Here is a 54,194-nt window from a genome sequence, read left to right on the forward strand (position 1 = left end):
TGTCGCTGCCCGCCTGCCTGCCCCGATCGACCAGCGCGCCGCGGCGGCCGATCGCCGACACGGCGCTGGGCGCGACCTTGTGCACCGCCTTGGAGACCAGCGCGGGCAGGCCGAGGGTCACCTCGGCCAGCCGTCCGGCCGAGGTGGAGACCAGGGCGACGCCGCGCACGCGGTCGCCGAACAGTTCGGGACGGCGGTCGGCCAGCGCCATGATGGTCATGCCGCCCATGGAGTGGCCGACCAGCACGCACGGCCCCGGCACCAGCGCGTCGAGCACCTCGGCGAGGTCTTCGCCCAGGCGGTCGATGGTGGAGCCCTCGGGGGTGCAACGCTCGGAGCGGCCGTGGGAACGCTGGTCCCAGAGCACCACCCGGTGCGTCTCGCGCAGGTCGCGGTGCTGGTAGTGCCAGGAGTCGAGGTTGAGCGTGTAGCCGTGGCACAGCACGACGGTCAGCGGGACGTCTTCGACGCCGTCCACCAGGCAGTGCAGGGCGACGCCGTCGGAGGTCAGGACGATCTCCTCGCGCCCGCCCACCTCGCCGAACGGCTCACCGGCCTCGGGGTCGGGGCGCAGCCGGATCCGGCCCACCGCGTAGCGCTTGGCGAGGGCCACCGAGGCCACGCCCGCCGACGCGGCGCCGACCACCGCGCTCGCGATGCCGGCCTTCCGCCAAATGCTCATCCCGGCCTCCTCGGGATATCGAGGTGCCCGGCATGGGATTGCGCCGGGTTCACGACATCTCGGGGCATTCTGCCCTGAACGTCCGAGAATCCCAACCGCGCCCCCGCACTGGTCACTCCTGCCGCCTCCGCCTCTTCCCGCTCGTCAGCGAGCCGGTGCCGGCCCGCTTCCCTCCGTGTGAACGCGCCGGACCCGCGATCCGATCCCGGTCAGGACCTCGTAGCTGATGGTCTCCAGGTGGTCGGCCCACTCCTGGACGGTCGGCTCGCCCTGGTCGCCGGGGCCGAAGAGGATCACTTCGTCTCCTGCCGACAAGGGGTCGTCGCCGACGTCGATCATGAGCTGGTCCATGCAGACGCGGCCGGTCACCTTGCGCCTGCGCCCGGCGGCCAGCACCTCGCACAGGTTGGTGGCGCGGCGGGAGATGCCGTCGGCGTAACCGATCGGCACGACGCCGAGCGTGGTCTCGCGTTCGGTGACGTAGACGTGGCCGTAGGAGACGCCCGACCCGGCGGGGACGCGCTTGGCGAGGGTCACGGTGGCCGCGAGCGTCATCGCCGGGCGCAGGCCGAAGTCGTCGATCTCCGGGACCGGACTGAGGCCGTAGATCGCGATGCCCGGCCTGACCATGTCGTAACGGGCGCGCGGGATGGTGAGCGTGGCCGCCGAGTTGGACAGGTGCCGCACCACGTGGGACCCGCCCGCGCCCGCCCGCTCGGCCATCGCCAGCGCCTCGTCGAACCGGGCGATCTGCGCCTCGATCGACGGGTGCCCCGGCATGTCGGCGCAGGCCAGGTGCGACCAGAGCCCAACGATCTCCACCAGGCCCTCGGCCCGGACGGCGAGCGCCCGGTCGAGCAGGTCGCCCCAGTCGGCGGCGGACGCCCCGCCGCGTGAGGTGCCCGTGTCGACCTTGAGGTGCAGCCGGGCCACCCGCCCCGTCTGGCGGGCCGCCTTGGCGATGTCGTCGACCAGCCAGGCCGCCCCCGCCGACAGCTCCACCTCCGCGTCGAGCGCGTCGGCCAGGCGGTCGTCGGGGCCGATGATCCACGACAGGATCGGCGCTTCGACGCCCGCCGCCCGCAGGACCAGCGCCTCCTCGATGAAGGCCGTCCCCAGCCGGTCGGCCCCGGCCGACAGGCACGCCTCGGCGCACGGCACCATGCCATGGCCGTAGCCGTCGGCCTTCACCGCGACCATCATCTCCGCGCCTGGGGCGCGCTCGCGCACCACGGCCACGTTGTGCCGGATGGCGGCCAGATCGACCCGTGCCTGCGTCGGGTAGCTCATGGTCCAAGTTTGGCAGGCTCCACTGAGTGATGGGGCACTTACGGCACGGCCCACGCCGAGCCTTTCGCATCGGTCAGGCGGAGCCGTCAGCCGAGCCGGTCAGGCGAGCCCGGCCAGACGAGCCGGTCAGATGAGCAGCCGCAGGACTCCCGGCAGGGCCGCGGCCACGTCGGCGGCGGCCAGCGGCGCGCCGTCGGCCGCCAGCCGGGCCGCCGCGCCGTGCAGGTAGGCCGCGCAGCAGGCCGCGTCGAAGCAGCTCAGCCCGCCCGCCAGCAGCGTGCCGACGATGCCGGACAGCACGTCGCCGGTGCCCGCGGTGGCCAGCCACGGCGTGCCCGTGCGGTTGACCCGCGCCGCCCTGCCCGCCTCGGCCACCACGGTCGTGGAGCCCTTCAGCAGCACGGTCACCCCGAGTTCGGCCGCCGCGTCGCGGGCGTGTTCGAGCCGGGCCGCCTCGATCCGCTCCCTGGGCACCCCGATCAGCCGGGACAGCTCCCCCGCGTGCGGGGTGATCAGCGTAGGGGCGTCTCTGCGCAGCAGGGACGGCGTGGCCGCCGCGAGCGTCAGCGCGTCGGCGTCCACCGCCACCGGTTCGTCGCGCGCGAGCACCGACTCCGCCACCGCGAGCGCGTCGTCGTCGGTGCCGAGCCCCGGGCCGAGCACCCACGCCTGGACCCGCCCCACCCGCTCGACGCCCTCGCCGGCCGCGAGCGTGGTGATCACCGCCTCCGGCCACCGCTCCCTGACCACCGAGACCGGAGCGGCCTGACCGGCGTAGCGGACCATGCCCGCCCCCGACCTGATCGCCCCCGCCACGGACAGGACCGCCGCGCCGGTGAACCTGTCGCCGCCCGCGACGATGCCCACCACGCCCCTGCGGTACTTGTCGGACTCCCGGTCCGGCCTGGGCATCAGCGCGGCGACGTCGTCGTCGTCCAGCACCTCGATCTCGGGTTCCGGCAGGTACGGCCCGAGCCCGATGTCCACGAGCGCCACCGCCCCGGCGTGCGCGGCCCCCGGATCGACCAGCAGGCCCGTCTTGTAGCCGCCGAAGGTCACCGTGAAGTCGGCGCGGATCGCCGCGCCGTCCACCCTGCCGGTGCCGGCGTCCACGCCGCTCGGCACGTCCACGGCCACCACGGTGGCGGGCGCGTCGTTCACCACCGCGGCCAGCCCCGCGTACGGCTCGCGCAGCGCGCCCGACCCGCCGATGCCGATCAGCCCGTCGATGATCATGTCGGCCCGGCCCAGGGCGTCTCGCCCCTCGCGGTGCCCGCTCACGCGCCCGCCCGCCGCCAGCAGCGCGGCCAGCCCGCCCTCGTGGGTGCGCGACCCGGCCAGGAGGGCGTCGACTCGCGCGCCGCGCCGGGCCAGGTGCGCCCCGGCGTACAGGGCGTCTCCGCCGTTGTCACCGCCGCCCGCCAGCACGGCCACGCGGGAGCCGTAGACCCTGGGCAGCAGGTCGGCGCAGGCGGCGGCCAGCCCGGCCGCCGCGCGCCGCATGAGCGTGCCCTCGGGCAGGCGGGCCATCAGGGCCCGCTCGGCGGTTCGGATCTGGTCGCTGGTGTACGCGGTGCGCATGATGTCGAAGCTATCTCGCCGGGCTATCCTTCGGCGATCACATACGCGATGGCGACACCGCCGTCATGGGTCAGCGACAGGTGCCAGTGGCGCACGCCCATGGCCTCGGCGGTCTCGGCCACCCGGCCCGACACGCGCAGCAGCGGCCTGCCGTGCTCGGCCACGTGCACCTCGGCGTCGAGGTGGCGCAACCCCGGCGGCGCGCCGAGGGCCTTGGCCACCGCCTCCTTGGCGGCGAACCTGGCGGCCAGCGAGTGCACCGGCAGGCCGCGCTCGCCGTCGGTGAACAGCCTCGCGGCGAGGGCGGGCGTGCGCTCAAGGGTGGCGGCGAACCGCGCGACGTCGACGACGTCGACCCCGATTCCCACGATCACCGGCCAAGCCTACGGCCTGACGAGGCACCGAAGGCCAAAGTCGCCGGTCACCAGAAGTCGCCGGGGCGGTGGTCGCCGGGATTCAGAAGTCGCCGCGCTGCCAGGGGCCCCAGATCGCGAACGTCGCCCCCCGCTTCGACTGGACGTTGACATAGAGGGTGTGGCCGCCCGGCCCGAAGGTGGACCCGGCGAACTCCGCGTCCGGGTCGCCCTGCACCGGCCGCATCCTGGCGAAGTCGAAGATCCGCCCGCCGGAGGTGAGCCCGCGCAGGTAGTTGCCGCCGGAGCCGTCCTCACAGAGCACCAGCGTGCCGCGCGGGCTGGTGGTGATGTTGTCCGGCAGGTCGAGGGTCATCGCCCGGGGCGACTCGTAGACGAGCCGCAGCCGTCCGTGCCAGGTCTCGTAGGCCCAGACCTGGCCCCGGCCGTCGCCGAACCCGCTCGGCGGCGTGTCGCCCTCCGCCGTGGCCCCGCCCTGGGTGGAGGTGAAGTAGATCGTGCCGTGGTGCTGGACCGCGCCCTCCAGCCGGGCGAAGATCGCCGCGCCCTGTTCCCTGCCCTGGCGGCCCACGGCCTGCACCGCCGTCGCGTTGTCCGGCCTGCCGGTGAACTTCGGGTCGGGGTCGTCGATGTCCACCCAGTCGGCCTGGTAGGTCGAGCCGACCTCCACGCCGCCGGAGAGGTCGGCGCGCGGCTCGCCGCGCACGGCGAGCATCTGCAGCCGCCCGCCGTCCAGGATCCGGCCCGCCCGCGCCGGGTTCTTGGGCGGCAGGTAGCGGTAGAAGCCGGAGGGGAAGTCGAAGTTGTCCTCGGTGAGGTAGAGCGCACCCTCGCGCGGCTCGTAGGCGGCGGACTCGTGGGCGAACCGGCCCGCCGAGCGGATCGGCCCCGACGCGCGCCCGCGCAGCGGCACCTCGAAGATGTAGCCGTGCGCACGGGTGAGCCGCGTGTTGTCGCCGCCGGAGGCGTCGTCGCCCACGTCGGGGCCGTTCACGGTCTCCTCGCACGACACCCACGCGCCCCACGGCATCGGCCCGCCGGAGCAGTTCATCATCGTGCCGTTCAGGCTGGGCCCGGACCGGACGACCTGCCCGTAACGGGTCACCTGGAGCGTGGCCGTACCGCCCCCGGCCACGGGGTCGTAGGCGTCTGCGGGGTCGCCGAACGCGCCCACGGGGCCGTTGACCTCGTGGTTGCGGATCAGGATCGCGTCGCCGCGCGGCCCGCGGAACGCGGCCATGCCGTCGTGTCTGCCCGGCGTGACGCCGCCCTGCGTGAACGGCTCGCCCGCCGCGTTGAACGAGCGGTAGGAGAAGCCCTCCGGCAGGTGCAGGCGCACCTCGCCGTCGCGGGCGTCGGGTACGGCCCGCAGCGGCCCGTACCCCGGCGCGGGCGTGGCCCCGCCGGTACGGCCCGCCCGCACCACGCCCCCGTACGGCCCCGCGCACCCCGGGGCCACCGCCAAGGCGGCGGTGGCCGCGAGGAATCGACGTCGCCTCATCCCCACCTCCGCGTTGGCCTCCGCGTTGGATCGTATTCCCGCCCTGGCCCGTTCCGCCGGTGAGCCGGTCAGTAGGCTTCCGGCATGGTCACCGAGGCAACCGCGGTCGAGGCGTCGTCGTACGTCGAGCTGAGCCGCGACCAGTGGCGGGATCTGCGCAAGAGCACGCCCCTCACCCTCACGGAGGAGGAGCTCGCGGAGCTGCGCGGCGTGGACGACCCGATCGACCTTGCCGAGGTCACCGACATCTACCTGCCGCTCACCCGGCTGCTCAACCTGCACTTCACCGGGGCCAGGAAGCGCGGCGCCGCGGTGAGCGCCTTCCTCGGCGAGAAGAGCGCGCCGCCGCCGTACATCCTGGGCATCGCGGGCAGCGTGGCCGTGGGCAAGTCCACCACCGCCCGGCTGCTGCACACGCTGCTGGCCCGCTGGCCCGAGCACGCCAAGGTCGAGCTGATCACCACCGACAGTTTCCTCTACCCCAACGCGGTCCTGGAAGAGCGCGGCATCATGTCCCGCAAGGGCTTCCCGGAGAGTTACGACCGGCGGGCGCTGGTGCGGTTCATCGCCGCCGTCAAGGCCGGGGCCACCGAGGTCCACGCCCCCGTCTACAGCCACCTGGAGTACGACATCGTGCCGGGGGCGACGCAGACCGTCCGGCGGCCGGACATCCTGGTCGTGGAGGGGCTCAACGTGCTCCAGCCCGCGCCGCCCGCCTCGCTGGCGGTGAACGACTTCTTCGACTTCTCCATTTACGTGGACGCCCGGGTGGAAGACGTCCGCGAGTGGTACGTGGACCGGTTCCACAAGCTGCGCCGTACCGCGTTCGCCGATCCCAAGTCCTACTTCCGGCGGCTGACCGAGCTGTCGGAGGCGGAGGCCACCGAGTTCGCGCGCGGCGTGTGGCGCGAGGTCAACGAGCGCAACCTGGTGGAGAACATCGCGCCGACCCGCGCGCGGGCCTCGCTGGTGCTGCGCAAGGGCCCCGACCACGCGATCCAGCGGGTGCTGCTGCGACGTACGTGACACCGTGTCCCAGCCGTGTGTCATGGGATGCGTGATTTGGGATGGCACGCGCGCCTAGTGTGGTCGCGTGCTGCATCTGCGCGTCATCAGCCCGCCCTCGCACACCACTGAGGCGGTCGCCTACCTGTCGGATGCGCCCGGAGTGGTCAACCTGGTGGTGATGCCCGGGGTCGCCAGCCGTCCGCAGGGCGACGTGTTGCTGTTCGACGTCACTCGGGAGACCGCCAACGACGTGATCGACCGGCTGAAGGAGATGGGACTGCACAAGTCCGGGTCGATCGCCGCCGAAAAGCTCGACCTGGTGCTCTCGGACGCGGCCGACCGCGCGGAGGCGGAGGCGCCCGGTCAGCCCGACGACGCGGTGGTGTGGGAGGAACTGGCCCAGCGGGTCGCCGATGACAGCCAGATGACCTGGGCGTACTTCGCCTTCTTCGCCATCGCCACGCAGATCGCGGCCATCGCGGTGGTGATCAACTCCCCGATCGTGCTGGTCGGCGCGATGGTCCTCGGCCCCGAGTTCGGGCCGATCTCGGCGGTGTGCTTCGGGCTGCTGCGCCGCGACCTGCGGCTGATCGGGCGGGCGAGCCGTACCGTGGTCGCCGGGTTCGGCGTGGGGATCGCGGTCACCTTCGTGTGCGCGCTGGTCAGCTACGCGCTGGACTGGATCGGACCCACATCGCTGGACTCCCACGCGTCGGTCGAGTTCATCGTCAAGCCCGACCGCTGGTCGTTCATCGTGGCGCTGCTGGCCGGGGCGGCGGGCGTGCTGTCCATCACCGCGGCCAAGTCGTCCGCGCTGATCGGCGTCTTCATCTCGGTCACCACTGTGCCCGCGGCGGGCTACGCCGCCCTGGCCATCGCCCTCGGCCGCTGGGGGGATCTGGGCGGATCGGTCGCCCAGGTCGCCATCAACGTGACCGGCATGATCATCTCCGGTACGGCCACACTCTACGCCCAGCGCGTGCTGTGGGCGCGCTACGGCGCCCGCTACCCCACCCAGCTAAGGAGGAAGCTCAAGGATCCCCACCTATCCGGAGGATGAGCCGCACATCGTACATTCGGACGAGGTCCGGCCCCCTCACGCGGCGATAGAGTCCGCCCCATGACGATCCTCGCGACCGAAGGATTGACCAAACGCTTCCCCCGGGTGACGGCGCTGGACTCGCTCAGCGTCACGGTCACCCCGGGGGTCACCGGACTGGTGGGAGCCAACGGCGCGGGCAAGTCCACGCTCATCAAGATCCTGCTCGGCCTCCTCGAACCGACGGCGGGCACGGCCAGGGTCCTCGACCTCGACGTCGCCACCAAGGGCGCCGAGATCCGGCGATCCGTCGGGTACATGCCTGAGCACGACTGCCTGCCGCCCGACCTGTCCGCGACCGAGTTCGTGGTCCACATGGCCCAGATGTCCGGCCTGCCGCGCACGGCCGCCCGGGAACGCGCCGCCGACACCCTGCGCCACGTCGGCCTCTACGAGGAGCGCTACCGCTCCGTCGGCGGCTACTCCACCGGCATGAAGCAACGGGTCAAGCTGGCCCAGGCACTGGTCCACGACCCCCGTCTGGTCTTCCTTGACGAACCCACCAACGGCCTGGACCCCCAGGGCCGCGACGACATGCTCCGCCTGATCCGCCGGATCGGCACCGAGTTCGGCATCAGCGTGCTGGTCACCTCGCACCTGCTGGGCGAACTGGAACGCGTCTGCGACCACGTGATCGTGATCGACGGCGGACGCCTGCTGCGCTCCTCGGCGATCTCCGAGTTCACCGGCGCGACCCAGAGCGTCACCGTCGAGGTCGAGGAGGACTGGCACCCGCTCGCCGAGCGCCTGACCCAGCGCGGCGAGGCCGTCAGCGGCGCCGGCCGGTTGCTCACCATCCAGGTCCGCGGCCCCGAGACCTACGACGCCGTCCGCGACGCCGTGTGCGACCTCGACCTGTCCCTGATCCGCATGGAGCAGGGCCGCAGGCGGATCGAGGACGTGTTCCGCGGCTCAAGCGCCCAGATCGACGAGTCGGCGGACGCCGGGCGGGCGTCCGCGAAGGACGTGACGGTATGACGGCCACCCCCGCGACCCCGATGACCTCGGCGCCCCCGGGCCCCGAAGCGGCCTCCGGCGTCATCCACGACATCGGCTTCCGCCACTACGACGGCGAACGGCTCGGCCACGCCCGCGCGCGGGCCGCGCTGACCCTGCACAGCCTGCGCGGCGCCTTCGGGTTCGGCCGCGGCTTCCGCGCGAAGATCATGCCCTTCGGCCTGCTGGGCATCATGATGATGCCCGCCGTCGTGTCCGTCGCCGCCATGACGCTGGCCCAGCAGCAGCCGTTCGCCTACGCCGGGTTCTCCACCACGATGTCGGCCGTGCTGGCCATCTTCCTGGCCACCCAGTCGCCCGCCATCACCGCGCCCGACCTGCGGTTCCGGGTCCTGCCGCTGTACTTCTCCCGGCCGGTGAGCGTCGGCGACTACGTCACCGCCAAGGTCACCGCGATGACCATGGCGCTGGCGATCCTGCAGTGGATCCCGCTGACCGTGATGTTCATCGGCGAGATGCTGGCCGACCTGCCTGGACCGCCGAAGACCGGCCAGTACCTGGCCACCATGGGCGTGTCGATCGTCTACGCGCTGATGCTGGCCTGCCTGGGCCTCGCCATCGCCTCCCTCACCCTGCGCCGGGGGCTCGGCGTGGCCGCCGTGATCGCGTTCTACCTCTTCGCCACGGCGGTCTCGCAGGTGCTCGCGGGCGTCCTGTCCTCCATGAGCCGCGACGAACCGGCCTCCTGGGCGCTGCTGATCAACCCGTTCTACCTGGTGGACGCGGTGCAGGTATGGCTGACCGGCGGACCCCCGGGAATGGGCAACATCTACCCCGACGGCCTCGGCGGACCGGTGGCGGCGCTCGGCGTCGTCGTGGTGACCGCGGTGGCCGCCGCCGTACTGATCCTGCGCTACCGGAAGGCGGCCTCGGCGTGACCACCACCACGGAAGGCGCGGAAGGCGTGACCACCAAGCCCGCCGCCGCGCCCGCACGGATCGAACTGCGGCAGGTCTCGCGCTGGTACGGCAACGTCGTCGCGGTCAACGACGTCACCATGACGATCGGCCCCGGCGTCACCGGCCTGCTCGGCCCGAACGGCGCGGGCAAGTCCACCCTGCTGCACATGATGGCCGGGTTCCTCGCCCCCTCCAACGGCACCGTCACCCTCGACGAGCGCCCCATCTGGCGCAACCACGACGTCTACCGCTCGATCGGCCTGGTCCCCGAGCGGGAGGCCGTCTACGGGTTCCTCACCGGCTGGCAGTTCGTGCTGTCCAGCGCCCGCCTGCACCGCCTGCCCGACCCGGAGGACGCCGCCAAGCGCGCCCTGGAGACCGTCGAGATGCTCGACGCCGCCGAACGCCGGATAGAGACCTACTCCAAGGGCATGCGCCAGCGGGTCAAGGTCGCCGCCGCCATGGTCCACGACCCGCGCGTGCTGCTGCTCGACGAGCCGTTCAACGGCATGGACCCGCGCCAGCGGCTCCACCTGATGGACCTCGTCCGCGAGATGGGCGCCGCCGGCAAGACCATCCTGTTCAGCTCGCACATCCTGGAGGAGGTCGAACGGGTCGCCCAGCACATCGAGGTGCTGGTCGCGGGCCGCCACGCCGCCTCCGGCGACTTCCGCGAGATCCGCCGCAGGATGACCGACCGGCCCCACCTGTTCACCATCCGCTCCAGCGACGACCGGGCCCTGGCCGCCCTGCTCATCGCCGATCCCTCCTCCGGCGCGGTCTCCCTCACGGCCGCCGGCCTGCAGGTCCAGGCGGTGGACTTCGCCCGTTTCACCCGGCTGCTCCCGCGCGCCGCCAAGGACGCGGGCATCCACCTCCTCCAGGTCTCCCCCGCCGACGAGGACCTGGAAAGCGTGTTCTCCTACCTCATCACCAGGAGCGCGACGTGACCCCCGGCCTGCGCCTTCGATCGAATGGAGTGACTAGATGACCACCGTCGCCGGTATCAGTTACCGGATGGTCGTCGGCCGCCGCCGGATCTGGCTCATGCTGCTGCTCCCGGCCGGGCTCATCGCGCTGGCCGTACTGCTGCGCCTGATCGACAGCGCCGACGAGCGCTCCGCCGTCATGCTCCTGCAGGTCTTCGGCGTGGGCACGATGCTCCCCCTGCTCGGCCTGATCGCGGGCACCGGGGTGATCGGCCCCGAGATCGACGACGGCACCATCGTGCACCTGCTGTCCAAGCCGATCTCCCGCCCGGCCATCGCCGCCACCAAGTTCCTCGTCGCGTCCTCGCTGCTCGCGGTCTTCGGGGCCATCCCGACGTTCATCGCCGGGTACCTGCTCGTCCGCGGCGACTCCGGCATCGCCCTCGGCTTCGCCATCGGGGCGTTCGTCGGCGGCATCGTCTACGTGGCGCTCTTCCTGCTGCTCGGGGTCGTCACCAAGCACGCCGTGGCCATCGGCATCGCCTACGCCCTCATCTGGGAGAGCGTGGTCGGCAACTTCGTGCCCGGCGCCCGCAACTTCTCCATCCAGCAGTGGGCCCAGACCATCGCCTACCAGTTCAACGACTCCATCTTCTTCGCCAAGCCCAGCGTCGGCACCGGCTTCGCCGTCACCGCCATCGTCCTGGTCACCGTCGGCACGGTCGTCTGGTCCGGCCAGCGCCTCCGCTCCTTCGCCCTCACCGGCGACGAGTGACGCGTACCCGGCCGTGGAGGCCGGGGGGTGCCGGGGAATGCCGGGGTGTTCAGTGCCGTCGCTCCGCGCTGCGGTAGACGCTCGGTGTCACGCCTTCGACCCGCCGGAACGTACGGCGCAGCGCACGCACGTCGCTGTAGCCGACCCTGACGGCGATCGCGTCGACACCGAGGCCGGTCTCGCGCAACAGCCGCGCGCCCTCCAGGTGCCGGACGTGTTCGAGCTGGTCGCGCCAGGTGGTGCCCTCCTCGTGGAGGCGGCGCTGCAGCGTCCGGGGACTCATCGCCAGCCGCCGGGCGACGCGCTCCAAGGTCGGCCCGCCCTGCCGGAAGGCCTCGGCGATCTCCCCGTGCACCCTGTCCAGCCAGCGGAGGACGGGGCGCGCCGTGACGATCGAGGTCTCGACGAACTCCTCCATGATCGCGAAAAGGGTCGGGTCCGCCTCGGGCAGCGGCGCGGACCAGTCCGCCTGATCGAAGACGATCGCGTTCTCACCCGCGCCGAAGTCGATCCCGGACGTGCCGAAGGACTCGATCAGGTGTGCGCGATCGCCCCGCGCCCGGTGTGCGAACCTGACGCTCTCAGGCGTGAGCCTGCGGCCCGTGGCGGCTCGCGCCTCTTGGAGGATGAGCCCGAGCGCGAGCTCGGAGATCAGCGGCGCACCGGGGAAGTCGGGGAACGGGACGCGGTAGCCGACCCGTACGCGCCCGTCCTCGCCCTCGGTGATGGCCACGCTTTCCATCGGATCCCGGATTGCGGCCAGCCTCCGGGCCGCGGCCACGACGGCGCCGCCCAGGGTGGGCGCGCTCTTCCACAGGTAGTCCCAGGCGTACAGATCGCCGCGCCGCCACAGCCCCGCCACCCGCGTGCCGCCGCCCCAAGCGTCGATCGCGCTGCCGGTGGTCTCCCAGATCTTCATCACCACGGCCGACGGGAGCCGAATGCCGACCTTCCCCGCCGACTCGACGCCGGGGAGGCGGGCGAGGCGTTCTTCGGCCACCCCGGCCTCACGAGCCGCTTGGAGCAGCAGCCGCAGGAGATAGGGCGGTGTCGTCCCGCGGTGCGGCGAGCCCGAGTCTGTCACTTGCTTCACCTCAGATGATCCGGTCTGGCGTGATTCGGCCCCTCGGTTGACGTGTCCTGGTCTGTCGCCACCTGCGCATCCCTTTTAGGGTGAGGACCCAGTAAACGAGTAGCACCGCATTTCTGGCGCTCTGCGGTCTAATCAACCGATGCGCTTACTAGTCGTTTCAGACCCCGCCTCTTTCGCATCAGAGGAGTTGCCATGTTCGTTCGCCGCGTGATCGCCGTGGTCGCGGCCGGCGTGACGGCGGCGTGCCTGTGCGCGCCGTCCGCGAGCGCCACCAGCCGTGAGTCGGGCCGGAACTCTGGGGACTCGGGCCGGGGCCCCTGGCGGGCCGCCTGGGGAGCGGCGATGCAGCAGCCGAACGAGCTCACCCCCAACTGGGCGGAGACGGGATTCGCCGACCAGTCCGTGCGCCAGGTCGTGCGGGTGAGCGGCGGCGGCAAGACGCTCCGGATCAGGCTCTCCAACCTGTACGGCAAGGCGCCCGTCCGGCTGGCCGGCGCCACCGTGGCCCGGGCCGGTGACGGCGCGGCCGTCCTGCCGGGCACGGTGCGACCGCTGAGGTTCAAGCACCCCCGGATCCCGGCCGGCGGCGAACTCGTGAGCGAGCCCGCGCCTTTCCCCACCAAGGCGCTGGACCGGCTCGCGGTCACGCTGTACTTCGCCGAACCCACCGGCCCCGCGACGCAGCACGTCTCGGCCTTCCACACCACCTACCGCGCGCCGGGCGACCACCGCTTCGACACCGGCCCCGGAGCCTTCACCGAGAAGACCGAGTCGTACTACTTCCTCACCGGCGTCGAGGTGCCGGGCCGGCGCGGCACCGTGGTCACGCTGGGCGACTCGATCACCGACGGCGCCTTCTCCAGCGTCGACGCCGAGAACACCTACGCCGACGAGCTCGCCGAGCGCCTGCGGGCATCGGGCCGCGACCTGACGGTGGTCAACGCAGGCATCGGCGGCAACCGCGTCCTGCGCGACTCCAGGTGCTTCGGCGAGAGCGCGCAGACCAGATTCCAGCGCGACGTCCTCGACCGCCCCGGCGTCCGCACGGTGATCGTCTCCGAGGCGCTGAACGACCTGTTCGACATCCCCGGCATCGTCTTCGGCAAGGACTGCAACCGGCCCAATCCCACGCTGACCGCGGCCCAGTTGATCGAGGGCCACCGGGCGCTGATCCGGCGGGCGCACGCGCGCGGCATCCGGATCATCGGCGGCACGGTGACGCCGTTCAAGGGCAACCCCTACGGCGTGTTCACCGAGCAGGGCGAGCAGGCACGCGACGGGCTCAACCGGTGGATCCTGACGAGCGGCGAGTACGACGGGGTCGTCGACTTCGCCGGAGTCCTCGCGGACCCCGCCGACCCCGACCGGCTCAACCCGATCTACGACGGCACCCCGGCACTGCGCGACGCCGTACACCCCAACGACGCCGGCTTCCGCGCGATGGCCGAGGCCGTCGACCTGACCGACCTGTAGGCACCGGCCTCGGCCGGCGGAACCTGGCCCACCGGGCCCGTGACCGAGGACCATGACCACCGCTGACTGAACCGGCTGCTCTCGCCAAGTCCCCCGGCGCTCGGGCTGGGCTTCGGGGGAAGCCCGCACGAGGCGGCGGCCCGCACAGCCGTGGACGCGCCATTCCCATCGACCCGACCGACATCCCCACCCCACCCGCCCCACCGACCTCCGCCGCCCTCGTCACCTCCACCGAAGGGCGTCGACCATCCGGCTAGCTGTATGCGAACAGGTCCCGCCGGATGCCCGCCGCCTTGAAGAGGTGGTCGCGCGATGCTTCCAGCTCGCGTCGCAGGCGGCTGAGGTCCACGTTGAGCAGCCGTCCCCGCCACTTACGGACCTCGCCCGCGACGATCACCGTCTCAACGTTGGTGCGGTCCATCAGCGAGACCACCGCCCCCGGCACACTGTTGAGCGGGGCCACGTTGAGCGCGGTGGCGTCGAGCAGGACGATGTCGGCCTGCTTGCCGGGCGTGAGCGTCCCGGTCCTGCCGCCGAGCCCGAGGTGCTCGGCGCCGACGATGGTCCCGTATCGAAGCACGTCGCGGACGTTGAGGAGCTCAGGCGTGCCCTTGGCCGGCGTCGGCCAGTTGGTCGGCGGCACGCCCTCGCCCTGATCCAGCACCATCTGGTTGACGACCATCCGCTGCATGCTCATCGCGGAGCGCATCAGCGTGAACGGGTCCGCGGCCATCGTCGTCTCGACGTCGGAGCTCAGCGAAGGCTCCATGCCGAGCTCCTGCATCTTGAGGATCGGCGGTGTACCGTGCCGCATGACCATCTCGATCGGTACGGCGAGCGAGACCTGAGCGCCGGCGTCCCGGAACCTCTTCCAGGTCTGGTCGGACATGCCGGTCATGTGGATGAAAAGGTTGTCCGGCCCTACCTGGACTCCGCCGATGCCCTCGGCGACGTCGTCGAAAACGGGCCGCATCCCCCATGAGCCGACCGAGTGTGCGGCGATCTTCACATCCAGCTCGCGGGCGATCGCCCAGGACCGGGTGTACACCTCCCTGCCGAGGTGGAGTTCGCCGCCCATGACCATGCTCACCAGTTGGTCGTCCGAGGAGAACCACCGATCTCTGATGCGGCGGGCGTCTTCCGGATACCGGGCTCCGGCGCGGCCGTCGCCCTCGAAGAAGCCGAACGCGGCACGCCGCCCGGTGTCGATCAACGCCTGGATCGCCGCGTCGGTGTGTTCCGGGGAGTGGTGGATCTGCGACACGTCGAGCACCGTGGTGACACCCGCGTCAAGCTGCGAGAGTCCGGCGAACAGTTCATTGATGTAGACGTCCTGCGGCCGGTACACGCGCGCGAATCCCTGGAGAATGTGCTGGCCATAGTTCGGGAACGCGCTCGGCGATCCCGAGCCGTCGTCGAGTAGCAGGCCATTGGCAAGGAACGCGCGCTCAGCCGTCTCGAACAAATGGTGGTGCGTGTCCACGAAACCTGGCATGACAATGCGCCCGCGTGCATCGATCACATCCGCGCCGGGGGCATTGACTTTACGTCCGACCGCGGCGATATTCTTGCCTTCGACCAGAACGTCGGCGACCTCGAAGTCGCCCACCTTGGGGTCCATCGACATCACCGCCCCGCCTCGGATGACGTAGCGGCGGCCCCGGCCGCCGGTGTCTGTCGGTGGTGCCTGTGCACGGTCCTGAGCCGCGGCCGGGGCCGCCGCGAGCAGGCTCGCACCCGCTGCGGCGGCCACCGTCGAGGTCTTCAGGAAATTGCGACGCGCGAATCGCGGGGCGGCGTTTTCTGGCCGCCCACTTTCGTTCTTCCGGCTGGACATGCGGGTTCTCCGTAGGCTGGTCAAGATGCGCTGACGGCGGGGGCGGCTCGCAGGGGGGTGAGCGCGGCGCTCCAGGCGACCACCTGGCCGAGCATGGAGTCCAGTGCTTCAAAGTGGTAGTCGCCGGGCTTGAAGACGGTGAGATCTTCGAAATCCGTCATCAGGTGAAGTGCCACCTGCTGGCGTACGTCGGCCAAGAGGAGATTGCCGGCGATCGTCCGCAAATGTTCCACGGCGCGGGCGCCGCCCGCCATGCCGTACGAGACGAAGCCCACCGCTTTGTTGGCCCATTCGGCGTACAGGTAGTCGATGGCGTTCTTCAGGACGCCGGGAATACTGTGGTTGTATTCAGGCGTCACGATGACGAAGCCGTCGAATGACGCGATGGTGCTCGCCCATTGCTTGGTGTGCTCATTTTGATACATGCCGAACGCGGGCGGGAGAGGTTCGTCGAAATGGGGCAGCGGGAAGTCGCGCAGGTCGATGAGCGTGAAGGTGGCGTCGTCGCGGCGCGAGGCGTGGTCTCGCACCCAATTGGCCACCTGCTCGCTGTTTCGGGCCGGGCGGGAGCTGCCCACGATGATGCCGATACGGGTCATAACAGTCTGCTGCCTTTCTTTCAGATGTACTGCAGGCGGGCCTGGCGCGGGATCTGGCCGAACCCACCGCGGCGAAAGTCGCGAAAAGCCTGGTCGATCTCGGCCTGGGTGTTCATCACGAAGGGGCCGCCGATGGCGACGTGTTCCCTGATCGGCGGTCCGCTGTACACCATCACCACGCTTCGCGTCTCCCGATCGCCCGCCTCCAGCGCGATCGAGGAGACGGGCGTGCTGGGGACCGGGTCGGACCAGGCGATCTGGCCCGCCCGCACGGCGCGCCCGGCGATCGTGAAGCGGCCGTCCAGGACGTACAGGAACGCACGGTCGCGGCCTGGCAGGACGTGGCTGAGGCGTCTGCCGGGCTCCAGCGTGATGATCGTGCCGCTGATGGGCCACTCGTTCGTCGCCGGCCCGGTGACGCCGTCCGCCTCGCCCGAGATCAGGTCGATCCGGGCGCCGTCCCGCTCGATGACGGGCCGCTGTACGGCGAGCAGGTCCTGGTAGCGGGTGCCGGTCAGCTTCCGCTTTCCGGGCAGGTTGACCCAGAGCTGGAGCGTGTGCGCCCGCTCGTCGCGGAAGGCGAGCTCACGGTGGATTACGCCTTTCCCCGCGGTCATCCACTGCACGTCGCCGGTGGTCAACACGCCGGCGTTACCGGCGCTGTCGCCGTGCTCAAGAACGCCGTCCAGGACCATGGTCACGGTCTCCAGGCCGCGGTGGGGGTGCCATTCGAATCCGGGCGAGGAGAACCAGTCCTCGCTCAGCACGAGAAAGGGATCGGTCAGCTCCGGCCGCGTCGGGCTGATGATCACGCACTTGTCGTCCACCTGTGCGTCCGGCCCGAGACGCGTCTTCGTCTCGATCCGGACGACGGTGCGCTGCACGACGTCCATGGCCACGCCCTCTCACCTATCGAGTTGATGTGTCTACTGAAGACTATGTCATCGAGTAGACGTGTCAACTCACTGATAGGGTGACCTCATGGCGCAGCTTGGATTGACCGAACGCGAGCTCCGCGCATGGCGGACGTCCTTCCGGATGGTGGAACTGCTGCGGGCTCGCATCGAGCAGCAACTGCAGGCCGACAGTGGCCTGTCCAACGCCGACTACACGGTGCTCGCGTTGCTGTCCGAAGCGCCCGACAGGCGGATGCGTTCCTACGAGCTCGGCCGGGCCGCCGGCTGGGAGAAGAGCCGCATGCACCACCAGCTCACCCGGATGAGCCGGCGAGGCCTGATCGCCCGCGAACGGTGCGGCTCTCGCGGCATCTACTCCGTGCTCACCGAGGTGGGCCTCGCCGCGCTCAAGGAAGCCGTGCCCGGCCACGCCCAAGAGGTCCGGCGCCTGTTCATCGAGCGACTCACCCCCGAAGAACTCGAGCAGTTCGCCGACCTCGCCACCAAGATTCTCAGCAACCTGGAAGCAGACCAGCCGCCCCGCTAGCCCCCGCCGGGGTGAACCCGGCGCTGGGCAGGGGCAGGCTGGGCAGGGTCAGATCCCGCCGAACCGCCTACCCCACAAGTTGCACTGAAGCGAGGCCCATGGGCCGGACACACGACGACGCCCCCGAAAAAGGGCTTCGGGGGCGTCGGGAATGCGTTAGAAGCAGGTGGTGCGGACCGTTTCCGCCAGGTGGGTGGCGATTTCGTGGGCCTGGTCCTCGGAGGCGGCCTCGACCATGACGCGGATCATGGGCTCGGTGCCGCTCGGGCGGATCAGGACACGGCCGGTCTCGCCCAGGGACGCCTCGGCGCGGGCGATCTCGGCGGCCAGCTCCGCGGAGTGCGCGGCCCTGGCCTTGTCCACGCCCTTGACGTTGATCAGGACCTGCGGCAGCCGCTTCATCACCGACGCCAGCTCGGCCAGGGACTTGCCCTGCCGGGCCACCTCGGCCAGCAGGTGCAGGGACGTCAGCAGGCCGTCGCCGGTGGTGGCGTGGTCGAGCAGCAGCACGTGGCCGGACTGCTCTCCCCCGAGGTTGTACCCACCGGCCTTCATCGCCTCAAGGACGTAGCGGTCGCCGACGGCGGTCTCGATGACGTCCAGGCCCGCGCCGCGCATGGCGATCTTGAAGCCCAGGTTCGACATGACCGTGGCCACCACGGTGTCCTTGACCAGTTCCTTCTTGGCGTGCATGGCCAGCGCCAGGATCGCCATGATCTGGTCGCCGTCCACGATCTCGCCCTCGTGGGTGACGGCGAGGCAGCGGTCGGCGTCGCCGTCGTAGGCGACTCCGAGGTCGGCCCCCCGGGACACCACGACCTGCTGGAGCCGGTCGAGGTGGGTGGAGCCGTACCCGGCGTTGATGTTGAGGCCGTCCGGCCGGGCGCCGATGGCCTCGACGTTCGCGCCCGCGCGCACCAGCGCCTCGGGTGCGACGGTGTGGGCCGCGCCGTTGGCGCAGTCCACGACCACGTTGATGCCTTCGAGGCGGACCGACAGGGTGGTCAGCAGGTGCGAGATGTAGCGGTCGGCCTCGCCGTACGCCTCGTGGACACGGCCCACGCCCGAGCCCGCCGGGCGTTCCCACTTCTCGCCGAGCCGCTCCTCGATCTCGTTCTCCACCGCGTCGGGCAGCTTGTAGCCGCCCTTGGCGAGGAACTTGATCCCGTTGTCCGGCGCGGGATTGTGCGAGGCGGACAGCATGATGCCGAGGTCGGCCCCGAGCGCCGAGGTGAGGTAGGCAACCGCGGGGGTCGGCAGCACGCCGAGCCGCAGCACGTCCACCCCCGAGGAGGCCAGTCCGGCGACCACCGCGGCCTCAAGGAACTCCCCCGAGGCACGCGGGTCTCTGCCCACGACCGCGACCGGGCGGGCGCGGCCGATGCTGCTGCCCGCCGCGCCCACACCGCCCATGTGGCCGTCGCCCGCGCCATTGGCGAACGCGCCCGCGTCGCCGAGGACATGCGCCGCCGCCACCGACAGCTCCATGGCGAGCTCGGCCGTGAGGTCGCGTCCCGCGACCCCACGGACCCCGTCGGTGCCGAATAGCCGGGCTGTCAACGCTTGCTGTACTGAGGAGCCTTACGGGCCTTCTTCAGGCCGTACTTCTTGCGCTCCTTCTCCCGCGCGTCGCGAGTCAGGAAGCCGGCCTTCTTCAGCGGCGGGCGGTTGGTGTCCACGTCGAGCACGGACAGCGCGCGGGCCAGGCCCATGCGCAGCGCACCGGCCTGGCCGGTCACGCCGCCGCCGTCGATCCGCGCCACGACGTCGAACTGCTCCTCGGCGCCGAGCGTGACGAACGGCTCGTTGACGATCTGCTGGTGGACCTTGTTCGGGAAGTAGGTGTCCAGCGAGCGCCCGTTGATCTTCCACTTGCCGGTGCCCGGCACGATGCGTACGCGCGCGACGGCCTCCTTGCGACGCCCGGTGCCGTACGAGTTGCCCGTGGTGATGGGCTTGCGAACGGGCGCGTCGCCGCCGGGGGCGGACTCGCTGGTGTACTCGGTCGGGAAGTCCTCGCCGGAGAATTCCTCCAGCTCGCCCTCGACGGGCGTCTCGACACCGGTGGGCTCAGCCACGGTTCTCCTTCTTACTTTCGATTCTCGGCGCTTAAGGATGAAGTGCGGTGGGCTCCGCGAGCCGTTTCAGCGGCTCTACTGAGCGATCTGGGTGATCTCGAAGGGAACCGGCTGCTGCGCCTGGTGGGGGTGCTCGGAGCCGGCGTAGACCTTCAGCTTCTTGGCCATCTTCCGGCCGAGGGCGTTCTTCGGGAGCATTCCCTTGACCGCCTTCTCCACCGCCCGGTCCGGACGCTTCTCCATGAGCTCGGAGTAGCTCACGGAACGAAGGCCGCCGGGGTATCCCGAGTGGCGGTACGCCTTCTTCTGCAGCAGCTTGTTGCCGCTCAGCGCGATCTTGTCCGCGTTGACGACGATGACGAAGTCGCCGGTGTCGACATGCGGCGCGAAGATCGGCTTGTGCTTACCGCGGAGCAGCGTGGCGACCTGGCTGGCCAGTCGGCCCAGCACGACGTCGGTCGCGTCGATGACGAACCACTGGCGCTGAACCTCGGCGGGCTTGGTTGAGTAGGTGCGCACGGTCGTAAGGCCTTCTTTGCTCGCGTCTTCGGCGCTGCCTTGAGTTGACAGCCTGTGGTCGGAAGGTGCGGGCACACGACAGCCCGGAACTTCCGTCTCCGCACACGGGAGAAGACGCCGGACGCGCCGCGTTTCAGTCGCGAAGGACTGACTCGCACACAACGAATTAGCAGACTACCGGCCCGTCGTGGTACTGGTCAAAACAGCCACACGGGAGGCGTCACCGGCAAGCCTACCGGTGACGGCGATGTGACGGCACCGGCGATCACACCGGCGATCACATCGGCGCGCCGGGAACGCTTTCGCGAGGCGCGCTCGGAGAACGGTTGGGTTTCGTTAACGTGATTCCCTTTTTCCCCAAGACGCAACATCTCTATCGTTGGGTGCGGTATGCGCCTGCCACCTCGTCCCCAGCCACCCCAGCGGACACTCCGGCGCCGGAGTCACCTGGGGGTTTTGGCGTGCCTTGTGTCGGTGCTCATCACCGGCATCGTGATCGGGCGAGTGTCACACGGGCCCGACAGCACAGGTCAGGTGTTCCTGGAGAACCCGCCGGCCGTCCCCACCCAGTCCCTGCTGGCCGAGCCGCGCGCCGGGCGTAGCCGCGCGCCGCTCGGCCTGGTCGTGCGTCCCTCGGAGACGGCCTCGCACCCGGTGAAGCCCACCCCCAGCCGGTCGCACCGTCCCACCAGGTCCCCGCGTGAGAAGATCTTCGACCCGCAGACCCCCGTGGACGCCAGGGCCGAGATCGGCTCACAGGCCGACACGACCGGCACCGGCCCGCGTCCGGTCGCCACGCTGGAAACGCAGGCCGTCCGGCTGACCAACCAGGCCCGGCGCAGGAACGGCTGCCGGCCGCTGCGCGTGGACCCCAGGCTCGCCCGGTCCGCGCGGCAGCACTCGATCGAGATGGCCGAGAGCGGACAACTCACGAACAACTCCCCCGACGGTTCGACGCCGTGGAAGCGGATGGAAGGCGCCGGATACCCCGACGGCGGAGCCGTCAACATCGGCCGCGGATACCCCAGCGCACAGGAGGCGGTGCGCGGTTGGATGGCCAGCCCGAGTCACCGCGCGAACATCCTTAACTGCAGGCTGGCGGCCATCGGAATCGGGGTCGTAGAGGGGCCCGGCGGGCTGTGGTGGACGCAGTACTTCGGATATTCGTGACCATCTCGGTACCGGTTCACAGCTAATCTCGGCGCATGGGTAACCCCGGGGAACCATCACGCCGCCAGCCGTACGAGCAGTCCGGCGCGTCGCAACCGGCGAAGGAGAACTGGTTCGCGGCCTCGTCGCACAGCCAGCCGCCCGACCCGCTGCGGGGCTCCGGCGACTCGCCGGAGGACAGCCCCGGCGGTAACGGCCCCGACCACCCCGACCACCCCGACTTCGGGCTCAACCCGGGTCTGGGCCGTGGCCCGGACGGCGGCGCGGGCCGTCCCGGCCGGGGCGCGGCTCCCGGGCCTGAACGGCCGAGCGCGCCGGGCCCGCTCGACCCGGGGTTCGACCTCGGCCGGGCCTACGGCGCCCCCAGGCCGAGCGGCGGGGAGCCCGACGCCTTCCCCTCTCCTTCCTACGACCTGCCGTCCCGGGGCATGGGACGGCCCGGCTCCCAAGGACCTGGATCTTCGGGTCCCGGCACCGACCCCGGCGGGCCCGGCTGGCCCGATCCGGGGCTGAGCGGCAGGCCGGGCGCGGGCACCGGTCCCGGCTGGCCGGATCCGGGGCTCGGCGGGTCCGCCCCGCCTCCTGGCGGCTCCGGGTGGCCGGACGCCGGGCTCGGCGGTGGGAGCGGTACGAGTCCGGGCGGCGGCGGGGCCGGATGGCCCGACGCGGGGCTCGGCAGCGGGTCCGGTGCCGGGGCCGGCACGAATCCCGGTGGTCCCGGGTGGCCCGACACCGGGCTCGGTGACGCGGGCCGTACGGGGTCTCTCTTCCCCTCCGGTTCCGGTGGGCCCAGCGGGCCTGGCGCGCAGGGTCCTGGCTGGCCCGACGCGGGGGCGGGCGGCGGCATTCTCGGCGGCGGCATGAGCGGCGACACCGATCCCGGTGGCCTGCGCCGACCGGATCTGGGCGGGCCCGGCGCGTCCGACCCGGGCATGGGTTCCATCTTCGGGACGCACGGCTCCGGGCCAGGGCAGGGACAAGGACAGGGACCCGGACAGGGACCCGGACAGGGACCCGGGCAGGCGCCAGGGCAAGGACCCGGTGGCGACCCGAACCTTCCGGGACCTGGAGCAGGTCCCGGACCAGGCGCCGGTCTCGGGCAGGGGCCCGGCCCCGTCGGTCAGGCCGGTCCGTCTGGTCCCGGCGCTCCTGGCACTCCCAGTGGTCCCGGGGAGCGGTTCGGGCTCGGTGAGCCCTTCAACGCAGGCCCTCCTCCCGGCCCCAACTCCGGTCCCGGCCAGCCCCCCGGTGAGGCTTTCGGACCTCCCGGACCCGCGTTCGGCGAGCCGCAGAACGCCGCCTCCGGTCCCGGCGCGGAACCCCCGCGCCCGACCGGCCGTCGTCGGCGCGGCAAGCCGGACGCCGACGCGCCCGGTTCCTTCCTCGACGGCCCGCCGTCCGCCTCGGGCCTGCCGGGTCCGGACACTCCTCCGAACGGCCCCGGCCTGCCGCCCAGCAAGGAGAAGGAGTTCGAGCCGCCGCGCGCCCGGCGCGAGATGTGGAGCCCCTACGACGAGGGCCCGAAGTCGCGGCGGCCGATCTACATCGCGCTCGCCGGGGTCCTGGTCCTGGTGGCCGGAGGCGTCGGGCTCGCCATGCTGGCCTCCTCCGACCCCGACGACCCGCAGGTGACCACGGCCCGGCCCACCGTGAGCCCGAGCAACCCCCAGACGCAGACGCGCCCCGGCGGCAAGGACGGCTTCGCGGCCTCCCGCACCACCGACAAGGAGCCGCTGACGCTCAAGGAGGTCTTCCCCGGTGCGAAGGTCGGCGCCTACACGCGCACGGCCCGCCGGGTGGACAAGAAGTGCGGGGACGCCGCCACCGGCGACGACCTGATCAAGGTGCTCGGCGAGGCCGGATGCAACCAGATGCTCCGGGCCAGCTTCCGCGACAAGGACGGCAAGATCATCGGCACGGTCGGCGTGGCCAACCTGAAGACCGCCAAGCAGGCGGCAAAGGTCGTCAAGGTCGCGGCGGGCGGGACGCTGGAGGACTACGTCAAGCCGCTGCCCGGCAAGGACGAGGCCAGCAAGAGCCTGGGCACGGGGCAGGCCAACGCGGGCGCGTGGAAGCACGGGCACTACGCGGTGCTGCTGTGGTTCCAGTTCAAGGACGGCCACGCGCCCACCGACGCCGAGCGCAAGAAGCTGACCTCGGCCGCCATGGCCATCACGGACCGCACGGTCTACCCGGCCCTGGACTCCCGCGTCCTGACCGGACGGAGCCCCGGCTGACGGTGTCTCAGATGCCCCGTTTTGTGGCTAATTGCCAGGAAAGGCACACCGGATCCGTCCATACCGGCGTGACGATCTCGGAGTCTCGCTACGCTTCGGCGTATGCGTGGCCAGGATTCAGTGTCCGAGCACGACCGTGAGGGCGACGGCTCGTCCGCTTCGGTGACCCCGCCGCCGAGCTTCGGCCAGCCACTGCAACAACCTCCGGCTCCGGGGCAGGCGGCGCCCCAGGCTCCGCCGAGGGCCCCATACGCCGACGGCCCGGCCCGGGGGGACACATCCCCGCCGGGTCCGGCGCACAACGCCCCCGCCGCTGCCGGCGGGGGCTGGAACGGCACACCCCGCGACGCGCTCGTCTACGTCGCGCCTCCGGGCGATCCCACCCCACCGGAACCGCCCGGCGGGCCAGACGGCCCCAGGAGCGGAAGCGGCAGCGGGAACAGGCACGGTCATGGCGGCGCGCGACGGCTTCCCCCGGAGGGCCCGGGAGACCAGGCCGCGGCCCCTGACGTTCCCCCGCCCGCCTACGACACCATCCCCGGAGGGCTCAAGCCGCCGGTCATACCCGGCGACCTGGACGGCCCCGGGAACGCGAACAAGCACGGCCGTGGCGGCGCACGGCGGCTCCCACAGGAAGGGCCGGGAGACCAGGCCGGATCGCCCGACGTGCCCGCCACGCCCCAGTCGGACGGGCCTTGGGGTCCGGAGCCCGGCACATCCGGCACGCCGGGCATGAGCGGGAGCGCGAGCGGTGCGCCCGCGTGGTCGGGCACCTCTGAGCCCTGGGAGGTGTCCGGCGACGGCTCGGCCTACGACTGGCACGCCTCCGCCCCGGGCCAGCCCCCACAACCCAGCGGCCCGCCGTCCCCGCCGCCTCCCGCCCCCATCTCGGGCCCCGGCGGCGCAGGCCCAGGCCCCAACTCTGTTCCAGGCCCAGGCGTCGCCTCGGGTCCGGGCTCCATTCCGGGCTCAGGCCCAGGCTCCCCCTCGGGTCCAGGCCCAGATCCCACTTCCAGCCAGGGGCTTGGCTCAGGCCCGGGCCCCATTCCCGGCCCAGGCTCCACTCCCAGCTCAGGACCCGCCTCGGGTCCGGGCTCCGTTCCGAGCTCAGGTCCACGCTCCGCCTCGGGCCCCGGTCTGAGTACGCCTGGGCCTATGGGCTCTCCTCCGGAGTCCGGCCGGGGCAGACGGCACGCCGATCCGCGACACTCCGGTCAGGGCGGCGGCGCGCCCGCGAGCTTCGGGAACTCCTCCGCGAACGCGCCGGGCAACGGCCAGGCGCCGGGCTTCGTACCCGGAGGGTCCGAATGGCAGCCGCCCGCCGGATACACGGCGGCGGCGGCAGGAATGCCGGTGTGGTCCGGAACACCCGAGTCCAATGGTTCTGTGCCCTGGCCCGCGGCCACTGGAGAGCCGATCGGGCTGCCGCCGTGGGCGTCGGCAGCGGACGAGCCGCCGGGCGGCGAGTCGTGGAGCGGCCCGCCGAGGGCCCCTCGCCCCGACGAGCCCCAGGACGCCCCCTGGGGCGAACCGGAGCCACGCCGTCCCGACAGGCCGTTCGCGCCGGATGAGCCGACAGCGACGCGCAAGGTGGAGCGGCGCGGCGCCGGCGAGGACATCCCGGTATGGCCGCCCCAGAGCGCCCGCGAGTCGGCCCCACAGGCTCCGGCGTCGCCACTCGACGGTCCCGCGCCGAGCCCACCCCGGCCATCCCCGCTGGACGGCCCGATGCCGAGTACGCCCCCGGCGTCCCCACTCGACGGCCCCACCCCGACCGCGCCCCGGCCATCACCACTCGACGGAGCGTTGCCGGGCTCGCTCCAGCCGTCGCCGCTCGATGGGCCGATGCCGGGGCCGTTCCAGGGGTCCCCGCTCGATGGGCCCATGTCGGGCGCGCCTCACCTGCCTCCCATCAATGGCCACACACCGGGCAAACCCCCGTCGTCGCCTCTCGACGGACCGATGGCCGGTGCGCCCCAGAGCCCGGGGGCGCCCGTGCCGCCGGTGCTCGGGGCGGGTGCCGGGCCCGGTGAGGAGGGTCCGCAGCCCGACCGGGGCGATCCCTCTGGCCCCGGCGTGACTCCGGTGATCCAAGGGCAGGTCGAGCGGTCCGAGACCGCGCCGCCCGTCCTCGGCTCAACCGGCATCTCCAGCAACGCCGGTCCGCCGCCGTGGGCCCCGTCGCCCAACGGCCGGGTGCCCGAGCCGCCGATCCAGCAGAACGGCTCGGCGCCGGCGCATGCCGTCCCGTCTCTACCGGCGCTCGCCGAGGGCCCGACCCCGCCCGACGGGTTCCAGGCTCCGCCACCGCCGCCCCCCGGCCCACCGGCCGCCGCGCTCATGCCCGCGCCCGGTCAGAGCGCGCGGCAGGTGGAGCAGCGGTCGCTGTTCACCCCGACCCCGCCGCCGTCCGGTCCGATCATCGGTCCCGGCAGGCCGTCCGGTTCCGCCGCGCCGCCGCCCGATTCCCTTGAGGCGGACGGCGGGCGCAGGCCGCTGCTGCTGGCCATCGGCGCCGTGGGCCTGCTGGTGGTGGTCGGTGTGGTCGGCTTCGTCGTCTGGCGGGCGATGACCGGCGGCCCGTCCACGGCGACCCCTACCGCCGCCACGAGCGCCCCGGTCGCGGAGCCGTCCGCGTCCGCCGAGCCGCCGGAGGCCGCGGGCAACTCGGTGCTCAACGCCGAGGCGACCGATCCGCAGAAGCTCGGGCTGGCCGAGGCGTTCCCGGACAAGAAGGTCGAGTTCAAGGGCGTCACGTATACCCGGGTCAAGACGGAGATGACCGGTTCCTGCGACAAGGCGGGCATCGGAAAGTTCGCCGACGCCCTGACCCAGAACAAGTGCGCCCGGGTGCTGCGCGCCACATACGTGGACGGCAAGAAGCGCCACGCCATCACCACCGGCATCGCGGTGTTCCCCACCAGGGAAGACTCCGTCGCCGCCGACAAGGCCAAGAATCTGGGGACGAACGTCTGGTTCCGCGGTCTGCCGGGGGCGAAGGGGTCGGGCGCCGAGCGTGTCCACATCGCGGGCGGTTACGCCTCGGGTGTCGTCTGGGGGCGGTACATCGTCTTCAGCTACGCCACGAACGCCGACGGCCGCACCCCGACCGACAAGGACAAGGCGCTGGGCGAGGTCAGCGGCGCGTTCCGCGACAACACCTCGATGGTGCTGGAGCGCCGCATCACCGGCTGAGACGCGCGCGTTCCTGAACGGCGGGGGCACACCGTCCCGCCGTCCAGGAAGTCCAGGGAAGTCCAGAACGCGAACCCGGCGTCCCCGCCCTCACCCGGGTGCAGGGAGATCGCCGACATGCGTCGGCCGAAAATCTAACAGTGCTGTTATAAATTGGCCGCCATGGCGACCCTCTACCCCTCGACCACCCTCCCCCATGACAGCGGCATGCTCGACGTCGGCGACGGCCACCGCGTCTACTGGGAGGTCTGCGGCAACCCGCACGGAAAGCCCGCCGTGGCCCTGCACGGCGGCCCCGGGTCGGGCTGCACGCCCGGCTGGCGGCGCTACTTCGACCCCGACGTCTACCGCGTCGTCCTGTTCGACCAGCGCGGCTGCGGCAGGAGCACGCCTCACGTGGCCGACCCAGCCGTCGGCCTGGACACCAACACCACCCACCATCTGCTGGCCGATATCGAGGCGCTGCGCACCCACCTGGGCGTCGACCGGTGGCTCGTGTTCGGCGGATCGTGGGGCTCGACCCTCGGGCTCGCCTACGCCGAGCGGCATCCGGAACGGGTCTCGGAGCTGGTCCTGTTCAGCGTCGTCACCACCTCGCGCCGGGAGGTGGCGTGGGTGACGCGCGATATGGGCCGGATCTTCCCGGCGGAGTGGGCGCGGTTTCGCGACGCCGTACCGGCAGGGGAGCGCGACGGCGACCTCGCCGCCGCGTACGCCAGGCTGCTGGCCGATCCGGATCCCGCCGTCCGGGAGAAGGCCGCACGGGACTGGTGCGACTGGGAGGACACTCACGTCGCCACGACGAGAGACCACCGGCCCGACCCCGCCTACGACGACCCGGTGTTCCGGATGACGTTCGTGCGCCTGGTCACCCACTACTGGGCGAACGCCGCCTGGCTGGAGGAGGACGTCCTGATCAGGGAGGCGGGCAGGCTGGCCGGGATCCCCGGCGTGCTGGTCCACGGCCGCCTCGACGTCAGCGGGCCACCCGACATCGCCTGGCGGATCGCCCGGGAGTGGCCCGACGCGACACTGATCCTCATCGACGACGCGGGGCACGGCACCGCGCACGCGGACACGGCCACGGCCCTGGTAACCGCGATCGACCGCTTCGCTCAGGACCAGCCCGGTTAAGGACTATCCGGCGCTGACGGGGACGGCGGAAGCGTGCGGACCCGCCGGGTCAGCGCCGCCCGCCGGGCCAGCTCCCCGGCGGGCGGGTAGCGGACCTCTTCCAGGCACAGGCCGTGCGCGGGCGCAACGGTCACCGCCGAGTCCCTCACGGCGCGCGTCAGCACCTCGCCGGGCCACTCCACCTCGCGCCTGCCGTCCCCCACCCACAGCAGCGCGCCCACCAGGGCCCGCACCATCGAGTGGCAGAACGCGTCGGCGAGGACGGTGGCCACCAGCAGGCCGTCGCCCGGATCGCGGGCCCAGTCGAGGCGCTGCAGCTCGCGGATCGTGGTCGCGCCCTCGCGCCGCTTGCAGAACGCGGCGAAGTCGTGCTCGCCGAGCAGGCGCGAGGCCGCCGCGTTGAGCCGGTCGAGGTCGAGCGGACGCGGATGCCACAGCACATGCCCGCGCCGCAGCGGGTCGGCCCCGCCGGCGGCGTCGCTCACCCGGTAGGCGTAGCGGCGCGAAAGCGCGGAGAAGCGAGCGTCAAAGCCGTCAGGAGCCACGCTGAGGCCCTGGACCCGCACGTCGGCCTCCAGAACCCCGCCCAGGCGCCGCAAAAGCCCAGGGAGCGACTCAGCCACGTCCAGGGGGGTGCTGTCAGTGCTCCTTGTCAGCGCCCCGAAGGCCGGCACGGGCACATCGACATGCGCGACCTGGCCACGCGCGTGAACCCCCGCGTCCGTGCGGCCCGCGACCGTCAGCGTGGGCGCGGCGTCGCCCAGCCGCAGGATCATGCCCAGCGCGCCCTCGATCTCCCCCTGGACGGTACGACGGCCGGGCTGCGCCGCCCACCCCGAGAAGGCGGTGCCGTCGTAGGCGATGTCCAGCCGAAGCCGCACGACGTCGGCCATCATGATTCGCTCCGTCATCAGTGATCAAAGCCGCGGCGGGTTCAGGCGGACGCGGCGGCAAAGGGCGGCGAGCCCGAGGGCCCATTCGAGGGGCGCGACCGCAAAGCGGCGGAACCAGGGACCGTTCTCCCCGGAACGGTGGCCCGGACGAGCGGCGGCGGGGTGAAAGCCGCGGGCCCGCGGCCCCGAATGGATCGGGGTCGCGGGCCCGGTGGCGTCGCGGACCGCTTGGGTCAGGACGCGTCCTTCTTCGGCTCTTCGTCCTTGGGCTCGTCCTTGGGCGCGTCGTTGGCGGCGGCGGCCTCCGGAGCGGCCTCGGGGGCCTCCTCCGTGGCGTCCTGCGGCTCAACGGTGTCCTGCGGCTCGGCGGCGGCCGGAGCGGGGGCGGCGTCGGCGCGGGAGACACGCACCGGATTCATCGGCTCGGTCACCAGCTCGATGACGGCCATCGGGGCGTTGTCGCCCTTGCGCCCGCCGAGCTTGGTGATCCGGGTGTAACCGCCGGGACGCTCGGCGAAGGTCGGCGCGATCTCCGTGAACAGGTGGTGCACGACACCCTTGTCCCGGACGATGGTCAGCACCTGGCGACGGTTGTGGATGTCGCCCTTCTTGGCCTTGGTGATCAGGCGCTCCGCGAGCGGGCGCAGGCGCTTGGCCTTGGCCTCGGTGGTGCGGATGCGGCCGTGACGGAACAGGTCCGTGGCGAGGTTGGCCAGGATCAGCCGCTCGTGGGCCGGGCTGCCGCCGAGACGGGCGCCCTTCGTGGGCTTGGGCATTGTGGTGGTCTCCTCATGGATGAACCCGCCCCGGCCGTACGAGGTACCGGGATCGGGCCGGCGGGCGCGCCGCCGTGACGGTGACGCGCCCCCGTTGGTTCAGACGGCCCGGCGCCCCTCGGGGCCGGGCCGCGGCCCGGTGTCGTGGTCACGACCCCGGGCCGGTACCGCTCAGTACTGCTCGGTCTCGACGTAGCGGCTGTCGTCGTCGTCGCTGTAGTCGCCGGCCACCGCGCTCGGGTCGAACCCGGGCGGGGAGTCCTTGAGCGCCAGCGACATCTCGTGCAGCTTCTGCTTGACCTCTTCGATGGACTTGGCCCCGAAGTTCCTTATATCCAGAAGGTCCTGCTCGCTGCGCGCGACCAGCTCACCCACCGTGTGGATGCCCTCGCGCTTGAGGCAGTTGTAGGAACGGACCGTGAGGTTCAGCTCCTCGATGGGCAGCGCCAGATCGGCGGCCAGGGCCGCGTCGGTCGGCGACGGGCCGATGTCGATGCCCTCGGCCTCGACGTTCAGCTCGCGGGCCAGGCCGAACAGCTCGACCAGCGTCTTACCGGCCGAGGCCACCGCGTCGCGCGGCTTCATGCTCGGCTTGGTCTCGACGTCGAGGATCAGGCGGTCGAAGTCGGTGCGCTGCTCGACACGCGTCGCCTCGACCTTGTAGATGACCTTGAGGACCGGGGAGTAGATGGAGTCGATCGGAATGCGCCCGATCTCCTGGCCCGGCTGCTTGTTCTGCGCGGCGGAGACGTAGCCGCGACCGCGCTCGACGGTCAGCTCCATCTCCAGCTTCGCCTTGCCGTTCAGCGTGGCGATGCGCAGGTCGGGGTTGTGCACCTCGACACCGGCCGGCGGCGCGATGTCGGCGGCGGTGACCTCACCGGGCCCCTGCTTGCGGAGGTACATCACCACGGGCTCGTCGTGCTCGGAGGACACGACCAGCTCCTTGAGGTTCAGGATGATGTCGGTGACATCCTCCTTCACCCCCGGCACGGTCGAGAACTCGTGCAGCACGCCCTCGATGCGGATGCTGGTGACGGCCGCCCCCGGGATGGAGGACAGCAGCGTGCGGCGCAGCGCGTTGCCGATGGTGTAGCCGAACCCCGGCTCCAGCGGTTCGATGACGAACTTGGAGCGGGTCTCCTCTAGGGATTCCTCTAGAAGGGTGGGTCGCTGAGCGATCAGCATGTGGGTCTCCCCTGTCGTCCGCGGCGCCCGCTATATGACGCCGCCGGTCATTCAAGCCTATGCCGTACGGCCCGCGACGCGTCGCGGAAGCCGTACGGCAAGGCGGGTGAGGACCACCCGAAGGGTTACTTCGAGTAGTACTCGACGATGAGCTGCTCCTGGACCTGCGTGTCGATCTGCTGCCGGACCGGGAGCTGGTGCACGAGGACGCGCATCGAGTCGGGAACGACGCCGAGCCAGGCCGGGATGGTCTTGTCACCGGCGGTGGCGCGGGCCACCTCGTACGGCATCAGGTTCCGCGACTTCTCACGGACCTCGACGATGTCGTGCTCACGGACGCGGTAGGACGGGATGTCCACCTTGCGGCCGTTGACCACGATGTGGCCGTGACGCACCTGCTGACGGGCGGCGTCACGGGACTCGGCGAAGCCGGCACGGTAGACCACGTTGTCGAGCCTGGACTCCAGGATCTGGAGCAGGACCTCGCCGGTCTTGCCTTCCTTCTTGTTCGCCTCGTCGTAGTAGTTGTGGAACTGCTTCTCCAGCACGCCGTAGATACGGCGCATCTTCTGCTTCTCACGAAGCTGAAGCTGGTACTCCGACTCCTTGGGCCTGCCGCGGCCGTGCTCGCCGGGCGGGTAGGGCCGGATCTCGATGGGGCACTTCGCGGACTCGCACTTCTTGCCCTTGAGGAAGAGCTTGGTCTTCTCCCGACGGCAGAGCTTGCAGTCCGCTCCGGTGTAACGGGCCATTGTCGATGATCTCCTGTGGCTCTGGCTCAGACGCGCCGGCGCTTGGGCGGACGGCAGCCGTTGTGCGGAACGGGGGTGACGTCCTGGATCGAACCCACTTCGAGGCCGGTGGCCTGCAGGGAACGGATCGCGGTCTCACGGCCGGAGCCGGGACCCTTGACGAAGACGTCGACCTTGCGCATGCCGTGCTCCATGGCGCGGCGAGCGGCGTTCTCCGCGGCCATCTGCGCGGCGAACGGGGTGGACTTGCGAGAGCCCTTGAACCCGACGTGGCCGGCGCTGGCCCAGGAGATCACGTTCCCGGACGGGTCCGTGATCGAGACGATCGTGTTGTTGAACGTGCTCTTGATGTGGGCGTGCCCGTGAGCGACGTTCTTCTTCTCCTTGCGGCGTACCTTCTTGGGTGCGCCCTGACGGCTCTTCGGAGGCATTGGTCGCCTTCAACTCCTGTGAGGTGCTCGGTCCTGCTGCGCGGACTACTGGTCGCTACTTCTTGCCCGGCTTCTTCTTGCCGGCCACGGTCTTCTTCTTGCCCTTGCGGGTACGTGCGTTGGTCTGCGTGCGCTGACCGTGCACGGGAAGGCCGCGGCGGTGCCGGATTCCCTGGTAGCAGCCGATCTCGATCTTGCGACGGATGTCGGCCTGGACCTCGCGGCGCAGGTCACCTTCAATCTTGAAGTTGGCCTCGATGTAGTCACGCAGCGGGACGAGCTCGTCGTCCGTGAGCTGGTGCACGCGCAGGTCGCCGCTGATGCCGGTGGACTGGAGGGTCTCCAGCGCACGGGTGCGGCCGATTCCGTAGATGTAGGTAAGGGCGACCTCGATCCGCTTGTCGCGGGGGAGGTCGACGCCAACCAGGCGAGCCATGGTCGGGCATCTCCTTTGTAATTTCGGCGGAGGTCTTGCGCCTCGGCACCCCTCCCCATGCCCGGGGTGAGGGCCCCGGCCTCCGACCGGGGGTCTCCCGCGTGGTACGGCCCGCGGCACGCCTGACCGGCTGCCGGGACCGCCTGCGCGAGCGCGAGGCGCTGTTCTGTTGTCGGCTGCTCATGCGTCGAGTCCGCTACTGGAGCGGACTCGGAGAAGCCTTGTCGTGACTAGCCCTGGCGCTGCTTGTGGCGCAGGTTGTCACAGATCACCATGACGCGACCGTGCCGGCGGATCACCTTGCACTTGTCGCAGATCTTCTTGACGCTCGGCTTGACCTTCATCGTCCTCGTCGTTTCCTCAGACGCGCTTACTTGTATCGGTAGACGATCCGCCCACGACTGAGGTCGTAGGGGCTCAGTTCGACGACCACCCTGTCGTCAGGCAGGATCCGGATGTAGTGCATCCGCATCCTCCCGCTGATGTGGGCCAGGACCTTGTGCCCGTTGTCGAGCTCTACCCGGAACATGGCGTTCGGGAGCGACTCGACCACAGTGCCCTCGATCTCGATGGCGCCGTCTTTTTTGGGCATGTCCCTCGCGTTTCACTGATCGGTCATCTGAGGCGTCGGATCACTACGCAGCCGCGACCACGCGCACAGTGAAGAGGGCGGCGCCCGAAGGCCGCCGTTCGCGATGGTCAGTAAGTGAACCGACAAAGAAGTGTACGTCACCGGCACGCAAAACACGAAACGCGCGTGGGACCGGTGCCAGCACACCACCGCACAGCAGGATACCTCAGTCGCGACGACGGAGGGACATCAAGCCGCTCACGTCCTGCTTTCCGGGGATTGGCGGGAATCCGTGTCCGCCCGACCGTCTTGCACCGCCGATACAAGGGCGGGCGGACACGGACCCTCACGAAAGATCAATTACCCGTCCTCTTCCGCGCCAAATGCGATCATCGGCAAAGAGTAGGTCTGAGTACCCTCGTTATCCTGCGAATCGGGGCATAGGACGGGCACTACGGCGAAGAGGCCGCCCTCGGCTAGAACACTCACGAACCACTGCTGTCCGTCTAGATCACCACTTGTGGGAGCGACTCACCCACCTGGAAGACGGGCTCACCCGGCGGTTGCGGGAGGAGTCGACCGCCCCACCACACTCGGGTTGTCGATCGCCCACAGCCAGGTTCCGTCCGGCTGCCTGCGAGCCACCTCGACCGTCACGTCTCCACCGGCGATGCGCACCGCCGTCAACGCCAGATCGCCACTGCGAAGAACCGGCTGCGGCTCCCCCGGCGTGAACACCGGCCGCCCCGCCACGATCCCCTCATAGGCGGCCCGGATCTCTCCCCTCCCGGTCGCGACCCCACCACCGGGCAACGCGAGCACGGCGTCCGGCTCATACAGCTCGACCAGCCCGTCCACATCGCCGGCGTTCAACCGCTCCACCACGAACCGATTCAAATCCCCCGGCTCCACCGCCCGCTCCCGCCGTCCACCTTCGACCATCACCACACGCCCCCTGAACTTCGCCTGAATCCGAACCCCCGATCGTGGCACCGCCCACCGACAATCCGGCCTCCGCCCGCGCTGCCACCGGAAACGATCACAGGTCCGCGACCTCACGGACCTGAAACGGCGGAAGCCACAGCGGATCGTGCGGCGAGGCACGATGCTCGGTGTGTCACCGGCGGGCGTTGATCGTGCCGATCTCGGCCGGCGAGCCCGCCCGCTGTAGCCGGTGCGGTACGGCGGTGACCCTGGATCTGAAGGAAACCGGCTACCCGCCCACCCGCAGGCCCCACCTCCGCGCGAGCTCCACGAGGACGCCCCGCGACTGATCCCGCGCGGCCGGTTCGCCATCGCCCCCGAACCCTCCCCGATCATGGTGTTCGATCCCTGGACCGACCAGGTGACGGCGGACGAGGGTCCGCGCAGAACGATCCCGGTGAACGTGCCCGACGCGGTACTCGGCGCACCTCCCGCCCCTGCGCCGCACACTGTCCACCGCAGGCACGATAAGCGCCGCAAAGGTCGCTAGCCCGCCGACGCAGGGCTCAGCGGCCCCTTCCACGCTGCGGATGCCGGCGCGTCCACGGCGTCGGCCCTTGCGGTCGCGATCGACACCCCACAGCAGTTCGTCAGTGCGCCGGCCTCCCGCCTACCGAGGCACCGGACACGCCGGCCCGATCTCGATGAAGCGGTGGATCACATCGCGCACGGCGCCCTCTCCGACCTGCGCTAGAGGAGCGATGACCGGCACCACGCCGCCGGCCGGGCCTGGCACGATCATCGCCCGGCGGTGGCAGACCGAGCACATCGCGCTGCGGCCGGTGGCGGACCCCGCCTCCCCATCCGGTGGGCGGGGTCGGATCTTGTGGGTTAGAAGACGTCGTGCCAGCCGCCGCAGCCGCTGGTCGGGGTGCGGCCCTCGCAGACGCGGAGGTCGAAGTCGCGCTTGAACTGGAACGGGTTGAAGTGCAGCCGGCCGAAGGTCTTGTAGGACTTCTGGTGGAACCGGCCGAACTTGTCATGCCACCTGAACCACACGTAGCTGTAGTCGCGGTCGCTGCGGTGGCGGTCGAACAGGTCGCCGGCGAAGTAGTACTTGCCGCTCTGCTTGTACCAGTAACCCTTGAAGTACGACTCGTGGGAGAAGCTCTCGCTGCTGTTGGAGTAGTACGGGCCGAAGTGGTGACGCGACGGAGCAACCGAGGCCGAGGCCGACGCTGAGGCCGAGGCGACGGCGGGCGTGGCGAGGCCGGTCGCGAGGGAACCTGCCAGGGCGGCGCCGACGAGAAGGTTGCGCATCCTACGCACGATCTTCCTCCAGTGAGTTGTTCACGCTCCCGGATCGGGCTGCTCGGGACAGCCCTCGTCATCCGGTGCGGCTCACGTTAGGAAGGTTCCAATCCACCTTCTGCGCACGAATCCACACTCATCGCCGAGCGCGGATTTTTACTTCCCCAACTCCTTCTTCTTCGCATCGCCGCCGTTGTCCCCGACGATGGTGTGGACGAGCAGGATCACGCCCCACGGGCCCATGACCCACAGCGGCCAGGGGTAGACGCCGCCGTCGGAGGTGACGCTCACGATGAACCAGATGACCCAGTTGATGCCGCTCGCCGCCAGCCAGGCGGCCCACGCGCCGCGCAGGTCCTTCTTCTGCTTGGCCTTCTGTTTCTCGGCCTTCTTGTTCTGCTGCTCGGCCGAGTAGGAGCGCATGTCGACGTCGGGCAGGTCGCGGGTGATGACCTGCAGCTCGCCGTAGGTCTTGCTGGCGTAGAGCTGTTCGAGCCGTTCGTCGAACTCCTCGACGGTCAACCGGCCCTGGGCGTAATGCTCGCGCAGCACTCCGGCGATGCGATCGCGGTCAGAGTCGGAGGCCCTCATCTCCGGGCTTGACGCCATTTTCATTCACTCCCGAGCAGAGAAGTCCACCGAGGCGCTCTTTGCCACCATCAAGGGCGGTAAGAACCCAAGGTCCATTATGTGTCACCGCGACGCTGTGCTCGAAGTGCGCGGAGGGCTTTCCGTCGATGGTCACGACCGTCCAGTCGTCGGCCAGGACGCGGGTGCGGTCGGTGCCCATGTTGACCATCGGCTCGATCGCCAGACACATGCCCGCCTCGAATTTGGGGCCCTTTCCGGGCCTGCCGTGATTGGCCACCCAGGGGTCCATGTGCATCTCGGTGCCGATGCCGTGGCCCCCGTACTCCTGAGGGATGCCATAGCGGCCCTGAGATCGAACGTAACGCTCGATCTCGTGCCCGACGTCCGAGAGGTGCCGACCGACCGTCAGCGCCGCTATGCCGCGCCACATGGCCTCTTCGGTCACCCGCATCAGCTCGGTCAGCTCGGGGGCGACCTCGCCGATCGGGACGGTGATCGCGGAGTCGCCGTGCCAGCCGTCCAGGATGGCCCCGCAGTCGATGGAGATGATGTCGCCGTCGCGCAGCACGTGCGCGTCGGCGGGGATGCCGTGGACCACCTCGTCGTTGACGGACGCGCAGATGGTGGCGGGGAAGCCCTGGTAACCCTTGAACGAGGGGATCGCCCCGGCGTCGCGGATCGCCTGCTCGGCGATGGCGTCGAGATCGAGCGGGGTCATTCCGGGTTCGACCGATTCGCGCAACAGTTGCAGGGTGCGCCCGACGACCAGGCCGGCCGCGCGCATCTTCTCCAGCTGCTCTGGCGACTTGACCTGGATTCCATGCCGGTTCTTCCTGAACACTGCGACACCCCCTGGGGCGGTTCTGCGGGCGGTACGGCGGGCTCCCCGGAAGGAACGGACATCAGGAGTCCCAATTCCTCCCGATTGTGCCCTAAACGCCAACACGCCACTCACAGCGCCTGGCGGTGAGTGGCATGCCGGGTGAGTGGCGCCGCCGTTCGGTCAACGGTGACACCTAGTCGATGAAAGGGCGCAACTGCTCCATCGCGCGCTGGGTGACCTCTTCCACCGGGCCGGTGGCGTCCACCCCGACGAGGATGCGCTCATCGGCGTAGAAGGCGACCAGCGGGGAGGTCTGCTCCTGGTAGACCTCCAGCCGGTGGCGGATGGTCTCCTCGCGGTCGTCGTCACGCTGGAAGAGCCTGCCCCCGCAGGCGTCACAGATGTCGTCCTGCTTGTCGTCGAATTCGACGTGCCAGATGCGGCCGCACTGACTGCACGTACGGCGGCCGGCGAGCCGGCGGACGACCTCGTCGTCGTCCACCACCAGCTCCAGCACGATGTCGAGGGAGATGTTCCACTCGGCGAGCATCTTCTTCAAGATCTCCGCCTGAGGGACGTTACGCGGAAAGCCGTCGAGCAGGAAACCGTCCTGCGCGTCGTCCTCGGAGAGGCGGTCCCGCACCATCGCGATGGTGACCTCGTCGGGGACGAGGTCACCGCGGTCCATGTACTCCTTGGCGAGCTTACCGAGGTCCGTGCCGCCGGAGACGTTGGCACGGAAGATGTCACCTGTCGAGATCTTCGGGATGGACAGGTTCGATGCGATGAACTGGGCCTGCGTCCCCTTACCCGCTCCGGGGGGCCCTACCAGGACGACGCGCACTACTTCAGGAAACCCTCGTAGTTACGCTGCTGCAGCTGGCTCTCGATCTGCTTCACGGTGTCAAGCCCAACGCCAACCATGATCAGGATGCTCGTCCCTCCGAACGGGAAGTTCTGGCTCGCCCCGGCCACCGCGAGCGCGACGATCGGCACCATCGAGATCAGGCCCAGATAGAGCGCGCCCGGCGCGGTGAGACGGGTGAGCACGTAGTTGAGGTACTCAGCCGTCGGCCGGCCCGGACGGATGCCCGGGATGAACCCACCGTACTTCTTCATGTTGTCCGCGACTTCAGGGGGGTTGAAGGTGATGGACACGTAGAAGTAGGTGAAGAAGACGATCAGCAGGAAGAACGTGGCCATATAGACCGGAGTGTCACCGGTGACCAGGTGCGTGGAGATCCACTGAACGACGACGTTGGGGGTCTCCTGGCTGGCGAACAGCGTGGTGACGAGCTGCGGCAGGTAGAGCAGCGAGGAGGCGAAGATGACCGGGATGATGCCCGCCTGGTTCACCTTCAGCGGGATGTAGGTGGAGGTGCCGCCGTACATCCTGCGGCCGACCATGCGCTTGGCGTACTGGACCGGGATGCGACGCTGGGCCTGCTCCACGAAGACCACCGCGGCGATCATGAAGATGCCGACGACCAGAACGGCGAAGAAGGTGAAGGAGTTCTGGCGGAAGATGTTCAGCAGCTCGGACGGGAAGACGGCGATGACCTGGGTGAAGATCAGGATCGACATGCCGTTGCCGACGCCGCGGTCGGTGATGAGCTCGCCCAGCCACATGATCACGGCGGTGCCGGCGGTCATCGTGATGACCATGGTGACCACGGTGAACACGTCGGTGCTGAGCAGGATCGGCTCCTGACAGCCCTGGAAGAGCTGGCCGCTCCTGGCGAGCGCGATGAACGCGGTGGACTGCAGCACGGCCAGACCGATGGTCAGATAGCGCGTGTACTGTGTGATCTTGGTGGTGCCGGCCTGCCCCTCCTTCTTGAGGGCCTCCAGTCGCGGAATGACCACGACGAGGAGCTGCAGGATGATGCTCGCGGTGATATAGGGCATGATGCCCAGCGCGAACACAGACAGTTTCAGCAGCGCGCCGCCGCTGAACAACTGCACCATGCCGTAGATGTTTCCAGCGTCGCTCGCCTGGGCCTGCTCCAGGCATCGACGGACGTTCTCAGCGTGAACACCGGGGGTCGGAAGCACCGAACCAAGCCGGAACAGCGCGATGATGCCCAGCGTAAAGAGCAACTTCTTGCGCAGGTCCGGTGTACGGAACGCCCGGGTAATCGCGGTCAGCACGGTCCCTCCTGCGCGCCTTTACGGCGAGTTCGGTCAGCGATGGTGCGGGGTGATCCATGGCAGTCCATGGAGTGTCTGTCATTGAGATTGTCAGAGGCGAGGGCCTGCCGCAGAAATTCTCGAAGGAATTTCGTCGACGGAAACACCTCGCCGCCCAGCGAACTCTAACGCACTACGGGCGCGGAGGCCCATAACGAACCTCCGCGCCTCTCGTGTACGTCACACCTCGGTCGTCGAGCCTCCGGCGGCCGCGATCTTCTCCTTGGCGCTCGCGGAGAACGCGTGCGCCGAGACGTTGACCGTGACAGAGATCTCGCCAGTCCCCAGGACCTTCACGGGCTGGTTCTTGCGAACCGCGCCGCGGGCCACCAGGGTCTCGACCGTGACATCGCCGCCCTCGGGGAACAGCTCCCCGAGACGGTCCAGGTTGACGACCTGGTAGGTCGTCTTGAACAGGGCGTTCGAGAAGCCCTTCCGCTTCGGCAGCCGCCGCTGCAGCGGCACCTGGCCGCCCTCGAAGCCGAGGGGCATCGTCTTACGGGCCTTGCTGCCCTTGGTACCACGACCGGCGGTCTTGCCCTTGGAGCCCTCGCCCCGGCCCTTGCGGACCTTGGGACGGTTGGCACCCTTGGCGGGCCGCAGGTCGTGGATGCGCAGCGGCGTCTTCTCCGACGTCTCGGACGTCTTCTCGGGCTCAGTCATGACTAGTCGACCTCTTCAACCTCGACGAGGTGCGTCACCACGGCGACCATCCCGCGAATCTCGGGACGGTCTTCCTTGACGACGACGTCGCCGATCCGCTTCAGGCCAAGAGAGCGCAGCGAATCCCGCTGGTTCTGCCTGCCACCGATCTTGGACTTGACCTGCTTGATCCTCAGGCGTGCCATCGTCAGCCCCCCGCCTTCGCGGCGGCGGCCGCCTCCGCCATGCCCTCGGCGCGAGCCTTCAGCATGGCCTTCGGCACGACGTCCTCGATCGGCAGCCCGCGGCGGGCGGCGATCTCCTCGGGGCGGGAGAGCCCCTTGAGCGCCGTCACCGTGGCGTGCACGATGTTGATCGGATTGTCCGAGCCGAGCGACTTGGACAGCACGTCGTGGATGCCGGCGCACTCCAGGACGGCGCGCACCGGGCCACCCGCGATGACGCCGGTACCGGCCGACGCCGGGCGCAGCAGGACGACGCCCGCGGCGTCCTCACCCTGCACCGTGTGCGGGATGGTGCCCTGGATGCGCGGCACCTTGAAGAAGTGCTTCTTGGCCTCCTCGACGCCCTTGGCGATGGCCGCGGGCACCTCCTTGGCCTTGCCGTAGCCGACGCCGACCATGCCGTTGCCGTCGCCGACGACGACCAGGGCGGTGAAGCTGAAGCGACGACCACCCTTCACGACCTTGGCCACTCGGTTGATCTTCACGACGCGCTCGATGTACGAGACGCCCTTGTCGGCGGCGCCACCCCGGCGATCGTCACGACGGTCCCGCCGCTCGCCACCGGTGCCGCCACCGCGACGCGGAGCTGCAGCCATCAGTGGTTCCTCTTCTCGTTGCTCATGGGACGGGAGGCCATCAGAAGTCCAACCCGCCTTCCCGGGCGCTGTCCGCGAGCGCCGCGATGCGGCCCGCGTAGCGGTTGCCACCCCGGTCCAGGACGACCGCGGTGATGCCCGCGGCCTTGGCCCGCTGAGCGAGAAGCTCGCCGACCTTCTTGGCCTTGGCGGTCTTGTCGCCCTCGGCGTCACGCAGCGAGACGTCCATGGTGGACGCGCTCACCAGCGTGTGACGCGCGACGTCGTCGATGATCTGCACGAACATGTGCCTCGTCGAACGGTTGACGACCATGCGCGGCCGTGCGGCGGAGCCGACGACCTTCTTGCGGACGCGGCGGTGACGGCGGGCCCGCGAGACGGCGCGGGCGGCCGTGTGCTTGCCGAACGCGGTCTTCGGAGCCATGCCTACTTACCAGCCTTTCCGACCTTGCGGCGGATCTGTTCGCCCTGGTAGCGCACGCCCTTGCCCTTGTACGGGTCGGGCTTGCGCAGTTTGCGGATATTCGCGGCGACCTCGCCGACCTTCTGCTTGTCGATTCCATCGACGTGCAGCAGGGTCGGGCGCTCGACGCGGAACGTGATGCCGTCAGGGGCGTCCACGACCACCGGGTGGCTGTACCCGAGCGAGAACTCGAGCTGCGTCGGGCCCTTGGCCTGGACGCGGTAGCCGACGCCGACGATCTCCAGGGACTTCGAGTAGCCCTGGGTGACGCCCGCGACCATGTTCGCGATCAGCGTCCGCGAGAGGCCGTGCAGCGCACGGACCTTGTGCTCGTCGTTCGGACGCGTCACGTTGATGACGCCGTCGTCATCGCGACCCACCGTGATGGGGTCGACGACGGAGTGGGTAAGAGTGCCCTTGGGCCCCTTGACGGTGACATCCTGGCCAGCGATGGTGACCTCGACGCCGCCCGGCACGGGGATGGGCAGCCGTCCGATTCGCGACATGCTGTATTTCCTCCCCTCGTTACCAGACGTAGGCGAGGACTTCCCCGCCCACACCACGCTTGCCGGCCTGCTTGTCGGTCATGAGACCGGCGGACGTCGAAATGATCGCGACGCCCAGCCCGCCCAGGACCCTCGGCAGGTTGCCCTTCTTCGCATAGACCCGCAGCCCGGGCTTGGAGACCCTGCGCAGTCCGGCGATGGACCGCTCTCGGGTCGGCCCGAACTTCAGCTCCACCACGAGGTTCTTTCCGACCTTGGCGTCTTCGACGTTCCAGGCCTGGATGTAACCCTCCTGCTGGAGGATCTCGGCGATGTGCGCCTTGATCTTCGAATACGGCATCGCCACGGTGTCGTGGTAAGCCGAGTTCGCGTTACGCAGACGAGTCAACATGTCTGCGATCGGGTCGGTCATCGTCATGGCCGGTGGCCCTCCCCGCCGCGGTTTCCCTCTGGGACCTACGGCGTGGTCGTGGGCGCCTCGGACGGCGCCCGGTGGTCATGAGTTTCTGAGTACGGCCGGAGCCCGGAGGCTACCAGCTCGACTTGGTGATGCCGGGCAGCTCGCCCCGGTGCGCCATCTCACGGAAGCACACGCGGCACAGCCCGAACTTGCGGTAGACGGCGCGCGGACGGCCGCACCGGGAGCACCGGGTGTAGGACCGGACCTTGAACTTGGGCTTGCGCTCAGCCTTGACGATCAACGCCTTCTTGGCCATGATCGACTCCTCCTATGCTTCCTTGAACGGGAATCCGAGGAGCTTCAGCAGCGCGCGCCCCTGGTCGTCGGTGGTCGCGGTGGTCACGACGGTGATGTCCATACCGCGCTGCCGGTCCACCTTGTCCTGGTCCACCTCGTGGAACATGACCTGCTCGGTGAGCCCGAACGTGTAGTTGCCGTTGCCGTCGAACTGCTTGGGCGACAGGCCGCGGAAGTCACGGATACGGGGCAGCGCCGTGGACAGCAGGCGGTCGAGGAACTCCCACATGCGGTCGCCGCGCAGCGTGACGTGCGCGCCGATCGGCATGCCCTCGCGCAGCTTGAACTGCGCGATGGACTTGCGGGCGCGGGCCACGGCGGGCTTCTGACCGGTGATCGCGGCGAGGTCGCGGACCGCGCCCTCGATCAGCTTGGAGTCGCGAGCCGCCTCGCCGACGCCCATGTTGACCTTGATCTTGACCAGGCCGGGCGTCTGCATGACGTTCTTGATGTCGAACTGCTCACGCAGCTTGCCGGCGATCTCCTCGCGGTAGCGCTGCTTGAGGCGCGGCGCCACGCGCTCTTGCGTCTGGGCGGTCATCAGTCGTCCTCACCCGATTCGTCGGCCTTGTCAGCCTTCTTCGCGGGCTTCTTGTCCTCGTCGGCCGGCTTCTCATCCTTGAGCTTCTTCACGTTGCTCACGTGGATGGGAGCCTCCATGGTCTGCACCCCGCCGGTCTTCGCACCGCGCGGACCCTGGTGGGTCTCCTTGGAGTGCTTCTTGACCATGTTCACGCCTTCGACCACCACGCGCTGCTCGCGCGGGTAGGCGGCGATCACACGGCCCTTGGCGCCCTTGTCGTCACCTGCGATGACCTGGACCAGGTCGCCCTTCTTCACGTGCAGCTTCGCCGGCTGCCGCTGCTGCTTCGTCTTCGGCATCACAGCACCTCCGGTGCCAGCGAGATGATGCGCATGAACTTCTTCTCACGCAGCTCACGGCCGACCGGGCCGAAGATGCGCGTGCCGCGAGGGTCGCCGCTGTCCTTGATCAGGACGGCCGCGTTCTCGTCGAAGCGGATGTAGGAGCCGTCCGGGCGGCGGCGCTCCTTACTGGTGCGCACCACGACGGCCCTGACGACCTCGCCCTTCTTCACGCCACCACCGGGAAGGGCGTCCTTCACCGTGGCGACGATGACATCGCCTATGCCCGCGTAGCGCCGACCCGAGCCACCGAGCACACGGATGCAAAGGATCTCCTTGGCACCCGTGTTGTCGGCGACCTTGAGTCGCGACTCCTGCTGGATCACGTCTACTCCTGTGTGTCTCGCCGGTTCTCACCGCGGACGGTGAGCCTTGCGGAACCTGCTGTGGTCTTGTTCCCCCGGCACAGTGCGCTCGACTGGCGAGTCACCGCACCGCGGGCGGCGCGGGAGCCGTACGGCCCCGCGCCCTTGGACGTCTCCGTGGGTCGCCCCACGGAGACGCGTACTTCCTTGCTACTTGGCCTTCTCAAGCACCTCGACGACACGCCAGCGCTTGGTGGCCGACAGCGGACGGGTCTCCATGAGCAGGACCCGGTCGCCGACGCCGCACTCGTTGCCCTCGTCGTGCGCCTTGTACTTGGTGGTCCGCCGGATGACCTTGCCGTAAAGGGCATGCTTGACGCGGTCCTCGACAGCGACGACGACGGTCTTCTCCATCTTGTCGCTGACGACCACGCCTTCGCGGGTCTTCCGGTAGTTCCTGGTGGGGGCGGCGTCCTCTGCGACGCCGCTGCCCGTGGTCTCAGCCATCACTCGGCTCCTTCACGTCCGTCGTCGCGTCCGCGATGATGCCAAGCTCCCGCTCCCGCATCACGGTGTAGATACGGGCGATCTCGCGGCGGACGGCACGCAGCCGCCCGTGGCTTTCGAGCTGACCAGTCGCCGCCTGGAAGCGGAGGTTGAACAGCTCCTCCTTCGCCTCCTTCAGCTTGGCGACCAGCTCGTCCTTGTTCTGGTCACGCAGCTCGGCGGCGGTCACACCCTGTGCCATCACGCCTCACCCACTTCACGCTTCACGAACCGGCATTTCATCGGCAACTTGTGCATCGCGCGGCGCAGCGCCTCGCGAGCGACCGGCTCGGCGACGCCAGACAGCTCGAACATCACGCGTCCGGGCTTGACGTTGGCGATCCACCACTCCGGCGAACCCTTACCGGAACCCATGCGGGTCTCGGCGGGCTTCTTGGTCAGCGGGCGGTCGGGGAAGATGTTGATCCACACCTTGCCGCCACGGCGGATGTGCCGGGTCATGGCGATACGAGCGGCCTCGATCTGGCGGTTGGTCACGTAGCTGTGCTCCAGCGCCTGGATGCCGTACTCGCCGAAGGAGACCCTGGTGCCGCCCTTGGCCATGCCGTGCCGGTCCGGTCGGTGCTGCTTGCGGTGCTTGACCTTACGCGGAACAAGCATGGTCAGCTCCCCTCAGCCGGCTGTTCCGCCGGGCCTGACTCAGGCGCCCCAGCGGGCGCGGTGGATTCGGTCTTCTGGCCGCCGTCACGGCCGCCACCGCGGCCGCCACGGGCGCCGCCGCCCTCACGGCCGCCACCGCCGCCACCGCCGCCGCCGCGGCCACCACGGCCGCGCTGCGGACGGTCCGAGCGGTCCCTGCGCTGCCCGGCGCGAGCACCGGCCGCGGCCTCGCGCTCGGCGCGGGAGGTCGGGGCCTCGCCCTTGTAGATCCAGACCTTCACGCCGATCCGGCCGAAGGTGGTCCGGGCCTCGTAGAAGCCGTAGTCGATGTCGGCGCGCAGCGTGTGCAGCGGCACACGGCCTTCGCGGTAGAACTCCGACCGCGACATCTCGGCACCGCCGAGGCGACCCGAGCACTGCACCCGGATGCCCTTGGCGCCGCTCTTCATCGCCGACTGCATGGCCTTGCGCATCGCCCGCCGGAAGGAGACCCGGCTGGAGAGCTGCTCGGCCACGCCCTGGGCGACGAGCTGGGCGTCGATCTCGGGGTTCTTGACCTCGAGGATGTTGAGCTGAACCTGCTTCTTGGTCAGCTTCTCAAGGTCGCCCCGGATGCGGTCGGCCTCCGCGCCGCGGCGGCCGATGACGATGCCCGGCCGGGCGGTGTGGATGTCGACCTGCACGCGGTCGGTGGTCCGCTCGATCTCCACCTTGGAGATGCCCGCCCGCTCCATGCCGCGCTGCAGCATGCGACGGATCGAGACGTCCTCCGCGACGTACGACTTGTACAGCTTGTCGGCGTACCACCGGCTCTTGAAGTCGGTCGTGATGCCGAGTCGGAACCCGTGCGGGTTAACCTTCTGGCCCACTAGCGGGTCCTTCCCTTCGGCTTGCCCTGGCCGTCGGGCCTAGGCTCGACGATCACGGTGATGTGGCTCGTCCGCTTGTTGATGCGGTAGGCACGACCCTGCGCGCGCGGACGGAACCGCTTGAGCGTCGGGCCCTCGTCCACATAGGCGCGGCTCACGTAGAGCGACTCACGGTCGAGCTTGTAGTTGTGCTCGGCGTTCGCCATGGCGCTGGTGAGCACCTTGTAGACGGGCTCGCTCGCCGCCTGGGGAGCGAACTGCAGCACGGCCTGCGCCTCCGAAGCGGGCAGCCCGCGAATGAGGTCCACCACACGGCGGGCCTTCTGGGGCGTGACACGGACGAACCGCGCCTGAGCCCTGGCTTCCATCGCTTACTCCTCGTTTCTGAAGGCGCTACCGCCGGCTACGCCGGTCTTCCTTGACGTGGCTGCGGAAGGTCCGCGTAGGAGCGAACTCGCCCAGCTTGTGGCCGATCATCGCCTCGGTGATGAACACCGGGACGTGCTTGCGACCGTCGTGGACGGCGATCGTGTGACCGAGCATGTCGGGCACGATCATGGAGCGCCGCGACCACGTCTTGATGACGTTCTTGGTCCCCTTTTCGTTCTGGACGTCCACCTTCTTCTGCAGGTGGTCGTCCACGAAGGGGCCCTTCTTAAGGCTACGTGGCATCTCGCTTGCTCCTACCGCTTCTTCCTCTTGCTCCGACGACGGATGATCAACCGGTCACTGGACTTGTTGGCCTGGCGGGTACGACCCTCCGGCTTGCCCTTGGGGTTGACCGGGTGGCGACCACCGGAGGTCTTGCCCTCACCACCGCCGTGCGGGTGGTCGACCGGGTTCATGGCCACACCTCGCACCGAAGGACGCTTGCCCTTCCAGCGCGCCCGGCCGGCCTTGCCGAGGTTGATGTTGCCCTGCTCGGCGTTGCCGACCTGGCCCACCGAGGCCCGGCACCGCACATCGACCATGCGCATTTCACCGGACGGCATACGCAGCGTGGCGTACTGCCCCTCCTTGGCCAGGAGCTGGATCTGCGCGCCCGCGGAACGGCCCAGCTTGGCGCCACCGCCCGGCTTCAGCTCCACCGCGTGGATGAAGGTACCGGTCGGGATGTTGCGCAGCGGCAGGCAGTTGCCCGGCTTGATGTCGGCCCCGGGGCCGTTCTCGACCCGGTCGCCCTGCTTGAGGCCGGCCGGCGCGATGATGTAGCGCTTCTCGCCATCGGCGTAGTGGAGCAGCGCGATGCGGGAGGTGCGGTTCGGGTCGTACTCGATGTGCGCGACCTTGGCCGGCACGCCGTCCTTGTCGTCCCGCCGGAAGTCGATGATCCGGTAGGCGCGCTTGTGGCCACCGCCCTGGTGGCGCGCGGTCACCTTGCCGTGTACGTTACGGCCGCCCTTGTTGTGAAGGGGAGCAAGCAGCGACTTCTCGGGTGTGCTGCGCGTGATCTCGGAGAAGTCCGAGACACTCGCGCCGCGACGACCCGGCGTCGTCGGCTTGTACTTACGGATGCCCATCTCTTTCGTTCATCCTTCGTCGGTGCTGGCTACGGGTTCGGACGGCGGTTCAGCCGACCTGGCCGAAGATGTCGATCCGGTCGTCTCCCGCCAGGCTCACGATCGCCCGCTTGGTGTCGGGACGCTTGCCGAAGCCCGCGCGGGTCCGCTTGCGCTTGCCCTGCCGGTTGATGGTGTTGACGCTGCTGACCTTGACGCCGAAGATCTGCTCGACAGCGATCTTGATCTGCGTCTTGTTCGCCGTCTTCTTCACCAGAAACGTGTACTTGTTGAACTCATCGATCAGGCCGTAGCTCTTCTCAGAGACGATCGGCTTGATGATGATGTCGCGCGGGTCGGCGACCTTCTCCATCAGGCGTCCTCCTGCCCGCTCTTGCCCAGCCGGGTGACGACCTGGTCGTACGCGGCCTGCGTGAAGACCACGTCGTCATTGACGAGCACGTCGTAGGTGTTGAGCTGCCCGGCGTCCAGCAGGTGGACCTCGGGAGCGTTACGCAGGCTCAGCCAGGTCAGCTCGTCGGCCTCGTCGAGGACGACCAGGACCGAACGGGCCTGCGTGATCTTGCGCAGCGCCTGCAGCGCCGCCTTGGTCTTGGGCGTCTCGCCGTCGACCAGGTCGCTCACTACGTGGACGCGGCCGAGCGAGGCGCGGTCGGACAGGGCGCCGCGCAGCGCGGCGGCCTTCATCCGCTTGGGGGTGCGCTGGGAGTAGTCACGCGGCACGGGGCCGTGGACCACGCCGCCACCGGCGAACTGCGGGGCGCGGGTCGAACCCTGACGGGCCCGGCCGGTGCCCTTCTGGCGGTACGGCTTCTTGCCGCCACCGCGGACCTCACCACGGCTCTTGGCCTTGTGGGTGCCCTGCCGGCGAGCGGCGAGCTGGGCCACGACCACCTGGTGGATCAGCGGGACGTTCACCTTGGCGCCGAAGATCTCCTCCGGCAGCTCCACCGTGCCGACCTTCGCACCGCCGCGGTCGAGGACGTCAACGGAACTCACTTGGCAGCCCCCTTCTTAACAGCGGTGCGAATGAGGACCAGGCTGCCGTTGGCGCCGGGGATCGCACCCTTGATCAGGATGAGGTTCTTCTCGGCGTCCACGGAGTGGACCTTCAGGCTCTGCACGGTGGTCCGGACGTTGCCCATCCGGCCCGCCATCCGCAGGCCCTTGAAGACGCGGCCGGGAGTGGCGCATCCGCCGATGGAGCCGGGCGAACGGTGCTTGCGCTGGGTGCCGTGCGAGGCGCCCAGGCCGCCGAAGCCGTGACGCTTCATGACGCCAGCGAAGCCCTTGCCCTTGCTCTTGCCCGTCACGTCGACGAACTGGCCGGCCTCGAAGGCGTCGGCGAGGACTTCCTGGCCGACGGTGTACTCGGTCGCGTCGTCCGTGCGGACCTCGGTGAAGTAGCGGCGCGGGGTGATGTCGTGCTTACGCAGGTAGTCACCCAGCGGCTTGTTGACCTTGCGCGGGTCGACCTGTCCGTAACCGAGCTGGATGGCGGAGTAGCCGTCCTTGTCCTGGGTGCGGACCCTGGTCACCACGCACGGACCGGCCTCGACGACGGTCACCGGTACGAGCCGGTTGTCCGCGTCGAAGACCTGGGTCATGCCGAGCTTCTTGCCCAGGACGCCCTTGATCTGCTTAGCCATGTCAGTGCGTTCCCTCAGTACTTGATCGAGATGTCGACGCCGGACGGGAGATCCAGTCGCATGAGCGCGTCGACGGTCTTCGCGGTCGGGTCGAAGATGTCGATCAGCCGCTTGTGCGTCCGCATCTCAAAGTGCTCGCGGCTGTCCTTGTACTTGTGCGGCGAGCGGATGACGCAGTACACGTTCTTCTCGGTCGGCAGCGGCACCGGGCCCGCGACCTTCGCGCCGGTCCGTGTCACCGTCTCGACGATCTTCTTGGCCGAGCTGTCAATGACCTCGTGGTCATAGGCCTTGAGCCGGATGCGGATCTTCTGTCCCGCCATAGTGGCCTCGGTGTCCTTCGCTGTCGTCCTGTAAAAGCATCGTGCGGCGATGCGCCGCCTTCGTTGGGCTCACCGCCCGATCCGTGATCTTGCAGGTGTTTCGATCGAGTCGAAACCGCTGCGAGATCACGGCCTTGTGCGGTGGCCGCGCGAGACGCCGGCCATACGGCCCGCCCCTCTCGTGGTTCGGCGGTCGGCCTCTTGTGGGAGGCCGACCGCCGCCCCGCGGTCGTTCTACTTGATGATCTTGATGACGTTACCGGCGCCGACGGTCCGGCCACCCTCACGAATCGCGAACTTGAGGCCGTCCTCCATCGCGATCGGCTGGATGAGCTGGACGACCATCTCGGTGTTGTCACCGGGCATGACCATCTCGGTGCCCTCGGGCAGCTGCACCACGCCGGTCACGTCCGTCGTCCGGAAGTAGAACTGCGGACGGTAGTTGTTGAAGAACGGCGTGTGGCGGCCACCCTCGTCCTTGGCCAGGATGTAGACCTGGGCCGTGAACTCGGTGTGCGGGGTCGTGGTGCCCGGCTTGATGACACACTGACCGCGCTCGACCTGGTCGCGCTTGATGCCGCGGAGCAGCAGCGCCGCGTTGTCGCCCGCGTGACCCTCGTCCAGCATCTTGTTGAACATCTCGATGCTGGTGACGGTCGTGGTGGTCTTCTCCTCCTGGATGCCGATGATGTCGACGGTCTCGTTGACCTTGACGACACCGCGCTCGATCCGGCCGGTGACGACGGTGCCACGACCGGTGATCGAGAAGACGTCCTCGATCGGCATCAGGAACGGCTTGTCGATGGCGCGCGGCGGCTCGGGAACGCTCTCGTCCACGGCGTCCATCAGCTCGACGATGGAGTCGGCCCACTTGGCGTCGCCCTCAAGCGCCTTGAGCGCCGAGACGCGGATCACGGGCAGGTCGTCGCCGGGGAACTCCTGAGCGGTCAGCAGCTCGCGGACCTCGAGCTCGACGAGCTCCAGGATCTCCTCGTCGTCCACCATGTCGGCCTTGTTCAGGGCGACCACGATGTACGGCACGCCGACCTGGCGGGCCAGGAGCACGTGCTCCTTGGTCTGCGGCATCGGGCCGTCGGTGGCGGCGACCACGAGGATCGCGCCGTCCATCTGCGCCGCACCGGTGATCATGTTCTTCACGTAGTCGGCGTGACCGGGACAGTCCACGTGGGCGTAGTGCCGCTTCTCGGTCTGGTATTCGACGTGCGCGATGGAGATGGTGATACCGCGAGCCTTCTCCTCGGGCGCCTTGTCGATCTTGTCGAACGGGGTCGCCTTGTTCAGCTCAGGGTAGCGCTCGTGGAGCACCTTGGTGATCGCCGCGGTCAGAGTGGTCTTGCCGTGGTCGATGTGCCCAATGGTGCCGATGTTCATGTGCGGCTTGGTCCGCTCGAACTTGGCCTTGGCCACTGCTCTGTCTCCTTAGAGATTCTGACTGACTTTCGTCTTCTCAACTCAGGCTAGGGGGAGTGCTACTCGCCCCGAACCTTCGCGACGATCTCCTGAGCGATGCCCGGAGGCACTTCCGCGTAGGAGTCGAACTGCATGCTGTAGACAGCCCGGCCCTGGGTCCTGCTGCGCAGGTCACCCACGTAACCGAACATCTCCGACAGCGGGACGAGGGCCTGGATGACCTTGGCCCCGGTCCGGTCTTCCATGGCCTGAATCTGCCCGCGGCGGCCGTTGAGGTCGCCGATGACATCGCCCATGTAGTCTTCCGGCGTCGTCACCTCGACCGACATGACCGGCTCAAGGAGCACGGCGCTCGCCTTGCGAGCGGCCTCCTTGAAGGCCATCGATCCGGCGATCTTGAACGCCATTTCCGAGGAGTCGACGTCGTGCGCCTGTCCGTCGGTCAGCGTCACCTTGACGCCCACCATCGGGTAGCCGGCCAGCACGCCGAACTCGGCGGCCTCCTGCGCGCCCGCGTCCACCGAAGGGATGTACTCCCTGGGGATGCGGCCACCGGTGACCTTGTTCGCGAACTCGTAACCGTCGTTGCCCTCGCCGAGCGGCTCAAGGTTGATGATCACCCGCGCGAACTGGCCGGAACCACCGGTCTGCTTCTTGTGGGTGTACTCGACCTTCTCCACCTTGCGGCGAATGGTCTCGCGGTAGGCCACCTGCGGACGACCGACGTTGGCCTCGACCTTGAACTCGCGGCGCATCCGGTCGACCAGGATCTCCAGGTGCAGCTCGCCCATGCCCCAGATGACCGTCTGACCGGTCTCCTCGTCGCGGCGGACCTGGAAGGACGGGTCCTCCTCGGCCAGGCGCTGGATGGCGGTGCTGAGCTTCTCCTGGTCGCCCTTGGTCTTGGGCTCGATGGCCACGTTGATGACCGGCGCCGGGAAGGTCATCGACTCCAGGACCACCTGGTCGCTGGGGTCGCTGAGCGTGTCGCCCGTGGTGGTGTCCTTCAGGCCCATGACGGCGACGATCTGCCCCGCGGTCGCGCTCGGCCGCTCCTCACGCTTGTTGGCGTGCATCTGGTAGATCTTGCCGATCCGCTCTTTCTTGCCCTTCCCGGAGTTGATCACCTGGGAACCGGCCTCGAGCGAGCCCGAGTAGATGCGGAGGTAGGTGAGCTTGCCCAGGTGGGGGTCGCTCATGATCTTGAAGGCCAGCGCGGCGAACGGCTCCTTGGGGTCCGCGTGCCGCTCGACGACCTGCTCCTCGTTGCCGACCGCATGGCCCTTGAAGGCCGGGATGTCGATCGGAGCGGGCAGGTAGGCGACGATGGCGTCGAGCAGCGGCTGCACGCCCTTGTTCTTGAACGCGGTGCCGGTCAGGACCGGGTTGACGGTGCCCGACAGCGTGGCGCGACGGATCGCCGCGACGAGCTGCTCCTCGGTCGGCTCGACGGCCTCCAGGTAGAGCTCCATCAACTCGTCGTCGTTCTCGGCGATGGTCTCGACCAGCTTGTCGCGCCACTCGCGAGCGGCGTCGACGTGGTCGGCCGGGATGTCGACGACGTCGTACATCTCGCCCTTCGCCGCCTCCTCGCTCCAGAGCAGGCCCTTCATCCGCACCAGGTCGATGACGCCGCGGAAGCCGGCCTCGACGCCCCAAGGGAGCTGGATGACCGCGGGAACCGCGCCCAGACGGGTGACCATCATGTCGACGCAGCGGTGGAACTCCGCACCCACGCGGTCCATCTTGTTCACGAAGCAGATGCGCGGAACGTTGTAGCGGTCGGCCTGACGCCACACCGTCTCCGACTGCGGCTCGACGCCGGCGACACCGTCGAACACCGCCACCGCGCCGTCGAGGACGCGAAGGTTGCGCTCGACCTCGATGGTGAAGTCGACGTGACCGGGAGTGTCGATGATGTTGATGGTGTTACCGGCCCACTCGCAGGTAGTCGCGGCAGACGTGATCGTGATGCCACGCTCCTGCTCCTGCTCCATCCAGTCCATCGTGGCGGCGCCGTCGTGGACCTCACCGATCTTGTAGTTGATGCCGGTGTAGAACAGGATGCGCTCGGTCGTCGTGGTCTTGCCCGCGTCAATATGGGCAATGATCCCAATATTGCGGACCTTGGCCAGGTCAAGAGCGGTCGTTGCGGCCACTTCTCTCGCGTCCTCGTCGTCTCGTCTCGTGCGGCCGGACCCAGGTGGGTGACACCCCGGCCCGGCCTGTGGGCACTACCAGCGGTAGTGGGCGAAGGCCTTGTTGGACTCGGCCATCTTGTGCGTGTCCTCGCGCCGCTTGACACTGGCGCCGAGGCCGTTGCTCGCGTCGAGCAGCTCGTTCATCAGCCGCTCGGTCATGGTCTTCTCGCGGCGGGCGCGGGAGTACTGCACCAGCCAGCGCAGCGCCAGCGTGGTGCTGCGCGCGGCGCGCACCTCCACCGGCACCTGGTAGGTGGCGCCACCGACTCGGCGGCTGCGCACCTCAAGAGTGGGCTTGACGTTGTCGAGCGCCCGCTTGAGGGTGACCACGGGGTCGTTGCCGGTCTTGTCCCGGCAGCCCTCCAGGGCGTTGTAGACGATGTGCTGGGCGAGCGAGCGCTTGCCGTTCAGCAGCACCTTGTTGATCAGTGCGGTCACCAGCGGGGAGCTGTAGACCGGGTCGGCCATGAGCTGGCGACGACCTGCGGGGCCCTTACGCGGCATCTCAGCTCTTCTCCCTCTTCGCGCCGTAGCGGCTGCGAGCCTGCTTGCGGTTGCGGACGCCCTGGGTGTCCAGCGAGCCGCGGATGATCTTGTAGCGAACACCCGGCAGGTCCTTCACACGGCCGCCGCGCACGAGCACGATCGAGTGCTCCTGCAGGTTGTGGCCGACGCCCGGGATATAGGCGGTCACCTCGATGCCGTTGGTGAGCCGCACACGAGCCACCTTCCGCAGGGCGGAGTTGGGCTTCTTCGGCGTGGTCGTGTAGACGCGCGTGCAAACACCCCGCCGCTGCGGGCTTCCCTTAAGAGCCGGGGTCTTGGTCTTACTGACCTTGTCCTGGCGGCCCTTGCGGACCAACTGCTGAATCGTGGGCACCGCGTCTCCGTTCGTGCAATCTGGCCGGTATCTCGGTTTCATGCATTGCTGCATTCGCAGGTACTGCCGGTGTCATGACCTGCTGTTCTACTGCTCTCGCCGACCCCCGCGCTCGGGCGTGTCGCGCTCTTGTCGCATCACGCACGGCCTAGACCGGGCTGTTGGGGAGAAGCCATGCCGCACCCGCCTGGACCCCTGGGCAGAGACCCACAGCGTCGAGCGCGCGCATGAGAGCCCATGTAGCCATGGGCACGAACGGATAGCCTACCCAGGCCCGCGCAGCACGTCAAAACGGCTGTCACGTGGGGCCTCGGCGCGGCGCGGCCGACGTGCTTTCCATGGTCCCCGGAAGACGCCGATCCCTCCGGCACGACGTCACCCATTCCGGACTCTCGCGGAATTATAGCGGCGTTCCGGCGTCGTTATCGCGCTTTGCCCTCGATCCGGGCCCATCCGCTTGCCGAAGGTAAACGTAACTGATCACTGGCGCGTCTCAGGTGCAGCCCCACTTCTCAGGAGGCACCATGTCCCACCCGCACCACCCGCGCGCCGTGCGCGACACCGGGCCGCAGGGCAGGAGCCCGGCGTACTGGCTCGTGGCGACAGGGGCTCCGATCCTGTTGTTGTTCGGCTGCACCGCCGTGGCCACCGGCGCTCTGCGCACCCCGCCGCGCGTGTTCGACCAGCGGGATCCGATCGAGGAGCTGTCGGCCGTCTACGACGCTCCCCCGGCCGCCGGCCGCGTCGCCCAGGTGCGGCAGGACACCCGGCCCGCGCGGCTCGGCGAGACGATCATGCTGCGCGGGTCCGGCGACGTGGAGATCACCGTCACCGCCAAGCGTGTCGTGAACACCGGGACACCCGCGAGCGACCTGCTCAGGCCCAAGTCCGGCCACC

The 54,194-nt window shown here is 69.6% G+C and carries 65 protein-coding genes and 1 pseudogene (2 of these 66 cut by a window edge); 13 read left to right on the forward strand and 53 right to left on the reverse strand.

What is annotated here, in order from left to right:
- The 5 genes from P3X83_RS02430 to P3X83_RS02450 all read right to left on the reverse strand — a co-directional run.
- Positions 1–682, reverse strand: partial view of an alpha/beta hydrolase gene (locus tag P3X83_RS02430; RefSeq protein ID WP_277302806.1) — the 5' portion only. 368 nt of this gene lie to the left of the window's left edge; only the first 682 of its 1,050 coding nucleotides appear in the window; the start codon lies at positions 680–682; the stop codon falls past the left edge of the window.
- 144 nt (positions 683–826) lie between these two features.
- On the reverse strand, positions 827–1,972 hold the full coding sequence (alr, locus tag P3X83_RS02435; protein WP_277302807.1) for an alanine racemase: 1,146 nt from the start codon (positions 1,970–1,972) through the stop codon (positions 827–829).
- 126 nt (positions 1,973–2,098) lie between these two features.
- Positions 2,099–3,553 carry an NAD(P)H-hydrate dehydratase gene (locus P3X83_RS02440; RefSeq protein ID WP_277302808.1) on the reverse strand — a complete coding sequence of 485 codons (1,455 nt, stop codon included), beginning with the start codon at positions 3,551–3,553 and terminating at the stop codon, positions 2,099–2,101.
- A 23-nt stretch (positions 3,554–3,576) separates the two neighbouring features.
- A complete protein-coding gene (locus P3X83_RS02445; protein ID WP_277302809.1) occupies positions 3,577–3,927 on the reverse strand; it encodes a holo-ACP synthase in 351 nt (116 codons plus the stop codon).
- Between the two features lie 82 nt (positions 3,928–4,009).
- Positions 4,010–5,428, reverse strand: coding sequence for an alkaline phosphatase PhoX (locus P3X83_RS02450; RefSeq protein WP_277302810.1), 1,419 nt, complete (start codon positions 5,426–5,428; stop codon positions 4,010–4,012).
- A gap of 84 nt (positions 5,429–5,512) precedes the next feature.
- Between P3X83_RS02450 and coaA the strand changes: the two genes are divergently transcribed.
- From coaA to P3X83_RS02480, 6 genes are all read left to right on the forward strand, one after another.
- Positions 5,513–6,454 carry a type I pantothenate kinase gene (coaA, locus tag P3X83_RS02455; RefSeq protein WP_277302811.1) on the forward strand — a complete coding sequence of 314 codons (942 nt, stop codon included), beginning with the start codon at positions 5,513–5,515 and terminating at the stop codon, positions 6,452–6,454.
- Between the two features lie 67 nt (positions 6,455–6,521).
- Positions 6,522–7,496 carry a DUF389 domain-containing protein gene (locus P3X83_RS02460; RefSeq protein ID WP_277302812.1) on the forward strand — a complete coding sequence of 325 codons (975 nt, stop codon included), beginning with the start codon at positions 6,522–6,524 and terminating at the stop codon, positions 7,494–7,496.
- A 60-nt stretch (positions 7,497–7,556) separates the two neighbouring features.
- Positions 7,557–8,513 carry an ABC transporter ATP-binding protein gene (locus P3X83_RS02465; RefSeq protein ID WP_277302813.1) on the forward strand — a complete coding sequence of 319 codons (957 nt, stop codon included), beginning with the start codon at positions 7,557–7,559 and terminating at the stop codon, positions 8,511–8,513.
- Positions 8,510–9,430: an ABC transporter permease gene (locus tag P3X83_RS02470; protein WP_277302814.1), complete on the forward strand. Its 921-nt coding sequence runs from the start codon at positions 8,510–8,512 to the stop codon at positions 9,428–9,430. Before P3X83_RS02465 ends, P3X83_RS02470 begins: the two co-directional genes overlap by 4 nt.
- Positions 9,431–9,489: 59 nt before the next feature.
- Positions 9,490–10,401, forward strand: a complete 912-nt coding sequence (locus P3X83_RS02475; protein ID WP_277303503.1) for an ABC transporter ATP-binding protein — start codon at positions 9,490–9,492, stop codon at positions 10,399–10,401.
- A 37-nt stretch (positions 10,402–10,438) separates the two neighbouring features.
- The gene (locus P3X83_RS02480; protein ID WP_277302815.1) at positions 10,439–11,155 is read left to right on the forward strand and encodes an ABC transporter permease subunit; all 717 of its coding nucleotides are present in this window, start codon (positions 10,439–10,441) and stop codon (positions 11,153–11,155) included.
- A gap of 49 nt (positions 11,156–11,204) precedes the next feature.
- On the opposite strand, the gene P3X83_RS02485 is transcribed toward P3X83_RS02480, so the two are convergent.
- Complete coding sequence (locus tag P3X83_RS02485; RefSeq protein WP_277302816.1) at positions 11,205–12,239, reverse strand: AraC family transcriptional regulator; 1,035 nt, start codon at positions 12,237–12,239, stop codon at positions 11,205–11,207.
- 201 nt (positions 12,240–12,440) lie between these two features.
- On the opposite strand from P3X83_RS02485, the gene P3X83_RS02490 reads away from it, so the two are divergent.
- Complete coding sequence (locus tag P3X83_RS02490; RefSeq protein WP_277302817.1) at positions 12,441–13,721, forward strand: SGNH/GDSL hydrolase family protein; 1,281 nt, start codon at positions 12,441–12,443, stop codon at positions 13,719–13,721.
- Between the two features lie 253 nt (positions 13,722–13,974).
- Here the strand turns inward: P3X83_RS02490 and P3X83_RS02495 are convergent, their stop codons facing one another.
- Genes P3X83_RS02495 through P3X83_RS02505 form a run of 3 tightly spaced genes read right to left on the reverse strand, consistent with a single transcriptional unit; the run spans position 13,975 to position 17,050 of the window.
- Positions 13,975–15,558 carry an amidohydrolase family protein gene (locus P3X83_RS02495; RefSeq protein WP_277302818.1) on the reverse strand — a complete coding sequence of 528 codons (1,584 nt, stop codon included), beginning with the start codon at positions 15,556–15,558 and terminating at the stop codon, positions 13,975–13,977.
- 20 nt (positions 15,559–15,578) lie between these two features.
- Positions 15,579–16,157, reverse strand: a complete 579-nt coding sequence (locus P3X83_RS02500; protein WP_277302819.1) for an NAD(P)H-dependent oxidoreductase — start codon at positions 16,155–16,157, stop codon at positions 15,579–15,581.
- A 20-nt stretch (positions 16,158–16,177) separates the two neighbouring features.
- Complete coding sequence (locus P3X83_RS02505; protein ID WP_277303504.1) at positions 16,178–17,050, reverse strand: pirin family protein; 873 nt, start codon at positions 17,048–17,050, stop codon at positions 16,178–16,180.
- An 88-nt stretch (positions 17,051–17,138) separates the two neighbouring features.
- Between P3X83_RS02505 and P3X83_RS02510 the strand changes: the two genes are divergently transcribed.
- On the forward strand, positions 17,139–17,600 hold the full coding sequence (locus tag P3X83_RS02510) for a MarR family transcriptional regulator (RefSeq protein ID WP_277302820.1): 462 nt from the start codon (positions 17,139–17,141) through the stop codon (positions 17,598–17,600).
- A 156-nt stretch (positions 17,601–17,756) separates the two neighbouring features.
- Here the strand turns inward: P3X83_RS02510 and glmM are convergent, their stop codons facing one another.
- The 3 genes from glmM to rplM all read right to left on the reverse strand — a co-directional run bounded on the left by glmM (position 17,757) and on the right by rplM (position 20,197).
- Positions 17,757–19,160, reverse strand: coding sequence for a phosphoglucosamine mutase (gene glmM, locus P3X83_RS02515; protein WP_277302821.1), 1,404 nt, complete (start codon positions 19,158–19,160; stop codon positions 17,757–17,759).
- Positions 19,157–19,678: a 30S ribosomal protein S9 gene (gene rpsI, locus P3X83_RS02520; protein ID WP_277302822.1), complete on the reverse strand. Its 522-nt coding sequence runs from the start codon at positions 19,676–19,678 to the stop codon at positions 19,157–19,159. Before rpsI ends, glmM begins: the two co-directional genes overlap by 4 nt.
- A 75-nt stretch (positions 19,679–19,753) precedes the next feature.
- Positions 19,754–20,197: a 50S ribosomal protein L13 gene (gene rplM / locus P3X83_RS02525; protein WP_277302823.1), complete on the reverse strand. Its 444-nt coding sequence runs from the start codon at positions 20,195–20,197 to the stop codon at positions 19,754–19,756.
- A gap of 456 nt (positions 20,198–20,653) precedes the next feature.
- Here rplM and P3X83_RS02530 point away from each other — a divergent pair, with 456 nt between their 5' ends.
- Together P3X83_RS02530 and P3X83_RS02535 are read left to right on the forward strand one after the other, a co-directional pair.
- Positions 20,654–21,367 (forward strand): CAP domain-containing protein, encoded by a 714-nt coding sequence (locus P3X83_RS02530; protein ID WP_277302824.1) that lies wholly within the window; start codon positions 20,654–20,656, stop codon positions 21,365–21,367.
- Between the two features lie 35 nt (positions 21,368–21,402).
- Entirely contained in the window at positions 21,403–23,604 is a 2,202-nt protein-coding gene (locus P3X83_RS02535; RefSeq protein ID WP_277302825.1) for a hypothetical protein, read from the forward strand.
- A gap of 1,214 nt (positions 23,605–24,818) precedes the next feature.
- Here P3X83_RS02535 and P3X83_RS02540 read toward each other — a convergent pair.
- Positions 24,819–25,490, reverse strand: a complete 672-nt coding sequence (locus tag P3X83_RS02540; RefSeq protein WP_277302826.1) for a hypothetical protein — start codon at positions 25,488–25,490, stop codon at positions 24,819–24,821.
- A gap of 76 nt (positions 25,491–25,566) precedes the next feature.
- Between P3X83_RS02540 and P3X83_RS02545 the strand changes: the two genes are divergently transcribed.
- Positions 25,567–26,799 (forward strand): hypothetical protein, encoded by a 1,233-nt coding sequence (locus tag P3X83_RS02545; RefSeq protein ID WP_277302827.1) that lies wholly within the window; start codon positions 25,567–25,569, stop codon positions 26,797–26,799.
- 162 nt (positions 26,800–26,961) lie between these two features.
- Complete coding sequence (gene pip / locus P3X83_RS02550) at positions 26,962–27,933, forward strand: prolyl aminopeptidase (RefSeq protein ID WP_277302828.1); 972 nt, start codon at positions 26,962–26,964, stop codon at positions 27,931–27,933.
- Here pip and truA read toward each other — a convergent pair.
- The 40 genes and pseudogenes from truA to rpsL all read right to left on the reverse strand — a co-directional run bounded on the left by truA (position 27,930) and on the right by rpsL (position 53,297).
- Entirely contained in the window at positions 27,930–28,844 is a 915-nt protein-coding gene (gene truA, locus P3X83_RS02555) for a tRNA pseudouridine(38-40) synthase TruA (protein ID WP_277302829.1), read from the reverse strand. The genes pip and truA overlap by 4 nt on opposite strands.
- Positions 28,845–29,059: 215 nt before the next feature.
- Entirely contained in the window at positions 29,060–29,602 is a 543-nt protein-coding gene (gene rplQ, locus P3X83_RS02560) for a 50S ribosomal protein L17 (protein ID WP_277302830.1), read from the reverse strand.
- A 171-nt stretch (positions 29,603–29,773) separates the two neighbouring features.
- Entirely contained in the window at positions 29,774–30,790 is a 1,017-nt protein-coding gene (locus P3X83_RS02565) for a DNA-directed RNA polymerase subunit alpha (RefSeq protein ID WP_277302831.1), read from the reverse strand.
- A gap of 125 nt (positions 30,791–30,915) precedes the next feature.
- Positions 30,916–31,542 carry a 30S ribosomal protein S4 gene (gene rpsD, locus P3X83_RS02570; RefSeq protein WP_277302832.1) on the reverse strand — a complete coding sequence of 209 codons (627 nt, stop codon included), beginning with the start codon at positions 31,540–31,542 and terminating at the stop codon, positions 30,916–30,918.
- 26 nt (positions 31,543–31,568) lie between these two features.
- The gene (gene rpsK, locus P3X83_RS02575; RefSeq protein WP_012887860.1) at positions 31,569–31,973 is read right to left on the reverse strand and encodes a 30S ribosomal protein S11; all 405 of its coding nucleotides are present in this window, start codon (positions 31,971–31,973) and stop codon (positions 31,569–31,571) included.
- 55 nt (positions 31,974–32,028) lie between these two features.
- Positions 32,029–32,409, reverse strand: coding sequence for a 30S ribosomal protein S13 (gene rpsM, locus P3X83_RS02580; RefSeq protein WP_277302833.1), 381 nt, complete (start codon positions 32,407–32,409; stop codon positions 32,029–32,031).
- Between the two features lie 230 nt (positions 32,410–32,639).
- Positions 32,640–32,753: a 50S ribosomal protein L36 gene (gene rpmJ, locus P3X83_RS02585; protein WP_003956441.1), complete on the reverse strand. Its 114-nt coding sequence runs from the start codon at positions 32,751–32,753 to the stop codon at positions 32,640–32,642.
- Between the two features lie 26 nt (positions 32,754–32,779).
- Positions 32,780–33,001 carry a translation initiation factor IF-1 gene (gene infA, locus P3X83_RS02590; protein ID WP_093259037.1) on the reverse strand — a complete coding sequence of 74 codons (222 nt, stop codon included), beginning with the start codon at positions 32,999–33,001 and terminating at the stop codon, positions 32,780–32,782.
- Positions 33,002–33,532: 531 nt separating this feature from the next.
- The gene (locus P3X83_RS02595; RefSeq protein ID WP_277303505.1) at positions 33,533–33,922 is read right to left on the reverse strand and encodes a nuclear transport factor 2 family protein; all 390 of its coding nucleotides are present in this window, start codon (positions 33,920–33,922) and stop codon (positions 33,533–33,535) included.
- Between the two features lie 655 nt (positions 33,923–34,577).
- Positions 34,578–34,733 (reverse strand): annotated as a pseudogene (locus tag P3X83_RS43260) (IS630 family transposase); the annotation flags it as partial.
- 62 nt (positions 34,734–34,795) lie between these two features.
- On the reverse strand, positions 34,796–35,224 hold the full coding sequence (locus tag P3X83_RS02600; protein ID WP_277302834.1) for a hypothetical protein: 429 nt from the start codon (positions 35,222–35,224) through the stop codon (positions 34,796–34,798).
- A gap of 147 nt (positions 35,225–35,371) precedes the next feature.
- A complete protein-coding gene (locus P3X83_RS02605; RefSeq protein WP_277302835.1) occupies positions 35,372–35,767 on the reverse strand; it encodes a DUF1707 domain-containing protein in 396 nt (131 codons plus the stop codon).
- Between the two features lie 19 nt (positions 35,768–35,786).
- On the reverse strand, positions 35,787–36,647 hold the full coding sequence (gene map / locus P3X83_RS02610; protein WP_277302836.1) for a type I methionyl aminopeptidase: 861 nt from the start codon (positions 36,645–36,647) through the stop codon (positions 35,787–35,789).
- A gap of 175 nt (positions 36,648–36,822) precedes the next feature.
- The gene (locus tag P3X83_RS02615) at positions 36,823–37,473 is read right to left on the reverse strand and encodes an adenylate kinase (protein ID WP_277302837.1); all 651 of its coding nucleotides are present in this window, start codon (positions 37,471–37,473) and stop codon (positions 36,823–36,825) included.
- Positions 37,473–38,780 carry a preprotein translocase subunit SecY gene (gene secY, locus P3X83_RS02620; protein ID WP_277302838.1) on the reverse strand — a complete coding sequence of 436 codons (1,308 nt, stop codon included), beginning with the start codon at positions 38,778–38,780 and terminating at the stop codon, positions 37,473–37,475. The genes P3X83_RS02615 and secY overlap by 1 nt, the downstream gene beginning before the upstream one ends.
- Before the next feature lie 219 nt (positions 38,781–38,999).
- Entirely contained in the window at positions 39,000–39,482 is a 483-nt protein-coding gene (rplO, locus tag P3X83_RS02625; RefSeq protein WP_277302839.1) for a 50S ribosomal protein L15, read from the reverse strand.
- Positions 39,483–39,484: 2 nt separating this feature from the next.
- Positions 39,485–39,667, reverse strand: a complete 183-nt coding sequence (gene rpmD, locus P3X83_RS02630; RefSeq protein WP_277302840.1) for a 50S ribosomal protein L30 — start codon at positions 39,665–39,667, stop codon at positions 39,485–39,487.
- A gap of 2 nt (positions 39,668–39,669) precedes the next feature.
- The gene (gene rpsE / locus P3X83_RS02635; RefSeq protein WP_277302841.1) at positions 39,670–40,302 is read right to left on the reverse strand and encodes a 30S ribosomal protein S5; all 633 of its coding nucleotides are present in this window, start codon (positions 40,300–40,302) and stop codon (positions 39,670–39,672) included.
- Between the two features lie 40 nt (positions 40,303–40,342).
- Complete coding sequence (gene rplR, locus P3X83_RS02640; RefSeq protein ID WP_277302842.1) at positions 40,343–40,726, reverse strand: 50S ribosomal protein L18; 384 nt, start codon at positions 40,724–40,726, stop codon at positions 40,343–40,345.
- 2 nt (positions 40,727–40,728) lie between these two features.
- The gene (gene rplF / locus P3X83_RS02645) at positions 40,729–41,271 is read right to left on the reverse strand and encodes a 50S ribosomal protein L6 (RefSeq protein ID WP_277302843.1); all 543 of its coding nucleotides are present in this window, start codon (positions 41,269–41,271) and stop codon (positions 40,729–40,731) included.
- Positions 41,272–41,290: 19 nt separating this feature from the next.
- Positions 41,291–41,689, reverse strand: a complete 399-nt coding sequence (gene rpsH / locus P3X83_RS02650) for a 30S ribosomal protein S8 (RefSeq protein ID WP_277302844.1) — start codon at positions 41,687–41,689, stop codon at positions 41,291–41,293.
- A 112-nt stretch (positions 41,690–41,801) separates the two neighbouring features.
- Positions 41,802–41,987: a type Z 30S ribosomal protein S14 gene (locus tag P3X83_RS02655; protein ID WP_277302845.1), complete on the reverse strand. Its 186-nt coding sequence runs from the start codon at positions 41,985–41,987 to the stop codon at positions 41,802–41,804.
- 12 nt (positions 41,988–41,999) lie between these two features.
- Positions 42,000–42,569 (reverse strand): 50S ribosomal protein L5, encoded by a 570-nt coding sequence (gene rplE / locus P3X83_RS02660; RefSeq protein WP_277302846.1) that lies wholly within the window; start codon positions 42,567–42,569, stop codon positions 42,000–42,002.
- Positions 42,569–42,910, reverse strand: a complete 342-nt coding sequence (gene rplX / locus P3X83_RS02665; protein ID WP_277302847.1) for a 50S ribosomal protein L24 — start codon at positions 42,908–42,910, stop codon at positions 42,569–42,571. The genes rplE and rplX overlap by 1 nt, the downstream gene beginning before the upstream one ends.
- The gene (gene rplN, locus P3X83_RS02670) at positions 42,910–43,278 is read right to left on the reverse strand and encodes a 50S ribosomal protein L14 (RefSeq protein ID WP_277302848.1); all 369 of its coding nucleotides are present in this window, start codon (positions 43,276–43,278) and stop codon (positions 42,910–42,912) included. The genes rplX and rplN overlap by 1 nt, the downstream gene beginning before the upstream one ends.
- A 189-nt stretch (positions 43,279–43,467) precedes the next feature.
- Complete coding sequence (gene rpsQ, locus P3X83_RS02675) at positions 43,468–43,764, reverse strand: 30S ribosomal protein S17 (RefSeq protein WP_277302849.1); 297 nt, start codon at positions 43,762–43,764, stop codon at positions 43,468–43,470.
- Positions 43,757–44,005: a 50S ribosomal protein L29 gene (rpmC, locus tag P3X83_RS02680; RefSeq protein ID WP_277302850.1), complete on the reverse strand. Its 249-nt coding sequence runs from the start codon at positions 44,003–44,005 to the stop codon at positions 43,757–43,759. The genes rpsQ and rpmC overlap by 8 nt, the downstream gene beginning before the upstream one ends.
- On the reverse strand, positions 44,005–44,424 hold the full coding sequence (rplP, locus tag P3X83_RS02685) for a 50S ribosomal protein L16 (protein ID WP_277302851.1): 420 nt from the start codon (positions 44,422–44,424) through the stop codon (positions 44,005–44,007). The genes rpmC and rplP overlap by 1 nt, the downstream gene beginning before the upstream one ends.
- Before the next feature lie 2 nt (positions 44,425–44,426).
- Positions 44,427–45,293: a 30S ribosomal protein S3 gene (gene rpsC / locus P3X83_RS02690; RefSeq protein ID WP_277302852.1), complete on the reverse strand. Its 867-nt coding sequence runs from the start codon at positions 45,291–45,293 to the stop codon at positions 44,427–44,429.
- Entirely contained in the window at positions 45,293–45,661 is a 369-nt protein-coding gene (rplV, locus tag P3X83_RS02695; RefSeq protein WP_277302853.1) for a 50S ribosomal protein L22, read from the reverse strand. Before rplV ends, rpsC begins: the two co-directional genes overlap by 1 nt.
- Before the next feature lie 25 nt (positions 45,662–45,686).
- The gene (gene rpsS / locus P3X83_RS02700) at positions 45,687–45,965 is read right to left on the reverse strand and encodes a 30S ribosomal protein S19 (protein WP_277302854.1); all 279 of its coding nucleotides are present in this window, start codon (positions 45,963–45,965) and stop codon (positions 45,687–45,689) included.
- 11 nt (positions 45,966–45,976) lie between these two features.
- A complete protein-coding gene (rplB, locus tag P3X83_RS02705) occupies positions 45,977–46,813 on the reverse strand; it encodes a 50S ribosomal protein L2 (protein ID WP_277302855.1) in 837 nt (278 codons plus the stop codon).
- Positions 46,814–46,862: 49 nt separating this feature from the next.
- Complete coding sequence (gene rplW, locus P3X83_RS02710; RefSeq protein WP_277302856.1) at positions 46,863–47,165, reverse strand: 50S ribosomal protein L23; 303 nt, start codon at positions 47,163–47,165, stop codon at positions 46,863–46,865.
- On the reverse strand, positions 47,165–47,812 hold the full coding sequence (gene rplD / locus P3X83_RS02715) for a 50S ribosomal protein L4 (protein WP_277302857.1): 648 nt from the start codon (positions 47,810–47,812) through the stop codon (positions 47,165–47,167). Before rplD ends, rplW begins: the two co-directional genes overlap by 1 nt.
- The gene (gene rplC, locus P3X83_RS02720) at positions 47,809–48,462 is read right to left on the reverse strand and encodes a 50S ribosomal protein L3 (RefSeq protein WP_277302858.1); all 654 of its coding nucleotides are present in this window, start codon (positions 48,460–48,462) and stop codon (positions 47,809–47,811) included. Before rplC ends, rplD begins: the two co-directional genes overlap by 4 nt.
- 14 nt (positions 48,463–48,476) lie before the next feature.
- Positions 48,477–48,785, reverse strand: coding sequence for a 30S ribosomal protein S10 (gene rpsJ, locus P3X83_RS02725; protein WP_111166652.1), 309 nt, complete (start codon positions 48,783–48,785; stop codon positions 48,477–48,479).
- 234 nt (positions 48,786–49,019) lie between these two features.
- Complete coding sequence (tuf, locus tag P3X83_RS02730; protein WP_277302859.1) at positions 49,020–50,213, reverse strand: elongation factor Tu; 1,194 nt, start codon at positions 50,211–50,213, stop codon at positions 49,020–49,022.
- Between the two features lie 62 nt (positions 50,214–50,275).
- Complete coding sequence (gene fusA, locus P3X83_RS02735; protein ID WP_277302860.1) at positions 50,276–52,375, reverse strand: elongation factor G; 2,100 nt, start codon at positions 52,373–52,375, stop codon at positions 50,276–50,278.
- Between the two features lie 75 nt (positions 52,376–52,450).
- On the reverse strand, positions 52,451–52,921 hold the full coding sequence (rpsG, locus tag P3X83_RS02740; protein ID WP_277302861.1) for a 30S ribosomal protein S7: 471 nt from the start codon (positions 52,919–52,921) through the stop codon (positions 52,451–52,453).
- Between the two features lies 1 nt (position 52,922).
- On the reverse strand, positions 52,923–53,297 hold the full coding sequence (gene rpsL, locus P3X83_RS02745) for a 30S ribosomal protein S12 (protein ID WP_277302862.1): 375 nt from the start codon (positions 53,295–53,297) through the stop codon (positions 52,923–52,925).
- Between the two features lie 524 nt (positions 53,298–53,821).
- Between rpsL and P3X83_RS02750 the strand changes: the two genes are divergently transcribed.
- On the forward strand, positions 53,822–54,194 hold the 5' portion of the coding sequence (locus P3X83_RS02750; protein WP_277302863.1) for a DUF4352 domain-containing protein. The gene runs 287 nt beyond the window's last position; only the first 373 of its 660 coding nucleotides appear in the window; its start codon is at positions 53,822–53,824; the stop codon falls past the right edge of the window.

It is taken from the genome of Spongiactinospora sp. TRM90649, from assembly GCF_029382225.1.
In the GTDB taxonomy this organism is placed as follows: Bacteria; Actinomycetota; Actinomycetes; order Streptosporangiales; family Streptosporangiaceae; genus Spongiactinospora.

Excerpts from the sequence above, each read along its gene's own strand:
- alr (WP_277302807.1), bottom strand. The coding sequence starts at position 1,972 with ATGAGCTACCCGACGCAGGCACGGGTCGATCTGGCCGCCATCCGGCAC.
- P3X83_RS02440 (WP_277302808.1), bottom strand. The coding sequence starts at position 3,553 with ATGCGCACCGCGTACACCAGCGACCAGATCCGAACCGCCGAGCGGGCC.
- P3X83_RS02450 (WP_277302810.1), bottom strand. The coding sequence starts at position 5,428 with ATGAGGCGACGTCGATTCCTCGCGGCCACCGCCGCCTTGGCGGTGGCC.
- coaA (WP_277302811.1), top strand. The coding sequence starts at position 5,513 with ATGGTCACCGAGGCAACCGCGGTCGAGGCGTCGTCGTACGTCGAGCTG.
- P3X83_RS02465 (WP_277302813.1), top strand. The coding sequence starts at position 7,557 with ATGACGATCCTCGCGACCGAAGGATTGACCAAACGCTTCCCCCGGGTG.
- P3X83_RS02470 (WP_277302814.1), top strand. The coding sequence starts at position 8,510 with ATGACGGCCACCCCCGCGACCCCGATGACCTCGGCGCCCCCGGGCCCC.
- P3X83_RS02480 (WP_277302815.1), top strand. The coding sequence starts at position 10,439 with ATGACCACCGTCGCCGGTATCAGTTACCGGATGGTCGTCGGCCGCCGC.
- P3X83_RS02490 (WP_277302817.1), top strand. The coding sequence starts at position 12,441 with ATGTTCGTTCGCCGCGTGATCGCCGTGGTCGCGGCCGGCGTGACGGCG.
- P3X83_RS02495 (WP_277302818.1), bottom strand. The coding sequence starts at position 15,558 with ATGTCCAGCCGGAAGAACGAAAGTGGGCGGCCAGAAAACGCCGCCCCG.
- P3X83_RS02500 (WP_277302819.1), bottom strand. The coding sequence starts at position 16,157 with ATGACCCGTATCGGCATCATCGTGGGCAGCTCCCGCCCGGCCCGAAAC.
- P3X83_RS02505 (WP_277303504.1), bottom strand. The coding sequence starts at position 17,050 with ATGGACGTCGTGCAGCGCACCGTCGTCCGGATCGAGACGAAGACGCGT.
- P3X83_RS02510 (WP_277302820.1), top strand. The coding sequence starts at position 17,139 with ATGGCGCAGCTTGGATTGACCGAACGCGAGCTCCGCGCATGGCGGACG.
- P3X83_RS02535 (WP_277302825.1), top strand. The coding sequence starts at position 21,403 with ATGGGTAACCCCGGGGAACCATCACGCCGCCAGCCGTACGAGCAGTCC.
- P3X83_RS02540 (WP_277302826.1), bottom strand. The coding sequence starts at position 25,490 with ATGGGCCCATCGAGCGGGGACCCCTGGAACGGCCCCGGCATCGGCCCA.
- P3X83_RS02545 (WP_277302827.1), top strand. The coding sequence starts at position 25,567 with ATGGCCGGTGCGCCCCAGAGCCCGGGGGCGCCCGTGCCGCCGGTGCTC.
- pip (WP_277302828.1), top strand. The coding sequence starts at position 26,962 with ATGGCGACCCTCTACCCCTCGACCACCCTCCCCCATGACAGCGGCATG.
- truA (WP_277302829.1), bottom strand. The coding sequence starts at position 28,844 with ATGACGGAGCGAATCATGATGGCCGACGTCGTGCGGCTTCGGCTGGAC.
- rplQ (WP_277302830.1), bottom strand. The coding sequence starts at position 29,602 with ATGCCCAAGCCCACGAAGGGCGCCCGTCTCGGCGGCAGCCCGGCCCAC.
- P3X83_RS02565 (WP_277302831.1), bottom strand. The coding sequence starts at position 30,790 with ATGCTGATCGCTCAGCGACCCACCCTTCTAGAGGAATCCCTAGAGGAG.
- rpsD (WP_277302832.1), bottom strand. The coding sequence starts at position 31,542 with ATGGCCCGTTACACCGGAGCGGACTGCAAGCTCTGCCGTCGGGAGAAG.
- rpsK (WP_012887860.1), bottom strand. The coding sequence starts at position 31,973 with ATGCCTCCGAAGAGCCGTCAGGGCGCACCCAAGAAGGTACGCCGCAAG.
- rpsM (WP_277302833.1), bottom strand. The coding sequence starts at position 32,409 with ATGGCTCGCCTGGTTGGCGTCGACCTCCCCCGCGACAAGCGGATCGAG.
- rpmJ (WP_003956441.1), bottom strand. The coding sequence starts at position 32,753 with ATGAAGGTCAAGCCGAGCGTCAAGAAGATCTGCGACAAGTGCAAGGTG.
- infA (WP_093259037.1), bottom strand. The coding sequence starts at position 33,001 with ATGCCCAAAAAAGACGGCGCCATCGAGATCGAGGGCACTGTGGTCGAG.
- P3X83_RS02595 (WP_277303505.1), bottom strand. The coding sequence starts at position 33,922 with ATGGTCGAAGGTGGACGGCGGGAGCGGGCGGTGGAGCCGGGGGATTTG.
- P3X83_RS02600 (WP_277302834.1), bottom strand. The coding sequence starts at position 35,224 with ATGCGCAACCTTCTCGTCGGCGCCGCCCTGGCAGGTTCCCTCGCGACC.
- rplO (WP_277302839.1), bottom strand. The coding sequence starts at position 39,482 with ATGACTGAGCCCGAGAAGACGTCCGAGACGTCGGAGAAGACGCCGCTG.
- rpmD (WP_277302840.1), bottom strand. The coding sequence starts at position 39,667 with ATGGCACGCCTGAGGATCAAGCAGGTCAAGTCCAAGATCGGTGGCAGG.
- rpsE (WP_277302841.1), bottom strand. The coding sequence starts at position 40,302 with ATGGCTGCAGCTCCGCGTCGCGGTGGCGGCACCGGTGGCGAGCGGCGG.
- rplR (WP_277302842.1), bottom strand. The coding sequence starts at position 40,726 with ATGGCTCCGAAGACCGCGTTCGGCAAGCACACGGCCGCCCGCGCCGTC.
- rplF (WP_277302843.1), bottom strand. The coding sequence starts at position 41,271 with ATGTCGCGAATCGGACGGCTGCCCATCCCCGTGCCGGGCGGCGTCGAG.
- rpsH (WP_277302844.1), bottom strand. The coding sequence starts at position 41,689 with ATGACGATGACCGACCCGATCGCAGACATGTTGACTCGTCTGCGTAAC.
- P3X83_RS02655 (WP_277302845.1), bottom strand. The coding sequence starts at position 41,987 with ATGGCCAAGAAGGCGTTGATCGTCAAGGCTGAGCGCAAGCCCAAGTTC.
- rplE (WP_277302846.1), bottom strand. The coding sequence starts at position 42,569 with ATGACCGCCCAGACGCAAGAGCGCGTGGCGCCGCGCCTCAAGCAGCGC.
- rplX (WP_277302847.1), bottom strand. The coding sequence starts at position 42,910 with ATGCCGAAGACGAAGCAGCAGCGGCAGCCGGCGAAGCTGCACGTGAAG.
- rpsQ (WP_277302849.1), bottom strand. The coding sequence starts at position 43,764 with ATGGCTGAGACCACGGGCAGCGGCGTCGCAGAGGACGCCGCCCCCACC.
- rpmC (WP_277302850.1), bottom strand. The coding sequence starts at position 44,005 with ATGGCACAGGGTGTGACCGCCGCCGAGCTGCGTGACCAGAACAAGGAC.
- rplP (WP_277302851.1), bottom strand. The coding sequence starts at position 44,424 with ATGCTTGTTCCGCGTAAGGTCAAGCACCGCAAGCAGCACCGACCGGAC.
- rplV (WP_277302853.1), bottom strand. The coding sequence starts at position 45,661 with ATGGAAGCCAGGGCTCAGGCGCGGTTCGTCCGTGTCACGCCCCAGAAG.
- rpsS (WP_277302854.1), bottom strand. The coding sequence starts at position 45,965 with ATGCCACGTAGCCTTAAGAAGGGCCCCTTCGTGGACGACCACCTGCAG.
- rplB (WP_277302855.1), bottom strand. The coding sequence starts at position 46,813 with ATGGGCATCCGTAAGTACAAGCCGACGACGCCGGGTCGTCGCGGCGCG.
- rplW (WP_277302856.1), bottom strand. The coding sequence starts at position 47,165 with ATGGAGAAGGTCGCCGACCCGCGCGACATCATCATCAAGCCGATCGTC.
- rplC (WP_277302858.1), bottom strand. The coding sequence starts at position 48,462 with ATGGCTAAGCAGATCAAGGGCGTCCTGGGCAAGAAGCTCGGCATGACC.
- rpsJ (WP_111166652.1), bottom strand. The coding sequence starts at position 48,785 with ATGGCGGGACAGAAGATCCGCATCCGGCTCAAGGCCTATGACCACGAG.
- rpsG (WP_277302861.1), bottom strand. The coding sequence starts at position 52,921 with ATGCCGCGTAAGGGCCCCGCAGGTCGTCGCCAGCTCATGGCCGACCCG.